This is a genomic window from Chryseobacterium sp. HNCC26DJ238 (assembly GCF_057180465.1).
In genome coordinates this window covers 115,343-164,575 of record NZ_JBXUGI010000012.1, presented here as the reverse complement: position 1 = coordinate 164,575, position 49,233 = coordinate 115,343, and the positions used below count along the sequence as shown (strand labels likewise).

Sequence of the window (49,233 nt, the reverse complement as noted above, 5' to 3'; positions counted from 1 at the left end):
AGGGCAGTGTAACAATCTAACAATGTCTTCAATGTAACAATGTAGCAATTTTATCAATGTAACAATGAAACAGTCCTATCAATGTAGCAATCAATCAGTTTTGTCAATGTAGCAATGGAGCAATGGTTTTAATGTAACAATGGAGCAAGTTTTTGAATGTAATAATGGAGCAATGGCTTCAGTGTAGCAATAATCGATATAGTGATGTGACAGATCAGATTAGCATTCCAATGAAATGATTCACTCTCCCATTGATCGTTACATTAATACGATTGATCCATTGTTACACTATTGTATTCTGATGAGTTGTCCACCTACCCATTGATCGTTACATTAATATAATTGATCCATTGTTACACTATTATTACACTGCATCAGGATCTTATCTATAGCTGACTGCATTATTCTGATAGTTTTTAGGAGTTATGCCAACCAGCTGCTTGAACACTCTTGTAAAATAGTTCGTATCAGAAAAGCCTGTCTGAAAAGCTGTTTCCTTAATGCTGCTGTTTAGAGCCAGAAGTTCTTTGGCCCTACTGATCCGTTCCTGTAAGATAAAATCATTGGGTGAAGTCCCCAGTTCATCTTTAAACATTTTAAAGAAATTCGACTTGCTTACGTAGGCGAGTTTGGCAATGCTTTCTACAGAAAGCTTCTGATGAATATTTTTCCTGATATAGTCTACAACAAAACCGATGCGGGACTTGTTTTTAGCAATGTTTTTTTCCACCATACTTCTGGCCTGAGTCTGCATAAGTCTGATCAGAAGTTCTTTTACAGCAAAATCCGCCATGATATCCTTTTGAGTATTATCATCCATAGCTATTCTCATGATATTATTGGTGGCAGAGGCCAATGACTGATTATTGAAAAGAAAATATTCTTCAGGCTGCAGATCCCAAGAAGAGGTTTCATCTGCTTTCGCAAAATTATAATTGAGATGATTGAGAGATTCTTCGATAAATTCAGGATTTAAACTTAGAGAAATACATTGGGTAGGGGTCTCATCTGCATCAGGAAAGTCGATGACCATGGTTTCTCCCGGAGCTACCAGTACACTCTGTCCCGGAAAATAATCAAAATAGCTCGTCTTGTTCTCCAGTTTCATATATTTTCTTCCCTGAAGCATTGCTGTAAAAGCAATATTGTCAAAACGGAGCTTAATGTCAAATGCTGCCTGATGAGTCTCATAGATACTGAATTCACAATTGTTCAGACTGAATTTGGTTTGATTTTCTACTAAGTTAAGAAGCTGGCTTTCCTTCTTTAACTGGGGAGTATTCAGTAAAAACTTGTGCTGGTTCATGGGTAACTATTTTTGATTTAGGCTTTTATAAATATAAAAATTATATCGTTATCATGGTGTTAAGGAAATGATAAAGTATTTGCCCGATACTATTTTGAAGTTTATTTGTAGGATTTTGCTATTGCTTTAGTAAGATTAGATATAACTTAGTCTGAATTAACAATCAAATAATACTAATATGAGCACAGTAACAGAACAAAAATCAGACACGGTACTGCAGTGGCCGGAATTTAAAAAGCAATATGACAACTTCATAAACGGTGAATTTACGGCACCGGTTAATGGGAAATATTTTGATGTGATCTCTCCGGTAGACGGCAAAATTTTCACCCAGGCTGCACATTCTTCAAAAGAAGATTTAGAATTGGCAGTGAATGCGGCAGACAAAGCATTTCAGACCTGGAAAGATACTTCATCTACAGAAAGGAGTGTTATTTTAAATAAAATTGCTGACAGGATCGAGCAGAATCTTGAATATCTTGCTATTGTTGAAACCATCGATAACGGGAAAGCGGTAAGAGAAACTCTGGCCGCAGATATACCGTTAGCGGTTGACCATTTCAGATATTTCGCTTCGGTGATCAGAGCCGATGAAGGATCGCATAATGAACTGGATAAAGATACGGTTTCACTGATCGTTCATGAACCGCTCGGAGTAATCGCACAGATCATTCCGTGGAATTTTCCGATTCTGATGGCCGTATGGAAATTAGCTCCGGCACTGGCAGCAGGAAACTGTGTCGTCCTGAAGCCTGCAGAGAGCACACCGGTTTCTATTTTAGTGTTGGTCGACCTGATTAAAGATCTTCTTCCACCGGGTGTCATCAATATCGTTAACGGTTTCGGTGCTGAACTAGGCAGAGCTTTGGTAACGAATCCTAAAGTAGCAAAAGCTGCATTTACAGGATCTACAGCTACAGGTAGAATGGTAATGCAGTACGCAACAGAAAATATTATTCCTGTAACTTTGGAACTGGGAGGTAAATCACCTAATGTTTTCTTCAGTTCAGTGATGGATGCAGATGATGCATTTTTAGACAAAGCTATTGAAGGCGCTGTTCTTTTTGCCTTAAACCAGGGTGAAATTTGTACCTGCCCGTCAAGACTTTTAGTACAGGAAGATATCGCAGACGAATTTATAGCCAAAGTGATCGAAAGGGTAAAAGCGATCAAAGTTGGAAATCCTTTAGATAAAACCGTTATGATGGGAGCTCAGGCTTCTAAGATTCAGAAGGATAAAATTCTTTCTTATATTCAGTTAGGAAAAGAAGAAGGTGCTGAAGTTCTCGTAGGCGGTGATGTTAATCATGTAGGTGAAAATCTTGATGAAGGATACTATATCCAACCGACTATTTTCAAAGGGAACAACAGAATGAGAATTTTCCAGGAAGAAATTTTCGGACCTGTATTGGCATTTACTACTTTCAAAGATGAAGAAGAGGGAATCAAAATAGCCAATGACACAATTTATGGACTTGGAGCTGGGGTCTGGACAAGAGATGCACATCAGTTGTACAATGTGCCGCGTCAGATCCAGGCTGGTAGAGTATGGGTTAACCAATACCATTCATATCCTGCAGGAGCACCGTTTGGAGGTTACAAACAGTCAGGTATCGGTAGAGAGAACCATAAAATGATGCTTGATCATTACCGTCAGACGAAAAATATGCTGATTTCCTACAGTAAAGATAAATTAGGTTTCTTTTAATCTTTATGCAGGACTTGTAATACTATAATTAAATCTGCATGTCCTCATTCTAAAAAAGATGTGTAATGATAAGACACATAAGAGGTAATTGTCGGTCATTAGTTATAACTGAAAGAACTTCGTGAGCTTATGTAAGTAAAAAGGCTTTATGAAAATTAAAAACAGTTACTTATTACTAAAACTTTGTTAAAGTGATGTAGCATGATCGATAATGAACATTAAATTATATATTTGGTTTAAGTAAACCTGACAATGTTTGCGTTGTCAGGTTTTTTTAACTTCGTGCTTTATCTTTTGTATATTACAGAAGAATATTCAATTAAAATCAAAAATATGGAAACCAGGATATCAAGACTCTCAGTGACGGAAAAAGCGCTCGAACTTATTTGGGAGCTCGAAAAAAAATATGGTGACCTGATGTTTTATCAGGCGGGCGGATGTTGTGAAGGAACACAGCCTCAGTGTTTTGAAAAAGGAGGTTACTTTCCGAGAATGAATGATGCCATGATAGGAACGATCAACGGGCACGAATTCTGGATAGACCGTGATCTTTTTGAATACTGGCAGTACTCTCATTTTACATTAGATGTTTTAGACGGTTTCGGGCCGGGAGGATTTTCTCTGGAAACCCCTTTGGGTAAAACTTTTAAAGTACATTATAAATTATTTACTCCAGAAGAACTGCAGAATCTGGAAGAGGTGAAAAGAAGTGAATAATATCAGATAATAATCTGAACAATCACTTTTGCACTAAATTTGTAAATGATAATTATCAAAAATAATTGAGTCTAGTATGGAGATCAAAAGAGATGGAATATTTACAGGTTTTTCTGCATTTTTACAGGATAAAAAGAGTACACTTTTTTTGTGTTTTTCCATTTTTTTCATCATTCTTTTCCTCTTCCTCAGTTTTTATGTGGTTAATTTTGCTCCGCAGTCTCTGGACCTGTTAGTTTCTCAGGAGCTGCAGGAACATCCGAATGAGATTCTGGATATAGCTATGAAAGGGTTCAGCTGGTTAGGGACAGTTTATGTGGCCGGGATCATGGGGGGTGCCTTTACGATTGTATTTTTTATATTTAAATATTTCAGGGAAGGACTTTTTGTTTTATCATCCCTTTTGTCAGGTGGAGTAAGTTATGTACTGAAAATGTTTATAGACCGTCCGAGACCGACCACAGATTTTGTCAGAGTGATTGAAGAAACCCATTATCAGAGTTTTCCAAGCGGTCATGTTTTATTCTATACTGCATTTTTCGGAACCTTGATGGTGATCGCCCTTTACTCAAAAATTTTAAAGCTATCTTTGAAATTAATAATTTCTACAGGATGTTTGTCTATGATTGTCCTTGTAGCCATATCGCGTATCTACCTTGGAGCGCACTGGTTTACTGATGTAATCGGAGGCTTTATCATGGGGGTTCTTCTGGTGATGTGTACTGGTAGTATGTATCTCAGAAGTAAAAAAAACAGCAGCACAATAAAAGCATAAAAAAATTCATTACCGTAAAGTTGTCAAGCTTTCAGGTAATGAATTTTGTATCTATCTATCTATCTATCTATCTATCTATCTATCTATCTGAGTTAAACTCTGTACGTAAAAGCATTGATATTCATTCCTGCTCCGACGGATGCAAAAAGAATGATATCACCTTCAGTAAAAGAATGTTCGTCCATTTTGCCTTTCATGATCAGATCATATAAGGTTGGGATCGTTGCCACGCTGCTGTTTCCGAATTTATGAATAGACATCGGCATGATATCGGCCGGAGCAGTCATCCCGTAAAGACTGTAGAATCGCTCAATGATGGCTTCATCCATTTTTTCATTGGCCTGGTGGATCAGTATTTTTTTTAAGTCTTTAATATCAATTCCTGCTTTTTCAAGACACGACTTCATTGCGATAGGAACTTTGGTTAAGGCAAATTCGTAAATCTTTCTGCCTTTCATTTTTATATACCGGGTATCAGACAGATCTTCTTCCTTATTGTAGGAAGTTCCGAAGAACAGAAAATTAGCTTCATCATAAGAATAAGTAGCACTTTCATGAGAAAGAATACCGTTGTCCTCTTCAGTGGCCTCCACGATGACAGCACCCGCGCCATCAGCATAGATCATAGAATCACGGTCATAAGGATCCGTAACCCTTGACAGCGTTTCTGCACCGATGACAAGACAGCGTTTCGCAATTCCTGCTTTGACAAACGAACTTGCATGAATCATCGCTTCATTCCATCCCGGGCATCCGAATAAAAGATCATAGCCTACACATGAAGGATTTTTTATCCGTAATTTATTCTTCACCCGTGTCGCAATGCTGGGTACAGTATCAGACTGGATTTTTCCCTGTGCAACATCACCATAGTTATGGGCCACAATAATGTAGTCAATGGTTTCTCTGTCAACCGCTGCATCTTCAATCGCCTTTTCGGCTGCAAAGTAAGCCAGATCTGAAGTGACATGCTGGGAATCTGCATAGCGGCGTTCCTCAATTCCGGTAATGTCCTTAAATTTTCCAATAATAGACTCAGGAAATTTGATGGCAAGACCATCTTCATTTAAAAATACATAATCGGCAAAATCGGCATTTCTCATTACATTTTCAGGGGTGTAGCTGCCGGAACCTTTAATTCTTATATTCATCATAAATATCTTTGTAATAATATACCGCTGAATCTGCTGTTTTTACGGATTAATGATCAAAATTAGGATAAATCCCTGTCTTATTACTAATTTCAGAAGATAATTATAAAAATATTTTAGATTCTACACATAGTAATTCTAAAACGTATTGATTTTCAATTGTTTATTTGTTGGAATTTGAAGAAATATTTCAGGCACTTTATCCTGTTTCAAAATCATTATCCTGATTTATATTCATGGTGTGAGATTTGTATTTTGTCCGTAGAATAAAAATTATGGAAATTTTTAAGGTCGAATGTTAAATTTAGAATGATACGATGAGTGAAATTAATGTTTTCTGGTTTCGGAGAGATTTAAGACTTGAAGATAATACGGCGTTATTCCATGCTTTAAAATCAGATAAAAAAGTACTGCCTGTCTTCATTTTCGACAAACAGATTCTCAGCCAACTGAATGATCCGTCAGATAAAAGGGTGGATTATATCCATCAGGTGCTTACGGAAATCAATGACGAACTTAAAAAACATAAGAGTACCCTGATCACGTATTATGGTAAACCTTTAGATGTTTTTCGTCAGCTGATTAAAGATTTTGAAATTGGTACTGTATTCTGTAACAGGGATTATGAGCCTCAGGCAATAGAAAGGGATGATGAAATAAAAGAATTATTAGAGAAGAATGATATTGAATTCTCCGATTATAAGGATCAGGTTATTTTTGAGAAAGATGACATTCTGAAAAGTGATCATACACCTTACACGGTCTATACACCCTATTCAAAAAAATGGAAGGAAAAGTTAAATTCGGTTACTATTAGGAAGCTGAATCCTGATTTCACCAATTTTTTTCCTCAAAAGCATAAAAAGATTACCGGTTTAAAAGAGATGGGCTTCGAAAAAACAGATTTTGAATTTCAAAAGCCTGTTTTAGAGAAAAAGGTCATTGATACGTATGATCAGTATCGTGATTTTCCTGCTTTAGATCACACCACACGCCTGGGGATCGCACTTCGTTTCGGTACAATCTCGGTCAGAGAGTGTGTAGGATTTGCGGTAAAACATAACGGAACATGGCTTAACGAATTGATCTGGAGGGAATTTTTTATGCAGATCCTGTTTCATTTTCCTTATGTCGTGAAAGGTTGTTTCAAGAAAAAATATGAGAATATTAAATGGAGAAATAACGAAAAAGAATTTAAGCTCTGGTGTGAAGGGAAAACAGGTTATCCGATCGTTGATGCCGGAATGCGACAGCTGAACGAGACGGGATTTATGCACAACAGGATCAGAATGGTAACGGCAAGTTTTCTAACCAAGCATCTGCTTGTAGACTGGCGTTGGGGAGAAGCCTATTTTGCAGAAAAATTACTGGATTATGAGTTGTCATCCAACAATGGTAACTGGCAGTGGGCAGCGGGATGTGGCTGTGATGCGGCCCCTTATTTCAGAATCTTTAATCCTGAAGCACAGACCAAAAAATTTGATAAAGAATCAAAATATATCAATGAATGGTTGCCGGAAGATTATGATGAGAAGCCGGTTGTCGAGCACAGATCTGCGAGAGAAAGGGCTCTGGAAACTTATAAGAAAGGTTTATCATAAAAAATCATTACGATTTATTTTCATAGGAAGCTTAATGAGATTATAATAAGATTATAATCTCATTAAAATTCAGCTGTTCTCAGTCAGAGAAATACAGAATTTGATTTGAAACCACTATATTTGTTTATATTTCATTTTAATGAACGCTCCAGATCACATTCAGCCAGAGCAGCTGCTTTCCGTATTTTTTCATTCACCCAATGCAACAGCAGTTTACAGAGGTGAAGATATTACTATTATCAGTGCCAATGATGCCATGTTAAAATTTTGGGGGAAAGATAAAAGTATACTTGGACAGAGTTTTACTGAAGCACTTCCGGAATTTGAAGGACAGCCCTTCCTTGATATACTGAAGCAGGTATGGAAGTCAGGTAAGACCTATTTGGCAAAAGATTATCCTGCAGTTATCGAAAAGGACGGCGTGATCAGGAATTATTATTTTGATTTCGAGTATAAAGCTATTCTTGATGACCATGGAGATACGGCTTTTATTCTGCATACTGCTTTTGAAGTTTCCGACAGAATTGCCTCTAAAAATCTGATCAGGGAGAAATCAAATTCTGAGAAAAGGCTTTCAAAAGATTTGGCAGCACTGAACGAAGAATATCTTGCCACCAATGATCAGCTGGTATCCATTAACGAAAAATTACAGAATGCAAATACAGAGCTGGTGCAGTTTAAAAACAAATTACAGGCACTCAATAAGACGCTTTCCGAGAGCGAGAACCGCTTCAGGTCATTGGTAGAGCACTCTCCGGTTGCAATGGCTTCTCTTAAAGGAGAAAAATTTCTGGTAGACGTTGTGAATGATGCAGTACTTGAGATCTGGGGAAAAGACCGTTCTGTTGTGGGTCTCCCCCTCCATATTGCACTCCCCGAGCTGAAAGGGCAGCCATTTTTAGGCATCCTTAAAGAAGTGTACGAATCCGGAAAACCTTTCCAGGCCATAGAGATGAAAGCGAAACTGTTTGTCAAAGGCGTATTGGCAGAGCGTTACCTTAACTTTGTATATCAGCCGATACAGGGAGAGGATGGAAAGAGCAGTGCTATTCTGATTGTGGCAACAGATGTTACTGATCAGGTAGAGGCGAAAGAAGCAATCAGTGATATGAATACGCGTTTGCAGATCGCACTGGATGCGGGAAGCCTGGGATCCACAGAAGTACATCTTGAAACTGGGGTGATGCAGAGCACAGATCAGTTCAAACGCAATTACGGGTTTGCTCCCGAAGAAAATTTTCATTATTCTGATTTATTTGAAGCTATTTTCCCTGAGCACCGTGAAAGGGTGAGAGGGCTCGTACAGGAGGCGATAAGAACCAATGGCATCTATACAACCGAATACCCGGTTAAATGGCGTGACGGTACCATGCACTGGATCCAGGCTCACGGCCGTCCGAGATATGATGAAAACGGAAATGCCGACCGGATGGTCGGGATGAATGCAGATATTACCGATAAAAAACTTTTTGAACAGCGAAAAGATGATTTCCTCAGCATTGCCAGTCATGAGCTGAAAACACCGATCACTTCTCTCAAAGCTTCATTACAGCTGTTGGACAGAATGAAAAACAAACCGTTTTCTGAGAGTCACGTAAGACTGATCGAGCAGTCAGGCAAAAGTGTCGAAAAAATGACCGTGCTGGTAGATGAATTACTCAACATGAGCAGGCTGAGTGAAGATCAGCTTAAACTTGAGAAGAAAAAATTCAATCTTTACGAAATGCTTGCTATGAGCTGTAACCATATCAGAATGGAAGGACAGTACGAGCTGATCCTTCACGGAGACCAACATCTGGAGGTCATTGCTGATGAGCACCGAATTGATCAGGTAATCATCAATTTTGTAAACAATGCCGTAAAATATGCTCCGGATTCGAAAGAGATACATATAACGACAGAATCTTTACAAAACCATGTAAAAGTTTCTGTAAAAGATTTTGGTGAGGGTATTGATGAAAAGATTCTGCCAAATCTCTTTGACCGTTATTTCCGGGTAGATCATTCCGGGAAGGCCTATACAGGTCTGGGTCTGGGACTTTACATCTGTGCTGAAATCGTCAGAAGACATCAGGGTGAAATCGGTGCCGAAAGTGAAATGGGCAAAGGAAGTACGTTCTGGTTTACGCTGCCCCTTTAATCTTTATTCCATATTATTCTTCTTCTTCAGAATCACCGATACTGTACGGATCGATTATTCTGGTCACGACACCGTGACCGATCAGGTCGGATCCTTCAAAAAAATCAAAATCAAGTCCTTCATAGATTTTGCCGGTTACATAATCAGTTTTCAATAAAGCAATTTCTGCTGTTACGGTATCACCGGGAAATACAAGATCGGTTCCCGCGAAATTCTGTACTCCTGTATACATTTCGAGATCAAACGGAAATTTAAACAGAGGTCTGTAACCAGATGATACAGGAGTAGTATTCACACCGTCTTTTGCAGGTAAATAAGTGAGCAGTGCTGTAAATTGGGGTTTGATCTTCATCTCGTCTTTAAAAGTTTTAAACGTAAACGAATTTATAAAAAATTAAATACAATCTCATTTTTTTAAATCAGATAATTCTTAATCGGGTTTAAGATGTTTTTTTTAAAACTAATCTTTCCTTTCCAGGCACGTTCCTGCAATTCCTTTTTAGCCAATGGCTTGATTTTAGTTAACAGATAATATGATATATTCATCATTTAGTTTAAGATCAGAATTATTGCAGTATGGAAAAATTTAAAAAAATAATTTTGAAAATCATAAAATGGATCGGGATTTCTTTCGCATCCATTCTGTTTTTAATGTTTATTATCCCGATATTATTTCCGGGGACTATTTCAAAGCAGGTGAAAATTTTCGCCAATAAACATCTCGCAGGAGAACTTGATTATAAAAAAACAAGTCTGACCTTTTTCAGGCATTTTCCTTCACTGACTGTTTCGGTTGATGATCTGCTGCTGAAAGGTTCCAGACCTTTTCAGCAGGATACCCTGCTTTCAGCAAAAGAAGTTGCGGTGGGAATCAATCTCAAAAATCTCATTTTTGACGGTGATGTAAAAATTGACGAGATCTATGTGACCGATGCTGTTGCCAATGTTTTTGTGAATACGAAAGGGGAGGCCAATTACAATGTGTATGTTTCGAAGCCTTCCGATAAACCCAAAGACACCACGCAATCCGGGGCTTCCATTAAACTTGATCTTATCAAATTCAGAAATATTGATGTAAGATATAATGATCACGCTGCCCGCGTCCTGGTGGATGCGAAAGGTCTGAATTATACCGGAAAAGGCGGATTAAGCCAGGATGTTTTTGACCTCAAGACAGATTTAGATATCAATAAATTAGATTTCAGTTTAGACAGGATTTGGTATGCAAAAGAGAAAACGCTGCATGCCGACCTCATTACGAGAATCAATACCAATGCACTGACTTTTGTGTTGCGAAAAAATGAATTGAGAATAAATGAGCTTCCGCTGAAGTTTACCGGGTTCCTCAGTATCCTGAAAGACGGTTACGACCTTGATATCAAAGCTGCTTCTGAAAAAACAACGATCCGGGATATGTTGTCCATCCTTCCGCCACAATATCTAAAATCAGTCAGTGATACCAAAATAGAAGGGAACAGCGACCTGTTTTTTAATCTCAAAGGGAGGTTCAGCGAGGCTCAGAATCTGAAACCGCGACTTAAGGCGAGGCTTCTTGTACAGAATGGCTTTATCTCGAGCGGAAATGCTCCCGTCCCAATGAACAATCTGAATATGGATCTTAATGTTGATCTTCCTGATCTCAATACCGATCAGTTGGGAATTGATTTGAAGAAATTGAGCTTTGACCTGGGACGGAACAATAATTTCCGTGCCGTAGTACAGACCAAGGGACTGAAAGAAATGCAGGTTAAAGCAGATATTAAAGGAGCGTTGAACCTTCAGACATTGGATCAGGCATTAGGATTAAAGGATATTGAGATCAGAGGTCTTCTGAATACTGATATGAAAGCCAATGGACTGTTCAGCCTGGATAAAAAACTGTTCCCCAAAACCAACGGATACCTGAATCTTAAAAATGGATGGCTGAAAACAACATATTATCCCAATGCAGTTCAGAATATCAATATTGCTGCACATATTACCAATACAGACGGGACTTTCAAAAGCCTGGGTGTAAAACTGGATCCGTTTAAATTTGATTTTGAAGGAAATCCTGTTTTTGTGAATGCCGATCTGCAGAATTTTGAAGATCTGCTGTATAAGGTGCGTGCAAAAGGGGTTCTTAATGTAGGAAGGATCTATAAAGTTTTTGCCAAAAAAGGACTGGATGTCAGCGGGCTGATCATGGCAGACCTTTCACTGAACGGACGTCAAAGCTATGCTACAACCGGACAGTACAGCAGGCTGGACAACAGAGGGAATTTAATTTTAAAAAATATAAAAGCCACTACTGAATATCTTCCGAAATCGTTTTACATCAGAGAAGGAAATTTCGAATTTGAAAATGAGAAAATGTGGTTCAGGAAATTTTTTGCCACTTATGGAAAATCAGATTTTGCCCTGAACGGACATCTGCTTAATACCATCAATTATTTTATTGAAAGAAAAGGTACCCTTCACGGTCAGTTTGTACTCAACTCAAGATATATTCTCATTGATGAATTTATGGCACTTAAAAGTGGTGACAATACCGATAAATCCATTGAAGTGGAATATGCAAAAGTTGAAAACCCTAAAAGCAGCGGTGTGGTAATCGTCCCTAAAAATTTGGATGTCTCTCTGCAGGCGAATGCTAAAAAGGTAGAATTCAAAGGTCTTGCACTTAATAATCTGAAGGGCCTTGCATCAGTGAAAAAAGGGGAAGTATACCTTAAAAATACTTCATTCGATATTGTGGGAAGCCGTATGAAGATTGATGCCCGTTATCAGGACGAATCACCGCTCACAGCCAATTATGATGTGGCATTGAATGTTTTGGATTTCAATGTACAGAGGGCATACAGGGAAATCGATATGGTAAGGGAAATGGCAACTGCGGCCAAAGATGTTAAAGGAATCGTATCGGTTGATTATAAACTCAAAGGAGATTTTGATAAAAACATGATGCCGATTTATCCTTCACTGGAAGGCGGAGGGGTAGTTAACCTGCGTGATGTGGAAGTGAAAAATCTGAAAATGCTTTCGGCCGTAGGGAATGATATTGGGGCCAAAGCTTTTAACAATCCTGATATGAAAGGTGTAAATATAGAGACCCATATCAAAAACAACCTGATCCACGTTGATAAATTTACTTTTAAAGTATCTATCCTGAGACCGACGATCAGCGGTACGACAAGTTTTAACGGACTGCTTGATTTAAGGATCAGAGTTGGAATTCTTCCGGGAGGGCTGATAGGATTTCCGGTGGTCGTAACAGGAACCCATGAGAAACCTAAAGTTAAAATTTTCAGTAAAACAGGGCAGGGGATTATTGATGCGCTGTACAATAAGAAATCAAACAAGGTGATCCGTCAGGAAAGACGGGCTGAGAAGAAAACGCGCCGTCAGCAGCGCAAAGATAAAGCAGCTCAGGAAGCGAAAGCCAAAAGCGCTGAAAATCAAATCACCAAAGACGTTAAAAAGAAATAAATAAAAGACTGCTTTCTTCAGAATGCAGTCTTTTATTTATGGTATAAATTCAAAAAATTATTTAGGTTCCCAAAGTTCAATTTTATTGCCGTCGGCATCCATGATATGAACAAATTTGCCATAGTCGTATACGGCAATTTCATCCAAAACGGTAACATTATTGGCTTTCAGTTGGTCAACAAGTCTTTCGATATGCTGAACTCTGTAATTGATCATAAATTCCTTTTTGGAAGGCTCAAAATACTCACTCCCATTTTTGAACGGGCTCCACTGAAGGCTGTCGATCTCTTCAGGATTTTGTATGTTTCTCGATTCAAACGTTGATCCCCAGTCATTCACCTCAAGTCCTAAATTTTCAGCATACCAGTTTCGGGTATTTTCAGGGTTTTCTGTAAAAAAGAAGATTCCCCCGATACCGGTAACTTTTGGTTGATCTTTGTCGAAAGCCTGATCAGGCTTCTCATTTATGTTATCTTCCATAATTTTTGAATTTTAGGTTTGTATACTATGTATCAGATGATATTTTTATTTTTTAAAATCACTGCCAGATGAAATAAAGTCTTGGCTTTATACTCTTTTTTGATACTGTTCAGCCGTTTTTCGATAGAGCTTGTACTCATTGCAGTATCCGGTTTTAATTTCATCAGCTCCGCCATATCAGCGATTTTTATCCCCTTAGATAAATATTTAAGGATCAGTAAATCTCGTTTTTCCATCATGTAAAAATAGAGATTTTACAGGGAATGTGATGAGGATAAATCTGTTTTTTTCTAAAATCTAAGCCCTGTTGATCCTGAAATTGCTGTAATGTCAGACGATCTTTCTTTGTGTTACTGATAATACTGTTTGAAGAAAGATAGAAATAGTAAATGGAATTGGAATTATAGCTAAAACAAGTAGATATGGCGGAACATTTGCGCAAACTTATATAGCTTTTAATTTTAGAATGTGGATTAGCTTGTATTTTAATTATATAGTTAAAGAATATCAACGTCTTAAAGAAATCGAAGCCAATAAACCTACATTGAATAATTTAGATATTATAAAATCTCTAAAAAAAATTCTGACACAACATCTATTGATTATAAAAAAGAAATAAATTATATGAATGTCCGTTTTTAATTATAACACTAAGATCATCAGTTATTTTGTCATTCCGGAGGAATCTAAACTGCTTTATTTTCACTGTATTGAGATTCCTCCGGAATGACAAACGAACCGCCAAAAACTAAGTTATTACGTATTATGGACATTCATTTATTATAATGTATGGTCATAATTAAATTATATGAATGCCCGTTTTTGATTATAACACTAACATCATCAGCTATTTTGTCATTTCGGAGGAATCTAAATTGCTTCTTTTCAATGTGTTGAGATTCCTCCGGAATGATAAACGAACCGCCAAAAACTACGTTATCACTTATTATGGACATTCATTTATTACAATGTACGATAATAATTAAATGATAAAGAGGACTGAAAATTAATCAGATCTCTTTTCTTTAATAATCATTTTACTTTCTCCAACCTTTGTTGAAGTTATGCGTCTTGCGTCAGAATTGTTTCGTGAATTATAAACGTATAGGCTAAGTGATAAGTCATCAAAATCCCTTGTCTCTCTCATCAGACTTTCTTCAGTTAGTTTATTGGTATTATTACTAAAATTTAAAGCATTATTGTTCTGGAATTTCTGTTTACAATTGTTTTATAATCCTAATGGTCTGTTAAATCTCTGCTTGCTCTTTTTGCCAGCGTCGGATAGTGACGAAAATCATACTCAACGATATAATGATCAGCACCTCCACTAATAAACAAAGCCTGAGAATTTCTCAGGCTTGTCTTATTTTTCTTGCAGCAATTTCTCGTACTTATCGGTTATTTCCTTCTGTTGGACGAGCATACGTTCATACAGCTCAACTATCTTATCAATCGGGTTAAATGTACAATGTAGATTCTCAGCAATATTCTTATCTCCCATAATTGAATCATCTGATCTTGAATCGTTTCCTATTGTAGAATCGTCTCCAACTGTCGTATCATCGTTAAAAGTATTGGTGATAATATTAATAGCTTGTTCGTCATTAAAATTCTGAATAGCTTCTACAGGAATTTTCAGAACTTCAGAAATTTTCTCGAGCAGGGAATCAGCAATTATTTCTTTCTGCTCAAGCAGGGAGACTTTCTTCTGGTTCCAGTCATCACCCAGGTCAAATGCCAATGCTTCCTGCTTGATCCCCAGCATTTCCCTGAATCTTTTGACGTTGCGTCCCTGATGTACCATGTGTTTTATTTTTCTGAGTGGTAAAGATACAGCCATTCTGATAACCGTACGAAAAGTAAAGTTAAAAAATAAAGGGTAAAAATCCTAATACAAGTTCGGGATAAGCACAGGAAGGTACTGAATGATGAGACCGTACGTATTTTTTATGACCGTTATCTCTTATTTGAATTTAAGGAAGCACGGGTGCCGGCGCACTTGCAATGCCTGTTATATTGGCATTCATATTAAAAACGATAGGTGCATTGACTGTAGTCAGCAGATCTCTTCTGTAAGCGCTTATACTCAATCTGATTTCAAGCTTGAGATTGAATACCCGATTATTGTTAGGGGTAAATTTAATGTGCCACAACCCGTTCTGAACGTAAGATCTTGCCGAATATTGAGGAACATACTGATTTAAATTTCCGGGTTGTAAAAGACTGACTACGGGATTGTCATTTTCTCCTCTTACAATAAATCCACCAATGGCTACGTAGTACCGCGCAGCAGATATGCCTGTATTAAAATCACTGACGCCGCTGGGATTAATGTTCCGGAGAAAATAAACCGTGCTGTTAATGGCCGTGTATTCAGAAGTGGCAGGGACGTATCTTTTGATGATTTTATCACTGTTATCTCTTACCAGAAGATAAGAATCTGCAGAACTTCCGAGGTGATCTCCCGGATTTTCAAAATAGATGTCACCACTGATCTTATGGTTTCCGGCAACCTCGAGGGAATGGGTCGGAGTGTTCGTTCCGATCCCTACACCATTAATCTGTGAACTGTACAGTGTGAAATTAAAGATGAATACGACTGTTATTAAAATATTTTTCATGATAATTTTTTTAAATTCCCGATGGTGCTGTGGCAGCACTTCCTGTATTGGAGCCCTGAAGGTCAAAAGTCAGTATACCCAGATCTTTATAGAATCTTTTTGAATAGATAATAATGTCAAAATTGTAAGTGTACCGGTCGGTCGTATTCTGGGTGTTCAAATTTGGATAGGCGATATTGACATGCCAGTTCTGTCCGGATTCATAGAATCTTATCGTAAAGTGACCCCGGTTGGTACTTGAGACAGGATTGGCAACAGGTGAAAAAATACCGTTATTTCCACTGCTGGGGATGGCTTCAAAATTGGCGATCGTGATAAAATATTTGTCTGTAGGAATATTCAGATTCAGATCATTCAGATCATCCCTGTAAATGTTGGTTATTGAGTAGGGCTGTACAATGAGTGGAGTGTAGAGGTTTTCTATGGATAAAACTTTACCACCGACAATCGCTGACTGCGGATCTGTTCCAAGAACCGTAAAACCCGAAGAATTATTTACATAATTTGTTGGATTGAGCGTTACGGACTGGCTGATAGCAGTACTTCCTACAACTTCGAGCTTTTCTGTCGGTGTCATTGTGCCTATTCCAATCTGTGCACTGAAAAATGTAGCCAGAGAGAGGGTTGAGAGTATTAAGAACTTATTCATTATAATTTTTTTAGGGAAGAATTGATGAGCTATCGGATCCTGTGGAAGTATTTCCTAGATCAAAAGGCCCCCGTTCAGGAAAGTTTTTTACATAAGTTTTCGGGTATATGGCACAAATAATATCCCATGAACCATTCGTGGTTGTATTAAGATCAGAATAATCCGCATAAATGATCCATTCATTATTTACACTTTTTACACCATAGGTGGGAACTGCGATAGCTGAGCCGATCAGATCACGGTCGAAATGAGCAGATAAAACCATCAGTGAATAATCTGTAGAGTTTATTTTAGTATTGAAACCTTCTACCCAGTCACGGTTAACATTCATAAGCCGATAGGTAACGATCGTTGCAATACCGGGAGAATTGGCATTTGACGGGTTGATTCTTTTTACATTATTGCCTGCAATATCCTGGGTCAGCAGCATATAACGGTCTTTTTCCGCAGCACCGACAGCAGGAATGTTTTCAGTAATGATTTTTTCAGCTTTGTAGTTACCTACTACATCAAGCTTAACCCGCGGAGTAATTGTATTGATTCCGGCATTTCCTGATGACTGTCCGTTAACAGTAGTTATGACGAAAAGGATCATTAAAAGCGACAGCTTTTTTTTCATGGTTATTGATATAATTGTTATTTTTAAAATCATAATAGTCGAAATAATGCAGGATTTTGTGCATTATTTAAAGCTTATTGTGATTTGGTGAAATATACAATCAGATGTAAAACCTTATTACCAGGTGAAAATAAACACGAATGGTATTAATAAAAAAGACTGAATAATTATGGTGCAAATATAGATTCAATATTCCTCCGGAGGATTGTTAAAAACTCTTTTCCTTTTGTTATTTTGAGCAAAAGCAGGCCGTATTTTAAGTTGGTAAGACTGTAACGAAAAAAGGCTGCCTGATAAACAGGCAGCCTTAAAAGATGACATAATTCTTTTATTTTTTTATTGCTTTCATGGTTTGTCTGGTGCCGTCTGTCATTTCTAAAATAACGAAGTATGTTCCTGAAGTTAAAGTGCTCAGGTGAATGGACGAAGAAGGATTTTGTATTGTTTTTACTATTCTTCCGGCCATGTCAGAAATAGATACCGACTTGACTTTATTGACCTGTGAAATATTCAGTACTTCAGAAAACGGATTAGGGAAGATTTTTATAACATCATTTTGATGATCAGAATCATTCACAGCCAATACATTCTGTTCTACAACAAAATTGTCTATGAAAAAATCAACATCATTGGTGTCTTCCACAGAACCGTTTGTTGCGTAAAATGCAAATTTTGTGGATGCTCCTGTATACGATGTAAGATTGAATGTATATTGGTTTAATGTATTTGACGGTGAATTTGCTGCATTCCACGTTGCTAAAACGGTCCATGTTGCACCGCCATCCTGGGAAACAACAAACTTTACGACGTCATCAGAACCCAGGGAACCTGCTGCAGTACCAGCAAATGCTGTCAAACCATAATCAAATTTTACTCTGTAATTACCGGCGGATAAATTGAATACAGGAGTGATAAGCCAGGAATTGAATCCTGTATTAAAAGAATTTGAATAGATGTTTACCTTCATAGCCCCGTCAAATCCATTATTCAGAAAGCCACCCTGATTCCAGTTAGAACTGGTTCCGGTTGGTGCTGTTGATGGGTTTCCTCCATTTGCATTTCCCCAGCATGCGTCAATTCCGGAACCGAAATCAAAAGTGTAATTAGGAGTTACAGTTGCGCATGGGGTTGTAAATGTAATCGGAAGAGACCAGCTGCTGCTATTGGATGATGTACAGACAGCCCGCACCCATACATGATAGGTGGTAATGCTTGATAAGTTTGGCAACACAGCAGTCAGTACAGAACCGGATACGGAGCCCGTCGCCGTTACAGAATTTGCAGGAGTAGTACCGGATGTTGAAATATAGTACTCATAACCGATAGCAGGTGCGCTTGGTGATGCGGTCCATGAGAGGGTAGCTGAACTCGCTCCTATATTGTTTACTGTTAGGTTTGAGGGAGAGACACAACTCGGTGCAGCACCAATACTTGCGGTGTAGTCATGAACTTCACCGTAGCCACTATTTGTGCAGGGGATCGGTGCTGAACTGTAGCTGTCAGCAACCCGTAACCGGTAACTTCCGGGAGCAATATTTGCAGGGATAGAAATTGTTGCATTTGTCATATTAATATCATTCACGAAAATACTGGTTCCCTCTGCGACCAATTCAGGTGCTGAATCATTAAAGGTACCATCATTATTAAAATCAATCCATATTTTTACATATTGATTGGTATATCCATGAGTAATAGTGAAAGGGTAGTTAACGCCTGCATTCAGAGAGATCACCTGAGAAACATAATCACCATAAGAATTACTTGAACAGCCTGTATCTAAATCGCTGAAATTTGCAGTCGGAATTGTGAAACTGTCAATATTATCACCAAAAGTACAGCCGGTGGTGAAGTTAGGAGCACAATACGTTTGAGCAGAAATTCCGAATCCATAAAGGAAACTGCACATAAGTAGAAATTTTTTCATATATTAAAGTTTAAAGTTTATTATTCTCCCGGATCTTCAGATTCTGGATGGGATAAGGTTAAAGTCTCCGGATCCCAAATCGTCATTCTTATTTCTTAAGATGAATATGGACAAAAAATGATACTTAAAATACTAAAAAGTACTTCAAGTATCATTTCTCATCCATAACAGTGATATACTGTTATTTGAAAAGTCATCTGAGATTTCATGTTTTGCAACAGAGATTGCTTTCAATTAATCGGAGAATAGATAGAAATTAGGGTTTATTTTCTGATAATTTTATGCTTGAACTGAGTCCCTCCTTCCATTGTAATATCAAGTAAATATGTTCCTGGCGGATAAGAGGAAAGATCAACACGTGCATCTTTCACCTCACTCAGTTTTCTTCCGTCGAGAGCATAGACCGCAATATTTTTTACTTTTTTATCAGATTTTATATTCACATAATCCGATGTAGGATTAGGGAAAATAGATACATCGATTGATGATACCTCGTTCACTGCCAGCAGCTGATTATTGCTCTGCATATACATTGAAAGGACAACACGTCCGTCCTGACCATAGAAAACAGCAGTAGGAACCTCATATTTCAATACGTGATTTCCAGCGGTGAGTGATGCCGAAGTAAAGCTTCTGATCGGAACAGAATTACCAGGACACCAATTATTCCAGGCAGTCCACCATGCAGTGGTTTTAACACTGGTACCATAAATACCGTTGCCCTGCGTATTGTACATTCTGTAAGGTTCGCAGGATATTCCACCCGGTGTGAATGTTAATACCGGAGCATTGTCCAAAGAAACCAGGTTCTGTCTTCTTACATATTCTTCACCATTTGTTCCTGCACCGTGCGGTGTAGTAACAATAAAAAACTTGGCATCGGTCGTATTCTGATTTAAGTTAAAGTTTACAAGTCTCACAGTCTGTCCCGGCTGATCAGTATTATTGTAATTATTCAGCTCATTAGAATCCAGCAAAGGAAGCAGGTTATTATAGGCAGTTGTAACTGCAGGATCATTTGAAGTTACAAAATCTAAAGTTCCTGCAAAGACATCGTTTCTGTTAGCACATCCTACGACTTGTGTATTGGCGGCATAGGGAACACCGAAGACATCAAGTTCGATCCAGATATCATACGTGTTTCTGAGCGTTGTATTACTGAAAACCGAATAAAGATTATTAACCTCAAAGGTATAAGGAACCTGAGTGGGAGAAATGTTTTTATTCATGAAAGGAGTGATATACCTTCCGATTTCGATCCGCTTTACGGCAGCATCGCTCAAGGTATATGAAGCCTGATTTTTCGGCACCAGTGCAAGATGCACACCTCCGATTCTGTCATAATTGTCACAAAGTGCTCCAATGGTGACATTCATCTGAATTTTATTCTGGAAAGAATTAAGTTCCGCATCCGTCATTTTTTTTGCATAACGGTAATTGGCAAGACGGATGGTGTTTGCAGGGACAGGGTCAGAAACGTTGCCTGCGTAACCGTCAAAAAAAACAATCTGTGAAAATACATTGATCGTCGTCTGGGCGTGTACTTTTAAAAATGATGACAGGACCAAAAAAGAAAGTATAAATTTTTTCATAAAATATAAATATTGGTTTGTTTTCAATTTGCTGTTGTGGCTGAAGCACCTGTACTGTATGACTGATGCGGTTATATCATCTTAATGACCTTTTAAAAATACTTTTCAGGGTAGTTCATTCATTAAACTTTTGATCTGACCCCGGTCATTTCTAAGTAGATATTAGTTTAAAATCAAGTTTAAGTAAAACACGCTTGATTTTACTTAAACTTGTTGCTAACTTAAAATACAGTTAATCTAAATTATGTTAAATTGACTCGTGAGCAAATATAAACTCAGAGATTGAATTGGAATTTGTGAAAATGGAACTATTAATTGTTATTTTGAGCATAGTAATGTTATTAAATGTGTGAATGTATGAAGTATTGTGTAATATTACAAAATTTTTTTAACCTATATAGGTGAAACATTGCGATTATGCAAAATGTTTACTGAGGAGTGTGTTTTGATACTTTTTAAAAACCTATTTGATATCAGTTTCTTTAAATATCTGTATTTCAGAGGGTTTTTTACCTGTGTGTTTCCTAATAAAATGAGTGAAGTTACTTTCGCAGCTAAAGCCAAATTCAAAAGATACTTCCGAAATAGTGAGATTTGAATTTGTGAGCGCTATGATGCACTCATTGCATAATTTCTGTATGATCATGTTTTTGGGTGTTTCTCCGTACAGATGGTTGCAGATTCTTGTAAGCTTTTTCGTAGTAATACATAGTTTTGAGGCATAGTGAGATACACTGCGATGTTCTCTGTGGTCTTTTTGCAGTAATGTTTTAAAAGTATTGCCTATAGATATAAAATTTATGTCATCAGATTTTTTTTCATCATCAGCTTTGGTGTGCATCAAAGCGTCTAAAATCAGACTTTCAATAATGCCGTGTGCAGCAGATAGATATAAAATTTTATCCGCATCTTTGAAATAGATCAATCTCTCTGTTATCAGTGATATAATATACTCTCTACTTCCGAAAAATGGTGAGATCACAGGCTGTTCACTGTTATTGAAAAATACTTCAGAATTTAAAAAGATGCTGTCTTTTTTTGACTTTTCGTAAAACAACGATGTAAATATGATTACGTGAGCATCATCACATTCAATATCAGGAAATTCTACAGTTTTATAAGGACCTACAAAAACAGTATGCCCGCTTTTGATAAAAAATTTCTTTCCGTCTATCCATATTTCAAAATCTCTTAATACCAGATAAATGCAGAAGTATTGCAGGGTGTTGAATTTCCGCAGAAAATTATTTCTTTCAATTACATTTTTTAAAAGATCAATATTAAATCCAATTTCTTTTAACTGGTTTGAAAGATTGTACATTTCCTAAAATTTTTTTTAATAAACCGCCTGCAGCAATAGAATCCTTTTTACTTATTTAAAACCCGAATATCAGATATGGATAGATGTTCAGAAATTGAAAGGAATGTTGGATTACTCCCATAACCAATGTTTTTGTATGATTTTTTAGTCACTCTTCAGGATCTTATAATTGAAAAACAGAGTGAAAAGTATAATAATATAAGATCAGGTAAGCCGTCATGATTATTTGGTCTCATCAGTATCTGTTTTTGATTTGATAAATATATAATAAAATTTAATTACGAAAAAAATAATAATAAGGTCGTTTTGTTTGATTTAAATATGCATAATATGTAATATTTATTATAATGTATATTTAAAATTAATTTTTTAATATAATATTGTAATTTTAATGATTAAAATGCACCGGAAATAACTGAATACCTATATAAAAATTCAGGATGTGTTTTCTTACTTATTTTTCAGAGCCTTTAATGAATAAAGTATAAACAGTCTGGATCGGAGCCCGCTGCCCGCTCCATGAAGATGATCACTGTATCATTTATTAACACTGCCTGTTATAAAAATAACTGGAACTGGATTACTGCATCAAAAGTGGAAGATAATCGAAAGAACAGTCTACTGTTGCGACATAAAATCAATCAGGACCATAATAGAAATGAATTTTTTTGAAGACTGGTATTCCGGATTCAGCTGTTCACGGATCTCGCCGATGGCTTTGCTCAGTTTATTACTGACCGTTTTGTTGCTTATTCCCAAAGCTTCTGCGGTTTCATCGACTGACATGTTTTTGCGGATCCTCATATCATAGATTTTCTGTTCCGTAAGAGGAAGCCCGGATACCACTTCATTGATCATTGCAAACAAATCTGAAATATCATGCTCTTCAAGAATTTCAAAATATTCAGTATCTGTGATGTCAGCAGGACTGTCAGTTTCTTCAATACTGACTGTCAGTGATCCTTTTTTATGACGGTTAAAATAATCGATAATCCTGTAATGCAGATGTCTGAGAAGATAGCCTTTGGCACTCTCATTCTCATCCGTCTGTACGTTGATCTTATTTTCAAGTATATTGATCCACAGATTCTGTAAAAGCTCTTCTGCAGCTTCTTTATCCTTTGTCCTTATAAAAACAAAACGGTACAGGTCGTTCCAGTACTTTTCGTAAAGCAGCATAAAAGCATGCCGGTCGCATGTCTTTATTTTTTCTAATAAGGTGTGATCTGTTGGATTCATTGCTGATGCAAAATTACCTAAATGAAAGTTAACTTTTTGTGAACTTTAGGGAATCTAAGATTAATTAATTCTGAAAATAAGAGGTGAAATATGAATGGAATGTTGTGAAATGATAAAAAACCTTCTTCAGTTATTGATTACATGACGGAATGTGAACACGATGTTAAATTCAGGCTGGGGAAGTTTCTAATTTTCACTGTTTTATTGATGTACCAATCAATTTAAGGGCAGGACATTTATGAAAAACCTACAATATAAAGATATTGAAGCTTTTGTTTTCAGACTTTGGCAGAGAGAAGTTTCCGGGGAGAAAATTTCAGGGAAAGAAACCCAACTTTTAGATCAGTGGAAAACTGATGCAGAGAACGACCTTGATCAAAATCATATCAGGGAATCCAAAGAACGGGTTTCACTTGTTTTAGGATCCTATTTTCCGCAGACTTCTGTGACCAATCACCATTACGGCTTTAGAAAGTATGTCTACCAGATCGCAGCCACTATAATACTCTTCTTTTCATTAGGAGGGATTTTTACTTACCATACTTTCTTTAAGCCGGATGTTTATTATACGGATTCTGTTAACAGGAAGGTTTACCTGGCTGATGGTTCCGCCGTAACTTTATTTCCCGGATCAGTGCTTACGGTTAATAAATCATTTCCTGCAGATACACGGGAGGTAAGTTTAAAGGGTGATGCCATATTTTCTGTCGCAAAATCAAAAAAACATCCATTCATTGTTCATGCTGACGGTTTCAGTACCAGAGTTTTGGGAACTGTATTTAAAATTACCCAGACCGGCAATGACAAGGCGGTAGATCTTTATGAAGGCAAAGTGGCGGTGTCTTATGCAGGAACTCCGGTAACTTTTCTCAAACCTCATCAGAAATGGACAAATTTCGGACTTGCAAGGACTTCAGCGGTTATTTCAATTAAAAAACAAAACAGGTATCATTATGATCCGATGCCTTCATTATTATCTCTGAGTTTTAATGATGTAGCCTTAAAAGAGGTTGCCGGAGTTTTACAGAAAAACTACAATATTCATATCATTTATCCAAAAGAATTGGCAGAAAAGAAAATAACTGCTGATTTCACAGGTGGAAATACGGATGAAAATATCGAAGCACTGGCATTTATACTGGGGGCTGAGGTTGTCAAACAAAATCAGACCTACATCCTGAGAAAATAGCCTGTAATCATCATTGAAAAACTGGTAATAAGATAATTTAAATTAAAAAGAGAGCGAAAAAAATGAAAAGTTTGAAATGTGGACTTACGATCGCAGCAATATTTTTTATTGTAAAAGCTGAAGCACAGGAATTATCACAGAAAGTGTCGTTTTCTGTTCCTGCCGGAAAGCCTTTGGTCGAAGTACTGGAAGAATTTGCCGGTAGAACGGGAATGCGGTTGGCGTACTCTAAAACAGATATTAAAGAAATAAAAATAAAAGCTGTAAAATGTGAAAATATCCCTGTCAGTGAATGTCTGAAAAATATTACTTACGGACTTCCTGTGGTTTACCGTCTTCGTGGAGATCTTATTTCAGTCAAATATGAAGGATCGGATATTTCTGTCACAGGAAACGGGAAAATCTCAGGAAAGATCGTTGACGAAGTGGGCAGTCCTGTAGCAGGTGCCGAAATCAGCATAGGCGGAAAGAATACAGTCACCGACAATAACGGGGATTTTACCATTGAGCTTCCTTCGGGGGTCTATATGCTTACTGTAAAGTCTCCGAAATATAATACGCTACGTGTAGAAAAACTGACAGTCGTTACCAATGAGACCAACAGGGTTTCATTTTCAATAAAATCAATTTCTGATAAAATATCAGAGATAAAAGAAGTTGTCATCACAGGTACCCGTAAGGCAGATACCCAGGCAGGATTACTCGCTTTACAGAAAAAAGCAGCCCAGATGAGCGACGGGATCTCCGCAGAACAGATTTCCAAAACTCCCGATAATGATGTCGGAGGGGTGTTGAAAAGAGTGACGGGAATTACAACAATTAATAATAAATATGTTGTGGTACGGTCAATGGGAGAACGCTGGAATACAGCAGCCATGGACGGGATCAGCCTTCCCAGCACCGAAGCATATAACCAGAACTTTTCCTTTGATATTATTCCTACATCCATGGTAGAAAGCGTGATTGTAAGTAAAACAGCCACTCCCGATATGAATGCCAATTTCGCAGGTGGATATGTTGAGGTGAGAACCAAAGATATTCCTAATGAAAACTTTACAACGGTAACTGTAGGGACTTCCTATAATGATCAGGCTACTTTTAAAGATTTTCTTACCCGCCAGAGGGGAAAATATGATTATTTCGGATATGATGACGGAACAAGGGATTTTCCGATGGGATTACAGGCAATGAACTGGACGAATCCTCAGTTTTTTGAACAGTCAAAACAGTTTGTCAATGACAATTTTACCAACTACAGGACCAGGGCGGATCTGGGATCGAATATGCAGCTGGCATTAGGAAGGACTTTCGGATTAAAAGATAATAACAAATGGGGATTTGCCGGTGCTCTGATTGTAAGGAATGAGCAGAACAAACTGCAGATTGATCATACCGGAAGAGGAAACTGGCTTGATACCACTCAGCTGATCAATGACTGGCAGACCACCGGAGAGGCACCTGTAAAATTTTATGATTTTAAAAATCAGGGAGCTTCCTACAACTATAATTCTACAGTGGCAGGAATGATGAACTTTGGTCTGCAGTTGGGTAAAAGCAGGTTTTCATTCCGGAACTCCTACACTCACATTTATGACAATACAGTAACGAGAATTACAGGCTGGAATGAATATACCGGAGGAAGCGGACTGCCGGCCAATGCAGAATCAGCTTACCATTATTTTTACAACGGAATTATTCCGGATAACGATCCTGAACAGATAAAATCGCTCGACAGGCCTTATACAGATAATGCGAACTATCCCATTTATCAGACTCTGTTACAGAATAAACTGGAAGGAAATCATAAAATAGGAAATACTATTATTGACTGGTTTGCAGCAAGAACAAATGTAGCCTCTGATACCAAAGATTATACCCTGCATCACACCCTATATAATTTTATCGGAAACGAGATCATCGCATTTCATCAGGCAAATAACTCATCCAGTGACTTTGCGAGAGGGTATATCCAAAACAGGGAGACTGATTACAATTACGGCGCTTCTTTCAAATGGAATCTGAACACCGGAAATTTTAAAAATGATATCAAAGCAGGGTATGCCGGAGCATCGAAAAACAATACCAATATTCAGCAGAAGTTTTTGCTAAGAACGGATGAATCAAACGGAGCCCCCAATACAGTACCGCTGCAGGGACTGCTTTCTGACTGGTTTGATGGTTCTCACTACGTTCCGGGTGGAATAGGGTGGCAGACCAGGCCGCTGTATAATGATGAAAAATATGAGGGTGAAGTAGATCAGCATACCGGTTATGTCATGTTTGACAACCGCTGGAAAAATAAATTCAGACTGGTTTGGGGATTGAGAGCAGAATATTTCAGGTATCATCTGATTTCCCAGCAGCTTGACCCCAGTGATCCGCAGAATGTAAATAAAGTTCCTGTTGAAGACAAGCCCTGGCAGTTTATGCCTTCTGCCAATTTTACCTACAGCCCGACGAATAAAATCAACGTAAGATTAGCCTACAGTAAAACCGTGATACGTCCCCAGTTTAACGAACGTACAGGACTGCCCTATTTTGATCCCATTGCCAACGGTTTGATCTACAATACAGAGATGGTTTCTTCCGTCGTCAATAACGGTGATTTTAAATTTGAATGGTTTCCGGGGTTAGGTGAAATATTTTCGGTCGGCCTGTATTATAAAAATATTGAAAGACCCATTGAGAGAGAAGGATATATTTCCAACGAGGGAAATTTATACCTCTACAATGGTAACTCTAAAAATGCAAAATTAAAGGGATTTGAAGCTGAAATCCGGAAAAATTTAGGATTCGCAGGAATAAATTCTTTTTTCGAAAAACTGTTCATAAGCGGGAATTTTACGTACAACGATACGAAGGTTATTGCTTTTAAAAACAGGGAAAAGACACAGGATACCGATGATACGTATGAAGTAGACAGACCCCTCTACGGGCAGACCCCTTACGCTTACAATATAGGTCTGATGTATGACGGGGAAAGATTGGGAGTGAGCTTTTTATATAATGCCAAGGGAGATCAGTACATCACCGTGGGATACGGTTATAACGGTGAAGAAATACAGCGGCCTTATGCAGTTGCAGATGCACAGGTTTCCTATAAATTTTTTAAGAACAGGAATTTAGAAGTGAAGTTTAATGCTAGAAACCTGTTTAACAGAGTAAAAGAGTTTTACAATAATTATAATTCTTATTCTGTCTCAAAAGGAGGAAACTTACAGACAGAACGGGAAATGCTTGACCTTCTGCCTGGAGCAACCGATAAATATGATAAAAACATTGATAAGATCTTATTCCGGGCATACAGCGGCAGAATCTTTGGGCTGACGGTGAATTATACTTTTTAGAAATATTATAAAAAACAGGAAAAGAGCTCATAAATGCAACGTACAGGTTTCGGCAACCTGGCACCGGATCAAAGTACTGCTGATGATGCGCGCCATCAGTAGGGATTCAGGGAAAAACCGACGCTGATCTCTTCCCGAATATCAGTGACAGGCACAGGGAACTTTTCATTGCGGCTCCTCCCGTAATGAAGAGTGGAAAACCAACCAAATCGCAGAAATACAGAGGCGGGTATTTCTAAATATTAAAATACATCAGGCTTAAAAAATCACCCTGATCATTTAAAACTTTAACAATGAAAAAATTAACTTTAATCGCAGCAGCAGTATTATCACTTACAGCATGTCAGAACGATTCTCTGACAGATTCTTCAAACGCTTTTGAAATGAAGCCTACTTCAGCGGAATATATTACTGCATCTTCACTGCCAGTAACTACGGTAAGCGGAAACATTACGACCAATACAACCTGGAGCGGAGTTGTAGAGATCGATGGAATTGTTGCTGTGAAAGATGGCGCTACATTAACCATCCAGCCGGGAACATTTATCAAAGCTAAGCCGAATGCCATCGGTGAAGGTTCAGGGATCCTTGTCATTACCAAAACAGGTCACATCAATGCTACAGGTACGGAGTCTCAGCCAATTATCTTTACAAGTTACAGATTACTTGACGGAAACGAAGACACGACAGCAGTGCCAGGAGATTTCGGGGGAATCGTTTTATTGGGTGATGCTCCTACAAACGTTCCTACAACCACTACCGTGGAAGGATTAAGCGGTGCTGATTACCAGTTTGGGGGAAGCAATTCCACTCATAATGCTGGTACGGTAAAATATGTGCGTATTGAGTTCGCAGGTTATGATTTCGTAGGTGCCAATTCAGGGAATGAAGTGAATGCTCTGACACTGGCAGGGGTTGGAAGCGGTACTGTTTTAGATCACATCCAGGTTTCTTACGGTCAGGATGATTCTTTTGAATTCTTCGGAGGAACAGTGAATGCGACTAATTTGGTCTCTTTTGCAGCAGAGGATGATAACTTTGATTTCGATAACGGATATACAGGAACGATTACCTGTGCCCTTTCTCTGGCAGACCTTAATTCTTCGCATACAACAAGCGGTGGGGTTTCTGATACCAACGGAATAGAGCTTGACAATAATGCAGGTGGTACCACTACGCCATTGACGACTCATCCTGTGATCAACAATCTTACCATCGTTGGGACAAGAACCAATTCACTTCTTTCTTCTCCGTTTTCAGGACCGGTTTATGAAAATGGGATCCATATCAGAAGAAACGGTAAATTAACTCTGAATGATGCAGTTATTACCGGATATCCTACAGGGATCAGGGTAGAAGGTTCAGGTTCGGAATTATCTTCTGCATCTGCGTACAGCTCGATCAAAGTACACGGATTTACAACCGCTGTTACAGGGTTGGGTACTTCGGGAATTCCTGCTTCTAACTTACTGGTAAGCCCTACGGCTGATGCTTTTGGAATGTCAAGTCCATTCTTCAGTTTCGGCTGGAACGTTTCTCCGAGAAACTGTGGGAACTTCCAGGGTACCTGGACAAAATATGATTTCTCTATTGTAGAATAACAGGCTTTAAAATGCAGGGATGGTGATAATGGCCATTCCCTGCTTTTTTATCTGAGACAACAAAAATTAATAATTGGTATTATGAAAAAATTAGTTTTATTTTCTGTTTTATTTTTATCGCAGTCTATTGCTGCGCAGTATCCCGTATGGATCAACTCTTTTAATACCCCTGCGGATTTACAGGGCTGGACTTTCCAGGATATCAACGGCAACGGCAACGGATGGATCCAGGGTCAGAATATTTATCATAACGGGACAAATTTAGTGTATGGAAACTCCGGAGTTCTCCGTCATTCCATCAATCTTGTTCCTACAGGGAATGCAACCGGTTTTGCTACAGAAAATGACTGGGTCATTTCTCCGATGATCGATCTTTCCAATGCCGGCGGAACACTTACATTGGCAGGTTATGTTGGAAGACAGAGATCTACAAACGCCAATGTAGGAAGGGATATTTATATTTATGTAAGTACGGCCCAGAAACCGGTACCGGAATTATCTGATTTTGTAGAACTGGCAACAGCTGCGCAGAATGCAGGAGGGGCAACCTATAAGTTCAGTGCCACCAGTGCCAATTTGCCGACCGATCTGACGCAGTTTGCGGAGTGCCTGGTAAATATTTCAGCTTTTGCAGGCAAAAAGATCTACATCGGCTTATGGTCAAACAGAATTTCATCCGGTGCAGCGGTTAATTCTCAGAATATTAACATTGATGAGATGGCGATTTTTGCTTCAGTCTTAAAGACGCAGGAAGCAAAAGATGTGAAAAACATAACTAAAATAAAAGAAAATCCTGTGGCAAACTCCCTGGAATTACAGCTGAATCCAAAACTGAAGGAAAATACAACGACCGTTTCTGTCTACAACATGACCGGACAAAAAGTTTTAATGACCAGGTATTCAAAAAATATAAATGTAAACGTACTGACGGAAGGGATTTATTTTGCTGAGATATCCGATGGTACAACCACCGAAAGACTGAAATTTATTAAAAAATAACCACAATCCTTCAAAACAGGGATTCCCATGAAAGCTTCAATAAAGCATTCTTCAATGTAGATTTTTATAATTAAGCAATTGCCCTGTGCTGTTTTGGGCCTGGGCAATTTTATGCGTTCAGTTACTTTACAATTAAATTAAAAAAAAGATGAAACCTATTTTATCCCTTTTCCTGTTCACCGTATTTTTTTCGTGTACATCCGAAAGTGCTTTAGAACCTTACGACAAAGCACAGATGGCAGCTGAGGTCAATATAAAAGGATATTCAAAACCGGATGTAATTCAGTTGAGGCTTAACGGAAATCCTGTACCGATAGCCGGTCAATCTTCCTATACTGATAAAGTGGAAACGCAGATCCAGTTTGTGATCGATGAAGGAGAGACTGACGAGCTGGGAATCTATAATCATCAGACAGGAGCCCAGATAGCCCGATATACGATCACATATGATAATTTTAAAGAATATAAAAATCTGTCTTTTTTTAATTTACCCGGAATTTTCTTAAAAACGTATGCTGTAAAACCCCAGGTGAATTTAGGAAAAGTAGGTTTTGAATTTATTTTCCCCAATCTCGGAGAGTTTTCAGGATCATCTTTGGAAGGAGTAAAAGGGATTCTGAAAAGAGACAATGGAACAGTGCTTGCGGAATTTGACAACATCGGGAAAAAAGATTTTACCGCGGTCAAAATATACAGTTTCTTCAGTGCCACAGCACCGGTTTATTTAGAACTGTATAAACCGGGAACGACTGATCCTTTCACCGGTTCAAACAGTATTAAGGTAACTTTAAAGCAGGATATAGGAGCCAATATGATCGTACTGCAGGAGAAAATGGAGAATGGGGTATGGGTGGTAAAAGGCGATATTGATGTTGCGGACTATTTATAAAATCATGACCGGTTTATGAAAAATTCTTTAAAAATTCAGTTGCTGATCTTATTTGTTTTTTCAATGGCAGCCCTGTCATGTAACCGTAGTGAAGATGATGCTCCGGATTTTCCTGAAGGAAGTACAGAATCTGTCAACCTTTGGGTGCAGGACAGTATGAGACGGTATTATCACTGGGCAGATCAGATGCCTGTAAAACCTGATTATCATCTTCCGGTTAAAGATTTTTTTAAAAGTTTACTGGTTCCCCAGGATCGCTTTTCTTTTATCGTCAATACGGCAGATTCATCCACATATCCGCTCTCTGTCCGGAATATGTATGGTTTTGACTACACTGTCCTGCAGCTGGAGAGCGGTGAAGTGGTGACCGTGATTAAGCTTGTTCTGAAAAACTCGCCTGCCTCTAATGCAGGACTCGATAGAGGAATGGTTATCAGAAAAATTAACGGGCAGACCCTCACGGCTTCCAATGCCGAACAGCTGACTTCGTCCCTTGCAGGTCAGACCGTTCTTGGATTGACGGTAGGGCATTGGAATAACGGATCGGTCACTGACGAAAAAAATATCACTGTATATTACGGTTATTCATTTGAGCAGCCACTGATCTCAAAGATTTTCGAAAAAAACGGTAAAAAAACAGGCTATTTATATATTTATGATTTTCCTGACGGAATGACTTCTGCACTGAATCAGAAATTCAGCGAATTTAAATCTTTCGGGGTACAGGAATTAATTCTGGATCTCCGTTATAATTTTGGGGGTTCGGTTTCGTCTGCAGCGGCACTCTGCGCTCTGATACCTGCCGGAATTTCTGCTGACTCCCAGTTTATCACCTACAGAGGCAATAAAAACGGAGGAGAGGTCAAAAGAACATTTTCCCAGCAGATCGCCTATCAGTCCAATGCTCTTGATTTTAATACGCTTTATGTGAATTCCCTGGGATTAAACAAAGTATATATCCTTACTTCACGGAGTACGGCTTCTGCTTCTGAAATCGTCATCAACAATCTTAAACCTTATCTGCAGGTCATTCAGGCAGGGGATGTTACTTTAGGAAAAGACATGGCCGGATTTGTGATAGAAGATAAACGGAAACCTAAAAAAATCACATGGCAGATTCACCCTGTGATCTATAAAGTTTTCAATGCCAGTGGGGGCGGAGATTACGTGAATGGGATTGCACCGCAGATGTCTGTAAATGAATTCAGCAGTTTACCATTGCGTCCACTGGGTGATGCAGATGAGGTTTTGCTGTCTTCGGTTTTAAATAAAATTTATTCAAAATCGGTGAATACGGAAATAAAAGAGGAAAAAGTGAAGATCCTGTTTCAGAGTGAAGCTTCTGCTGCCGGTTTTTCAAAACCGAATTTTAAATAGACGGAACAGATTCATGCAGGATTACATTTAAAAAATAGATGTTAAACTTATATCCTTAAGGTCAGTTCTGTTTTTTTATCAAAGCATTAAGTAAAATAATAGGTTCGTATCTATTTTATAACTATTTTTATAGTTATAAATTACAATACTATACTCAATGAAAATTTTTACTTTATTCATGATGACTCTGCTCTTCAGCCATTCTGTTTACGGCCAAAATTCAGGTTTTACCTATAAGGATTTTGAATCGCAGGTATTAGCATTCAGACCACAGAAAAAGCAGCATATTACCCAGCAGAGATTCGATTACGCATGTATGGTGCTTGCAGAAACAAAGAAAGCAACCAAAAACAATCCTTCAGAATTTAATCTCGCTGATTATTTCAACATTACGTGTGCCTTCCTCAATCTGGAAGCGGATGATGATGCTCTGAATATCGCATATAAGAAATTTGTATCGCTGGAAGGGAGCTGTGAATATCTGCAGTCTTTTAAAGCAAGAGTTGATCAGAACAGTATTTATGACAGGATAAGATCACGCTATACAGCCGATCTGAAGAATTGTGACAACCCTAAAAAAACAGCCGGTCAGCCGGAACAGAATCATGCAGAAACAAAAGTATCCCAAATCACAGGGATGATGAAGGAGATACTGCAGCGCGACCAGAAGTTCAGAACAACAGCACAGCCCGGGCAGGATTGGGCAGTACAGCAAAAACCACTCGACATCAGAAATCAGATGCTGATTGATTCACTTTTCAGTAAACATAATGCATATATCGGAAAGTCGGTCGTAGGAGAGAAGTACCGGAGTGTGATGTGGATTGTTATTCAGCATTCTGACATTAATATGATGGAACGGTATTTACCTTACATCAAAGAAGCCGTCCGATCCGATGAGCTTCCTGAGGCCAATCTGAAAATGTTAATTGACCGGATATATGCAGTCAGATCCAAAGTACAGATTTTCGGAACTCAAAGCCACATCCCGATGGCGGACAAAAAAATAATCAATGCTGTCATGAAAGAATATGGAATAAAGTAACCGGAAATTTACAGAAAGCAGAATTTGAGTGCGTAAATAATTTTTAAAAAAAATATTTTGTTTAGTTTCCGATAAAATAGTATTTTTAAACTTCAAAACTAAAACCATGCTCAGAAAAAAACGATCCTCAATTATTGAGGGCTATAGGTGCTTTCGTAGATCTTCATGCCTGAAAGCTCAATCTTCCATCATTTCCTGTCTTTTTCCATCGTCCCGTTGAAGGGTTTTTATGCTGGAAAAAACTTTAAAAGAAAACCGATCTGCGATATACATTGACCGTATATCGTGTATAGGCATGTCTGTCATCAACTACAAAAACTAATAACCATAAAACCACTGTTTCATGAAAGTAACACTGCTTAACATGATCGAGATATTACAGAAATATCTCCCTCAGGACAATATGCCTGAAATATTGTTTGATTCGCCTTTAACAAATCAGGAATACAATGATAAAAGGCAGATCTTTAATACCTATTACCAGTTTAGGCCTACGGCCATTATATTCTGTACCAACACGGTACAGGTCTCGGAGGTCATTAAATGTATCAGGGAATATAAGTACACTGGCCCCCTTAGAGTCCGTTCCGGAGGCCATGACCATGTAGGGGAATGTTCGGCAACAGATGCCCTTGTCATTGACCTGTCAGAAATGAAAGGGGTTGATATCGAGGCAGAGCTTAATTATGCAACTATTCAGCCCGGTATTATGTTCATCGACCTCATCAAACAGATGAACGCCAAAAACGTGGGACTGCCGCATGGCACCTGCTATTCTGTACGTATTGCAGGATTTACCTTCGGCGGCGGATGGGGACCGTGGACCAGACAGAAAGGAATGGGATGCGAGAGCCTTGCCGGTGTTACCATTGTATTGGGTGACGGCTCGTACCGGACCATCCTCGATAATAAGCTTATCCCTGAATATGCAGGACATCCGGTGGCAGATCTTAATGAAGAAGACCGCAGACTTTTGTGGGCTTTACGCGGAGGTGGTGGAATGAGTTACGGGATTATCACTGAACTCATATATAAAACGTTTACCCTGCCGGATTACACGACTAAATTCACCGTTGCCTGGGATAAGAAACATTGTCATGATATGCCTCCTGCTGTTAAAATTCTTAAACGTTGGGAAGAACTAATAGAGTATAACGAAAACCCTGACCTGCTCGGTACCAATCTGAAAGTGGTTGCAAAATTCAGAGATGCAAAGGATACAGCCCCTGTAGAGGAATCTCTGCATGACTGCTATTTCTACGGATACTACATGGGCAGCAAAGAGCAGTTCCTGAATCAGCATGATTTTGAAAAAAATCTGAGAAAAATCATTCATGAACATTGGTTTCCAAGGGACTTGTTTGGTCACTACATCGTTAATTGTGAAGACAGTATTAAAGCGGTTTTATCCAACAATGTTACCAGCGGTGCCGATAAACTCACCGCTTTATCTGATGAAAACAGGCAGGATTGGAGCATATTTTCAGCCTGGGACAGAATAGTGAAATGGGATACCGTTCATAATCAGCATCCTCTGCTGGAGAGCATATATAATACTGATGCTCTGCCTCATCATTTCCAGGCTATCCCACCTGAAATAGATAATCCTGCTCCCCATAAAATCACTTCAAGGTTTGCCAGGGTTACAGATGATCAGGAACTTGCCTCGCAAAGGAGAATAAAGCTGATAGAAAGTCTTGAGTCACACCTTTTGGTTACTGAAGGTGAAAAGCAGGGGATGAATACCTATTTTACCTTGGGAGCTATGACGGGAAGCTATTACCGTGATTATGATTTTGAGGCAAACCAATTTCCGGAGGGAAGCTCTTTTGCGTATAAAAAATGTTTCTACACGATCCAATATCAGGCTTGGTGGGACAATGACGGTAAGGAAAATCCTAAAGTACAGCCCTACGTCAACCGTGCTATAGACTGGCTGGAGGTCTGCAGGAATTATGAGATACCGGCAACCTACGGCGCATTCATCAGCTTTAAAGACGACAGTATCCCGACACCTGTCTATTTTCAGGAAAGTTATGAGAGGCTTAAAGAAATAAAAAGGAAATACAGTAAAGATCCGCACAATATGCTCAGCAGCAGAAAAACGATCATCTGATAGAATAGATACCTTCTGAAAGGTGGATGTAAGCTCTTTATAAAATTGAATAAGATCATTAAATTTAGGTTTTTATACAGCAGATTTGCTTCTGTCATTAATCAGGAAATGGATCCGGTAGGTGGAGAATATTCAAGATGTACAGCTTCTGAGATGCTTATATAAGAGACTCTTTCGGTAAAATAAAACTCAAAAAATTACACTAATAACCAAAAACATACTTATTATGTCTGAAATCAAACAAGTAATCATCCACCCGGCGATAGGAGTTGCCAGGATAGGTAACAGCCCGGAGGAATATTTCCTTCTGCCGGATCTCATCAACGAACCAATCACCGATCCCGGTAACTTCAGGGACAGCGAGGGGCGCATTAAACGTCAGGCAGCCCGTTTCCGACTGTATGGGGCAGACGCGGAGGGTAATATTATCAGGGAACTGACGGCAGAAGATGGTGACATCACCTGGACCGTGCACGTGGCAAATAAGAAGGCTGCCTGGTACAATTTCGACCTTGCCCTGGATATCCCTCAGGCCAGAGGTGCTTTCTCCGGATATGCACCGGTTGAAAGTAAACTGCGCAATCTGGCCGTCAGCGATGCTGACCGTTCAAGGCTCGTTATTGATGGAGGGGTGGTAACGATCTCGGGAATTAATACCAATCCCGATGGCAATGACAGGGACTTTGCTTTTGACAAGAGTACTTTTTATTCGCCGGATGGGAAAGATACCCCTGTTTACCTTGGTGAGCTGCGTACGGACAGCAACGGCAGCCTGCTTTTCCTGGGTGGTTACGGTCTGTCTGCATCCTATGACAATGAGCGTGCAGTTACCTTTGCCAATAATGACACCTGGCATGACGATGTTTCGGACGGGCCGGTTGATGCAAAAATCAAGCTCAAAACAGGAGAAGTACTGGAAGCTGCCGGATCATGGGTACTTACCGCACCACCTGATTACTCTCCGGGCATACAGGCATTTGTAACGGGGTATGACCTCCTGGCACAGACCGCTGCGGATATGGGGCAGTCTGTAATGCCGGAAGTTCCGGAATTCTGGGAGCATATCTATCCGATGCTGGAACGTATGCCGCTCAACGGCTGGGTCAATGGCGGTATTTTTAAGCAGAATGGCTGGGGAAGTCCGGGTAATCTTTCGACGCCTGAAATGGTGGCCAAACTTTCCAATGCTTCCGATCAGTATTTTGAGCTGCGCCAGGCAATTTTTCGCCAGTTCCGGAATCCTGATTATGTAACCATGCAGGCAGAACTTTTTCCACCCGTGTATGGTGACGGGCTGCAGGCTTTCAAAAGTACGGATACCGATCCGCGTAATTTCATGGCCGTTGTGCCGTTCCAGTATGAATACCTGCAGCAATGGGCGAATGGTAATTTCACGGTAGGAACCAAACCGGGAACCAGGAAATGGAACGATATCACTCCGGCAGAACAGGCTGCATATCTGGACCGTACATCGCTTGATGAGACCATTGGAGGGCCCTTTCATCCCGGGTGCGAATTTACCTGGCCGATGCGGCAGCCCATCATGTATTCGTCACCATTCCGGATCAAGCGCCGTTCCGATGATCCACTGACTTACGGTCCTGTACTCAATTCACAGATCGCACTGAAGGCCGGCGGACCTTTGGATGGCTCGGCTGCCGGAGATATCACCAAATGGATGGCGGTACCCTGGCAAACAGATACTTCAAGCTGCCTGAGTGGTTATGTAGGTATTATGGGGCAGTATGTACCAACTTTCTGGCCGGTCCGGGTACCTAATGATGTGCTTACTGAAGCTGATTATGAAATCATGATGAATGAAAGTGCCAGCCTGGAAGAGAAGAATGCTGCCTTCAGCAATCGGGTAAAGTGGCTGCGTGGGATCGTGTATCAGTACGGTTATCCTCCGAAAAGGGTAAGCCCTTCCACCAACGGAATCAATGATTTTATCACGAAATGGCCTGATGTGGGTATTCTTATCCAGAAAGAAGGGAACGGTGATGCCAACTTCCCCGATAAGATGTGGGTAGAAAACGGAAGAACCATAGGAGAAGGACATGTTGCCGCAAAAGCAGTGCTGACGGATACTCCGGAGCAGGAACAACCAGCTGAAGATACAGGATACTTATGGATGGTAGAGCGTGCTGAAAAAAGAAAGAAAGGATGATATCGGACGTGCTGATTATAGGTAACGGCCCTGCCGGGTTGGCATCGGCAATCACTTTGCGGCAGCATGGTGCATCGGTAACCGTAGTGCATCGGTCCGCCGGTGCACCGGCTTTCCGGGCCGGGGAAAGCCTTGCTGCTTCTGCCCGGTACTCCCTGATGGAACTTGGCTTATGGAATGACTTTTCAGCTGCAGGGCATCCACCCTGTTATGGGAACTCTTCCTGCTGGGGTGATGACCGGCTGTCATTTTATGATTTTATTCAATCTCCGTCCGGAGAGGGTTGGTATGTCAATCGGGAGTCTTTTCAGTCTATGCTGTTTCAAAAGGCAGTAGCGAGCGGAGTCAGGTTCGTTGAAACCGACCGTGCTTTCGCAATTGCAAGGGAAGGGATGTGCTGGAAATACACGGAGGGAGATTCACACTTCACGGCCGCTAAAATAATTGATGCCAGCGGCAGGAACAGCTGGCTGAGCAGGCAGCTTGGCATAAAACGCATCCGCAGGGATCATCAGGCAGCGGTGGTCAGCCTGCTGACTTCTTCTCAGCCGCTGAAGAATCAGCAAAGCCTTACCGAAGCAGTTTCCCACGGCTGGTGGTATGTTGCAGATGCCGGCGAGGGAAAGGTAATTCGTGTTTTTTTTACCGATCCTGACCTGCATGACCGTGCAGACTGGATAGATCCCTTATACTGGAGCAGGAAAAGCATGGAGACCCGCTTTGTAAAGCATCGGGCACCAATAAACCGTTACAGCGATGTATTGCCTCCCCAATATACTTCAGCAGGAAGCCATCACCTGGAATTGTATGCTGGTGAAGGTTGGCTGGCGGCGGGAGATGCTGCCTGTGCGTTTGATCCACTGTCATCCCATGGTATTGCTTTTGCGCTGCGCAGTGGCATTGATGCAGGACTTGCTGCAAAGGATGAACTGTCGGGTATTACGGCAGCCGGGACCGATTATCATCAGAAGATCCAACTCGCTTTCAGCATGTACGAAAAGCAACGTACAGAACTCTACCGCAGAGAGACCCGCTGGAATGATTATCCTTACTGGATAAGAAGACAGCAGGAACAAAAACCAGTAATTGCTAAGGCAGTATGATCATAGAATAAAAAAATCCTGAAAGCTATTGATTTTCATGTTAGGATATTTATTCAGTATCAAAGTTATCAGGACATAAAGATTAAAAACAACAATTTAACAAGAATTAAAACATGAATTATTCAAGCGTACTAAAACCAGCGAAAATTTTAAACCTACGCTCATTAAAGGAATTGGAAAACAGCCTTTATCTTATCAGAAACAGTGATACTGACTATTTCAGTAGGAAAAGGCCAGAAAATAACTACGACCGTGTTATTGTCTCCCTGGCTACATCAGATGTTAATATCCAACCCTGTATAAGACAGGTGATCTGTATCAATAGAGGAAAAAGATACAATGATTACCAGTCATTTGTGATTGAACCTAAAACAAAATCAATGGGGATTGTGGTTATTATGATTAAACTTGAGGAACAGCAGAGTCTATTCTGCAATGTAAGAATTCTTCCATTTAGCAGCCTCAGTGATATAGCAGAACCAGAGAACGACTCTCAATTTCTTACCGTAAATCTTGAAAAATCAAAATGTATCTTGAAAACAGATATTACAATCGTAACATCCAATACGGGAGAAGCCTTATATGCAGTTCATAATGTAGATGTGAATGCAGTATCCAATCTTATAACCCGGGATGAAATTGTCGAACTGAAAAGAGAACTTGAATTTCAGGGGTCGAAATTAATGGCTCATTATTTCCAGGAAGTGTTAGACATCATTATTAATGAAAATTCTACAAGTCAGGGAAAATTACCTCTTATTCATGATGAATATTCATTGAATATTCCTGATTATCAGTCGAAGGAAATGATTTCAGCCAATGCTATTTCAGGATGTTTAATGTTGGAAATCACCGGAAACTATGTCATTAACGATCTCAACAGGGACTGGAAAGCTGCAGGAGCGTTTATTGGCTATCTGCTTTAGGGTATGAAATTTTATTACTCTTAACAGTTTATCGGCTTTGATCAGAAAAACCGGTAAGTCCTCGGGCAATTAAGATGATAATACAGGTGAATTTGGAAAATGTTTTGTAACAACAAATGCACTTAAAAGGATAGTTGCTGTTTCAGGAGTCCTGGAAGCTATAATTGGACTCAAAGATTTTAAAATTTCAGTAAATTGACCAGTTGACAGCTTCAGCGGATTATAAATTGCATTAATCAGGTCTGGGAAACTTAAAAATTCTTTTGACCTGATTAGTCTTATGTCCTGCAGAGCCGATTACAAATTATTTTTTTGAAATGCTGTATGATTAATTCAAATTTCTGTACTCATTCGGAGTATAACCAACCCTTTGCTTAAACAATCTCGTAAGATGCTGCGGATATTTAAACCCCAAATCATACGCAATCTGACTGATAGACTTATCAGCATCAAAAACTCTTTCCTTCGCAACATCAATAATTTTATTCTGGATGTATTCCTGCGCTGTTTTCCCGGTTTCTTTTTTAATTAAATCACCAAAATAATTAGGAGACAGATTAAGCTCATCCGCACAGTAAGCGACAGATGGCAATCCGAAACTGTTTGGTTTTTCTGAAGTAAAATAGCTGTTCAGCAATTCTTCAAATTTCTCAAGGATCCCTTTGTTGACATTTTCTCTCGTGATAAACTGTCGGTCATAAAATCGCTCACAATAATTCAGGAAAAGTTCGATGTTGGAAGCAATCAGTTTCTTGCTGTGTTTGTCCACAGACTGCTCAAGTTCTGACTGAATTTTAGCAAAACATTCCAAAACCAGCTGTTGTTCTTTTGAAGATAAATGCAACGCTTCATTATTCTGATAACTGAAAAAACCATACTCAGAAATACTTTTGGCAAGCGGAGTTCCTTTAATTAAATCCGGATGAAAAACCAATCCGTGTCCCATCGGCTGATAAATGTCAACTTTATTTTCAACATCCACAACCTGTCCGGGAGACACGAAAACCAAAGTTCCTTCCTGATAATCATAAGTTGCCCGACCATATTTTAAATCGCCACATTTAACGTCTTTCAGAAAAATGCAGTAGAGATTGAAATTCATTTTAGAACCTGTTCTCCTGTGAGCCTTTGAGAAATCAATCACGCTTACCAGAGGATGCAGAGTCTCGTGATTATTAAATTGATTATAATCATTAACGGTTTCAAAATTGACAGAATTACTCATAGCATTTTCATTTTCTTATACAAATCTAAATATAAAATGAATGCCTTTTCACTACCACTTAGCATATCTGTAATATTGGTAGGTAATTCCGTAATTCATCTACACGATGGTTCGTCACAAGGACGGAAATTTGCATAGTAAGTTGATTATCCGGGTAATCGCTTTTTAATAACAAATTCTAAATTATGCAAAAAGTAATATTAAACAACGGTGTGGAGATGCCGGTTTTAGGTTTCGGCGTCTTTCAGGTTCCTGACTTGGCAGAATGTGAAAAAGCAGTGATTGATGCTATAGAAACAGGATACAGATTAATTGATACCGCCGCATCTTATGGAAACGAAGAAGCGGTAGGCAGTGCAGTCAGAAAAAGTGGAGTTGCGAGAGAAGAATTATTCATCACTACAAAACTTTGGATTCAGGATGCAGGCTATGAAAACACCTTGAAAGCGTTTGAAAAATCACTTAATAAATTACAGGTAGAATACCTCGATTTATATTTAATTCATCAGCCGTATGGTGACGTTTTCGGTTCCTGGAGAGCGATGCAGGAATTGTATTTTCAGGGAAAAATAAGAGCGGTTGGAGTTTCCAATTTTCATCCCGACAGAATTGCAGATTTAATTTCGAACGGTGGATTTACTCCGGCTGTCAATCAAATCGAAACGCATCCATTTCACCAGCAGATGGAAACACAGAAATTTCTTGAGGAAAATAAGATTCAGATTGAATCCTGGGGACCATTCGCTGAAGGTAAAAATGATATTTTCAAAAATGAAACTTTAACATCGATAGCTGCTAAAAACAATAAATCCGTGGCTCAGGTTATTCTGCGTTGGCTGACGCAAAGAGGTGTTGTGGCGATTCCAAAATCAGTTCGAAAAGAAAGAATGGCAGAAAACTTTGACATTTTTGATTTCGAATTATCAGCAGATGAAATGCAGCAAATTTCCAGTTTAGATACCAATGCAAGTTTATTTTTCGACCACAGGGACCCGGATATGGTCAAATGGCTGAGCGAGAGAAAACTGGATTTGTAAAATTGAGCCATCATTTAAAAAAAGTAAAATGGATAGGAGAGAAATTTTAAAAACCATCGGACTGGCCGCTGCCGGAACTGCACTGTTACCTTTTGAAAATGTAGCAAAAGCAGCAACATCAGATAGTAATAATCCAGGGGAAGACAAATATTTGCTTTCCGGTCGAAGGAAATTAGGAAAATCTTTAGAAGTTTCCAGTATCGGATTGGGAGTTCAGAATATGAGCCGTACCTACCAGACTACGATTCCGAACCGAAAAGAAATGCACCGGATTATTCAGAAAGCATTTGATAACGGTGTGACACTTTTTGATACAGCAGAAGCTTACGGACCTTTTGAATGCGAGAAAATCTTGGGAGAAGCCACTTCTTCTTTTCGCAATAAAATTGTCATCGAAACCAAATATGGCTGGAACATCGACCAGGAAACAGGAAAACGTTTGCCGGGATTGAACAGCAAACCGGAACATATTAAATTGGTGGTCGAAGGAATGTTGAAACGCCTTAAAACCGACAGAATTGATTTGTTGTATCAACACCGGGTAGACCCCAAAGTTCCGATTGAAGATGTGGTCGGAGCCATCAAAGATTTAATAAAAGAAGGAAAAATTCTGCATTACGGACTTTCAGAACCGGGCGTAGAAACCGTGAGAAGAGCGCATAAAATCCATCCTGTAACAGCGATTCAAAATGAGTATTCATTGTTGTGGCGCGGACCTGAACAGAAAATTATTCCGCTTTGTGAGGAACTGGGTATTGGTTTTGTTCCCTGGAGTCCGTTGGGCGTTGGCTTTTTGACCGGAGCTGTTGATGAAAATACCCGTTTTGCTCAAGGCGATATCCGTGGAAATGAAACCCGTTTTTCTCCCGAAAATATTCAGCAAAATTTAAAATTAGTCAAAGTTCTGAAAGAATGGAGCGAGAACAAAGAGGCGACGCCTGCTCAAATATCTTTGGCCTGGCTTCTTCATCAGAAATCCTGGATTGTACCGATTCCGGGAACGACCCAAATGTCGAATATGCTCGATAATTTAGGTGCGGATAAAATAAAATTCACCAATACAGAATTTAAAGAATTCAATACGGCAATTGATGCTGTAAAAATTGCAGGCGAAAGACTACCGCATTCCGTGCAGCAGTTTTCGGATGTAGAAGCACCGTTGAAAAAGTAATCACATTATTAAATTAATCAAAATAAAGAAGTAAAATGGAAACAGACATTCCAAAAATAAGCGCCTTTCCGACAGGCGAAAACAACACGGCATTCGAACAGTATTTTTCAGGGAAATCCTATCTGGCTGCGCTTACAAGTAACAGTGATTTGAATGTACCGATGGCCAATGTGACTTTCGAGCCGGGTTGCCGCAACAACTGGCACGCACATACAGGCGGACAGATTCTCATCTGCGTGGGTGGTTCGGGATATTATCAGGAAAGAAATCAGCCGGCCCAAAGATTGGAAGCGGGCGACATCGTGGAAATACCGGCGGATGTAGAACATTGGCATGGAGCAGCTCCTGACAGCTGGTTTTCTCACATCGGTGTCACCTGTAATCCTCAAACCAATAAAAATATTTGGCTTGAACCTGTAACTGATGAAGAATATAATAAAGCTGTGAAATAATATTGGAAAGTACCAGGTGAAATTTAATTTAAAGTCAAAAAATGAAAGTATTACTCTTCATAATAATCCTGTCAACAAGTTCTGCCTGTTCATTCGCACAGGAGAAAAAAGTGGAAACAATGGTCAAAAAAGAAGCAAAATCCGAAGAGGAAATCATCCGGCTTTCTAAAGATAAATGGGGCTGGATGTCTTCCAGAGATGTCAAAAAACTGGAGAAACTGTTTGATGAAAATTCGGTTTTCGTGCATATGGGCGGTTCATGGGGAAAGCAGCAGGAGCTGGATGTGATTAAAAGCGGCAGAATCTGGTACAAAAAAGCAGACATCCACGAAACATCTGTCAATATTATTGAGAACACCGCTATTATTCTGACCAATATGGATTTAACTGCTGTTGTTGGCGGAAATGAAGTAATCAATCCGTTTATCGTGACGGAAGTGTTTGTGAAAAAGAACGGAAGCTGGAAATTAGGTTCACTTTCATTCACCAAAACAATGACACCGGAAAAGAAATAAATATGAGAAATAAGACGTTACCATTTTTAAGTTTAATTTGTTTAATAATATTTTCGGGTACAGCTGTCCAGGCTCAGAAAAACACAGAGCGGAAACCTTTGATGATTGCAGAGCAGGGAAGTTTTGCCGTTGGTGGAACGGTTATCAAAAGCCCGGGAATATTCAATCCGCAAAAACCAACTGCCGAAGGACAGACTTTCCGTGGCGACCACGCTTACGTTTTTTATCAGATCCCTGTGAAAGCAAGGAAATATCCATTGGTGATGTGGCACGGAATCGGACAGTTCTCAAAAACCTGGGAGACAACTCCGGACGGACGTGAGGGTTTTCAGAATATCTTTTTGCGCAGGAATTTCCCTGTTTACATAATGGACCAGCCAAGAAGGGGAAATGCGGGAAGAAGTACCGTAGCATCTGCCATTGAACCTACTCCGGATGAGCAAAATTGGTTCAATGTTTTCCGTGTGGGATTGTGGCCGAAATATTACGATGGTGTACAGTTTGCCAAAGATTCTGCCACGCTGAATCAATATTTCCGTTCAATGACGCCCAATATTGGGACGATTGACAGTAAGGTGACCACCGATGCAGCATCAGCGTTATTCAATAAAATAGGAGCGGGAGTTTTGGTGACGCATTCTCACTCAGGGGGAATGGGCTGGTTGACCGCCATTAAAAATCAAAATATTAAAGGCATCGTTTCTTACGAGCCGGGAAGTGGTTTTCTGTTTCCTGAAGGCGAATTGCCCAAACCTATTGCAAGTTCTGCGGGTGCACTTGAAGCTTCTCCGGTTTCAAAAGAAGATTTTCTGAAACTGACCAAAATCCCGATTATCATTTATTACGGTGACAATATTCCTGAAAAATATTCAGAAAATTCAGGAGCTGACGGTTGGAGAGCACGATTGCAAATGGCGCGATTATGGCGCGACGCGGTTAATAAATATGGAGGTGATGTAACCGTTGTTCACCTTCCCGATGTTGGTTTGAAAGGCAATACGCATTTCCCTTTTTCAGATTTAAATAATCTTCAGGTGGCCGATTTGATGAGCCGATGGCTGAAGGATAAAAAATTAGATTAGTAACCTGTTGTGCATTTAGAAAAAATGATACAATAAATTAAAATTTAAAACTTTGTATTTCCTGATTAAACGAAGTGCCTTTGTTTTACCTTAATCTAAGGCAGTTTGCGGAACTTTTTGTTTAAATTAAATACAACGCTGAACAAAGATATTTGACATCAACACTCAAAATTTTATTCTGAACAAAGTCGTCTACACTTACTGAAGTAAAACAAAAATATAGATGCACATTATGCAATTAATCATTTAAATCACCTGTAATGCAGAAATTCGTCTTATTCATATTATCAATTCTATGTTTTTTTTCTTGCTCAAAAGCTCAGGAAACCGAACAGAAAGGATTATTAAAAGATAAAAAAGTGCTGATTGTTTATTTATCCCGAACCAAGAACACCAAAACCATTGGAGAGATCATTCAGAAAAATGCAGGTGGCGATTTGGTTGAACTTGAACTTCAGAATCCTTATCCGGAAAACTATAAGTCTATTGTAGACCAGGTTTCAAAAGAAAACGGATCCGGATTTCTGCCACCGCTGAAAACAAAGATCGAAAACATTGAAAAGTATGATGTCATCTTTATCGGTTTTCCCACCTGGGGAATGAAACTGCCGCCGCCGATGAAAAGTTTCTTGAAACAGTATGATTTAAAAGGGAAAACAGTCATTCCGTTCAATACCAATGCGGGGTACGGAATCGGAAGCAGCTTTGATACAGTAAAAGAACTCAGTCCGGGAAGTAAAATATTGGATGGTTTTACCATGAAGGGCGGGATTGAACGTGACGGGATTTTATTTGTAATGGAAGGTAAAAAGAGAATCGAGGCAGAAAAGAAAGTCAGAGAATGGCTGACCAAAATTGGTTTGCATAAAACAAAATAGTTGAAATGATATTTAAAGTAAAAGAAAAAATCAAGAGAATAAAATGTACAGTTGGCATCGTCTTACTGACGGGAATTTCACTGTTTTTCAATCATCTGAAAGCACAGCATATGTCAAGATCAAATTCATCATTAAATTTAAAAGATAAAAGCATTATCAGAATTTCTTCCTTCACCGCGCAGGGAAAACTGACTGCACTGAAAACATCTTTCAATGCAGGTCTTGATTCAGGCTTAACCATCAATGAAATCAAAGAAATACTTGTTCATTCTTATGCTTACTGCGGTTTTCCAAGAAGTATCAGAGGTTTGCAGACCTTTATGGGAGTTGTGGAAGAGCGAAAGACTAAAGGTATTAAAGATATTTCAGGAGCTGAAGCTTCGCCGATTGCCGATGACGAAACCAAGTATGAAAGAGGGAAAAAGATATTAGGTGAACTTTCGGGCACACCGCAACCCGATAAACTTTCAGAATATTCTGCATTTGCGCCTGCCATTGAAACTTTCTTAAAAGAACATTTATTCGCAGATATTTTTGAAAGAGATGTTTTGACATTTCAACAAAGAGAATTGGTGACCATTTCCATTATTGCTGCCATTGGCGATGCCGACCCGATGCTTCAGTCGCATTTGGGAATTTCTTTAAATGTCGGTTGGTCGCCTGAACAGTTGAACGAATTTATCAGTATTATTACTCCGACAATCAGTCAGGAAAAGTCAGCAGCAGCTGTATCTGTTTTGAAAGAGGTTTTGAAGAATGCTAAATCAAAATAAATAAAAAATAATGTTACAATATGAAAAACATACAATTTCTTGCGATTTTAAGTGCTGGTCTGCTTACTCTTACATTCAATCAGCTCAAATCGCAGTCTCAAATCCCGGATGGATCAGAATCTAAACCTCTTTTTGAAAAAGGCGAAAAAGTAAAGAACGAAAATTTTACCGGAACAGCTTACCTAAAAATGTTGGTAACGAATGACTCTGAAAATCCAATAACTGTCGGCAATGTCACTTTCGAACCGGGCTCAAGAAACCGATGGCATAAACATCCGGCAGGGCAGATTTTACTGGTTACCGATGGGGTGGGTTATTATCAGGAAAGAGGGCAGGCAAAGAAAATCCTACGAAAGGGTGATGTCATCAAATGTCCACCCAATGTAGAGCACTGGCACGGCGCAAGTGCTGACAGTCATCTTTCTCATCTGGCCATCGGAAACAGTGATAAGAAACCTGTAATCTGGCTATTGCCTGTGACGGATGAAGAATATTTGAAACCGTAAATTCCCTTTTCAACCATTCTGATTTTTGAAAAAGACACTATCCCACGAAGTGTGTAAGTTAAAAAGCTAAGGCTTGGATTTTATAATCTGAGCCTTTGGTGAAAATAAGCATAAATTGATTGATAGCAATAACCAATTTTTGGATAGGCATCGAACTTTTTTGTAGCTTCTTTAAAGTAAGATAAACAGATTTTAAAACTGCATCATCAGTCTGAAAAGACATTTTGTTTTCTTGTAATTTTGGATTTTACTGTTTAGATTTCAATTAAATTGCAGTAATCGAATTATCAGGAGTTTCTTTAAAAGGATTGAAATAGTGGATTAATTGTGATTTTCCACGTTTAATAGTTTTTTTAAAAAAAATTAAAATTTTCTTATGATATACAAATATGATTAGATCTCAAAAAACGATTGAGCTGAATCAGATATTTTTACTACAGAGTAAGTTCTACTTGATTCATTAAAACTTTCAGAACATTTTTCTTCACTCTGTAATCCTGAATTGTTTAGAATATATGAGCACTCATATGTTTTTTTACTCTCGTAATGCGTAAATTTGTATGTTATTTCTAAATACATAAAACCACATAAACATTGAAGAAAAATTTAAAATATACATTCTTGATAATTTTAGCTATTTCAATTTTTGGAATTGTCTATTTTTTTTCAAAATGGAATAAGATAAATATTGATGAAAATATTGGAAAATCAAGGGGAATAAATAATCTAAATTCCAAAGTTTTTAACAATGCTTTTATAATATTTGACCCTGCAAAAGTAAGAACAGATTTTGAAATTTTTGAAAAAAAAGATGATACGGTATCTTTCAACTTAAGCATCAATAAAAGTCCGAGATCTGAAAATATTTATTCTCTGATTTTTAATAGCGGAGATGGATTTTCGGGAGTTAATATAAGTATATTTATATATATAGAAATTTCTTTTTCACATCAGCTGAATCTTACACTGATGATATAAGTTTATTTGATTTTGTCAAATCTGAAAGGTACACTGTAAAAAAGCAAAAATTAACGTTAGATAAATCTAAATACAAAAAAGGAGATAGTATTTTTGGGAAAATAGAATTGCAAATAAAATTCAACCCATCTGATTCAATAGTAAACTCCAAGGGATATTTTAGAAGTATTATTGAATGATTATGGTTCTAATATAACGCTTTATAGCGAAATACGAATATAATAAGATGTTCAATTAATCCTATTCATACACATTTTAAACATAATAAATTATAATTTACAAAAAAAACAAATATTTAAATAACCACTATGAAAACAACAATCACTTTTTTTTCTATTCTTTTATCAGTAATCACTATTAAAGCTCAAGAAAGTATTGATTTATTGACTTATGAAAATACTCAAGATATCAACTTTTTCACCAATGTTAAAAATGGTGCATTGATCAAGGAATATATCACAACTACTAAAAATAGTGTGAAGGTTGGCGATACTTTAATATTAGGATCTCCAACTTCTGAAGAAATGAATACAAGAACGTATTCAG

41 protein-coding genes and 1 pseudogene (1 of these 42 running past the window's edge) are annotated in these 49,233 nt (G+C 38.7%); 27 read left to right on the top strand and 15 right to left on the bottom strand.

Annotated elements, in window-relative coordinates; translation table 11 throughout:
* Positions 1 to 382: 382 nt before the first annotated feature.
* Entirely contained in the window at positions 383 to 1,306 is a 924-nt protein-coding gene (locus AC2A07_RS12950) for an AraC family transcriptional regulator (RefSeq protein WP_484050764.1), read from the bottom strand.
* Between the two features lie 178 nt (positions 1,307 to 1,484).
* Here AC2A07_RS12950 and AC2A07_RS12945 point away from each other — a divergent pair, with 178 nt between their 5' ends.
* From AC2A07_RS12945 to AC2A07_RS12935, 3 genes are all read left to right on the top strand, one after another.
* The gene (locus tag AC2A07_RS12945) at positions 1,485 to 3,014 is read left to right on the top strand and encodes an aldehyde dehydrogenase family protein (protein WP_314499055.1); all 1,530 of its coding nucleotides are present in this window, start codon (positions 1,485 to 1,487) and stop codon (positions 3,012 to 3,014) included.
* A gap of 333 nt (positions 3,015 to 3,347) precedes the next feature.
* Positions 3,348 to 3,731, top strand: coding sequence for a DUF779 domain-containing protein (locus AC2A07_RS12940; protein ID WP_314499057.1), 384 nt, complete (start codon positions 3,348 to 3,350; stop codon positions 3,729 to 3,731).
* Between the two features lie 76 nt (positions 3,732 to 3,807).
* Positions 3,808 to 4,506, top strand: coding sequence for a phosphatase PAP2 family protein (locus AC2A07_RS12935; RefSeq protein ID WP_484050763.1), 699 nt, complete (start codon positions 3,808 to 3,810; stop codon positions 4,504 to 4,506).
* Positions 4,507 to 4,598: 92 nt separating this feature from the next.
* Here AC2A07_RS12935 and AC2A07_RS12930 read toward each other — a convergent pair whose 3' ends face one another.
* Positions 4,599 to 5,657 (bottom strand): 3-oxoacyl-ACP synthase III family protein, encoded by a 1,059-nt coding sequence (locus AC2A07_RS12930; RefSeq protein ID WP_484050766.1) that lies wholly within the window; start codon positions 5,655 to 5,657, stop codon positions 4,599 to 4,601.
* A 317-nt stretch (positions 5,658 to 5,974) separates the two neighbouring features.
* Between AC2A07_RS12930 and AC2A07_RS12925 the strand changes: the two genes are divergently transcribed.
* Complete coding sequence (locus tag AC2A07_RS12925; protein ID WP_484050762.1) at positions 5,975 to 7,258, top strand: cryptochrome/photolyase family protein; 1,284 nt, start codon at positions 5,975 to 5,977, stop codon at positions 7,256 to 7,258.
* A 139-nt stretch (positions 7,259 to 7,397) separates the two neighbouring features.
* Positions 7,398 to 9,398: an ATP-binding protein gene (locus tag AC2A07_RS12920; RefSeq protein ID WP_484050761.1), complete on the top strand. Its 2,001-nt coding sequence runs from the start codon at positions 7,398 to 7,400 to the stop codon at positions 9,396 to 9,398.
* Positions 9,399 to 9,411: 13 nt separating this feature from the next.
* On the opposite strand, the gene AC2A07_RS12915 is transcribed toward AC2A07_RS12920, so the two are convergent.
* The gene (locus AC2A07_RS12915) at positions 9,412 to 9,750 is read right to left on the bottom strand and encodes a hypothetical protein (RefSeq protein WP_314499064.1); all 339 of its coding nucleotides are present in this window, start codon (positions 9,748 to 9,750) and stop codon (positions 9,412 to 9,414) included.
* Positions 9,751 to 9,998: 248 nt separating this feature from the next.
* Between AC2A07_RS12915 and AC2A07_RS12910 the strand changes: the two genes are divergently transcribed.
* Complete coding sequence (locus AC2A07_RS12910; protein WP_484050760.1) at positions 9,999 to 12,866, top strand: AsmA family protein; 2,868 nt, start codon at positions 9,999 to 10,001, stop codon at positions 12,864 to 12,866.
* Positions 12,867 to 12,923: 57 nt separating this feature from the next.
* Here the strand turns inward: AC2A07_RS12910 and AC2A07_RS12905 are convergent, their stop codons facing one another.
* The 10 genes from AC2A07_RS12905 to AC2A07_RS12860 form a co-directional block, all read right to left on the bottom strand.
* Positions 12,924 to 13,346, bottom strand: coding sequence for a VOC family protein (locus AC2A07_RS12905; protein ID WP_484050759.1), 423 nt, complete (start codon positions 13,344 to 13,346; stop codon positions 12,924 to 12,926).
* Between the two features lie 32 nt (positions 13,347 to 13,378).
* Entirely contained in the window at positions 13,379 to 13,585 is a 207-nt protein-coding gene (locus AC2A07_RS12900; protein WP_314499069.1) for a hypothetical protein, read from the bottom strand.
* Between the two features lie 1,124 nt (positions 13,586 to 14,709).
* Entirely contained in the window at positions 14,710 to 15,186 is a 477-nt protein-coding gene (locus AC2A07_RS12895; RefSeq protein ID WP_484050758.1) for a helix-turn-helix domain-containing protein, read from the bottom strand.
* Between the two features lie 133 nt (positions 15,187 to 15,319).
* Positions 15,320 to 15,967, bottom strand: coding sequence for a hypothetical protein (locus AC2A07_RS12890; protein ID WP_314499074.1), 648 nt, complete (start codon positions 15,965 to 15,967; stop codon positions 15,320 to 15,322).
* Between the two features lie 10 nt (positions 15,968 to 15,977).
* The gene (locus AC2A07_RS12885; protein WP_484050757.1) at positions 15,978 to 16,616 is read right to left on the bottom strand and encodes a hypothetical protein; all 639 of its coding nucleotides are present in this window, start codon (positions 16,614 to 16,616) and stop codon (positions 15,978 to 15,980) included.
* Between the two features lie 10 nt (positions 16,617 to 16,626).
* Positions 16,627 to 17,235, bottom strand: coding sequence for a hypothetical protein (locus AC2A07_RS12880; RefSeq protein WP_484050756.1), 609 nt, complete (start codon positions 17,233 to 17,235; stop codon positions 16,627 to 16,629).
* A 328-nt stretch (positions 17,236 to 17,563) separates the two neighbouring features.
* On the bottom strand, positions 17,564 to 19,159 hold the full coding sequence (locus tag AC2A07_RS12875; protein WP_484050755.1) for a GEVED domain-containing protein: 1,596 nt from the start codon (positions 19,157 to 19,159) through the stop codon (positions 17,564 to 17,566).
* Between the two features lie 263 nt (positions 19,160 to 19,422).
* Complete coding sequence (locus AC2A07_RS12870) at positions 19,423 to 20,751, bottom strand: peptide-N-glycosidase F-related protein (protein WP_484050754.1); 1,329 nt, start codon at positions 20,749 to 20,751, stop codon at positions 19,423 to 19,425.
* A gap of 463 nt (positions 20,752 to 21,214) precedes the next feature.
* On the bottom strand, positions 21,215 to 22,072 hold the full coding sequence (locus tag AC2A07_RS12865; RefSeq protein WP_484050753.1) for a helix-turn-helix domain-containing protein: 858 nt from the start codon (positions 22,070 to 22,072) through the stop codon (positions 21,215 to 21,217).
* Positions 22,073 to 22,690: 618 nt separating this feature from the next.
* Positions 22,691 to 23,311, bottom strand: a complete 621-nt coding sequence (locus tag AC2A07_RS12860; RefSeq protein ID WP_484050752.1) for an RNA polymerase sigma factor — start codon at positions 23,309 to 23,311, stop codon at positions 22,691 to 22,693.
* A 238-nt stretch (positions 23,312 to 23,549) separates the two neighbouring features.
* Between AC2A07_RS12860 and AC2A07_RS12855 the strand changes: the two genes are divergently transcribed.
* From AC2A07_RS12855 to AC2A07_RS12805, 11 genes are all read left to right on the top strand, one after another.
* A complete protein-coding gene (locus AC2A07_RS12855; RefSeq protein WP_484050751.1) occupies positions 23,550 to 24,500 on the top strand; it encodes a FecR family protein in 951 nt (316 codons plus the stop codon).
* A 62-nt stretch (positions 24,501 to 24,562) separates the two neighbouring features.
* Positions 24,563 to 27,847, top strand: coding sequence for a TonB-dependent receptor (locus AC2A07_RS12850; RefSeq protein WP_484050750.1), 3,285 nt, complete (start codon positions 24,563 to 24,565; stop codon positions 27,845 to 27,847).
* A 293-nt stretch (positions 27,848 to 28,140) separates the two neighbouring features.
* On the top strand, positions 28,141 to 29,448 hold the full coding sequence (locus AC2A07_RS12845; RefSeq protein ID WP_314499091.1) for a hypothetical protein: 1,308 nt from the start codon (positions 28,141 to 28,143) through the stop codon (positions 29,446 to 29,448).
* Between the two features lie 81 nt (positions 29,449 to 29,529).
* On the top strand, positions 29,530 to 30,447 hold the full coding sequence (locus AC2A07_RS12840; protein WP_484050749.1) for a T9SS type A sorting domain-containing protein: 918 nt from the start codon (positions 29,530 to 29,532) through the stop codon (positions 30,445 to 30,447).
* 148 nt (positions 30,448 to 30,595) lie between these two features.
* On the top strand, positions 30,596 to 31,336 hold the full coding sequence (locus tag AC2A07_RS12835) for a hypothetical protein (protein ID WP_484050748.1): 741 nt from the start codon (positions 30,596 to 30,598) through the stop codon (positions 31,334 to 31,336).
* A gap of 15 nt (positions 31,337 to 31,351) precedes the next feature.
* Positions 31,352 to 32,713, top strand: a complete 1,362-nt coding sequence (locus tag AC2A07_RS12830) for a S41 family peptidase (RefSeq protein WP_484050747.1) — start codon at positions 31,352 to 31,354, stop codon at positions 32,711 to 32,713.
* A 157-nt stretch (positions 32,714 to 32,870) separates the two neighbouring features.
* Positions 32,871 to 33,758 (top strand): DUF6624 domain-containing protein, encoded by an 888-nt coding sequence (locus AC2A07_RS12825; protein WP_484050746.1) that lies wholly within the window; start codon positions 32,871 to 32,873, stop codon positions 33,756 to 33,758.
* Between the two features lie 343 nt (positions 33,759 to 34,101).
* Complete coding sequence (locus tag AC2A07_RS12820) at positions 34,102 to 35,874, top strand: FAD-dependent oxidoreductase (RefSeq protein ID WP_484050745.1); 1,773 nt, start codon at positions 34,102 to 34,104, stop codon at positions 35,872 to 35,874.
* Between the two features lie 226 nt (positions 35,875 to 36,100).
* Complete coding sequence (locus AC2A07_RS12815) at positions 36,101 to 38,041, top strand: LodA/GoxA family CTQ-dependent oxidase (RefSeq protein WP_484050744.1); 1,941 nt, start codon at positions 36,101 to 36,103, stop codon at positions 38,039 to 38,041.
* Entirely contained in the window at positions 38,038 to 39,144 is a 1,107-nt protein-coding gene (locus tag AC2A07_RS12810; protein ID WP_484050743.1) for an NAD(P)/FAD-dependent oxidoreductase, read from the top strand. The genes AC2A07_RS12815 and AC2A07_RS12810 overlap by 4 nt, the downstream gene beginning before the upstream one ends.
* A 113-nt stretch (positions 39,145 to 39,257) precedes the next feature.
* Positions 39,258 to 40,070, top strand: coding sequence for a hypothetical protein (locus AC2A07_RS12805; RefSeq protein ID WP_484050742.1), 813 nt, complete (start codon positions 39,258 to 39,260; stop codon positions 40,068 to 40,070).
* 328 nt (positions 40,071 to 40,398) lie between these two features.
* Here the strand turns inward: AC2A07_RS12805 and AC2A07_RS12800 are convergent, their stop codons facing one another.
* Positions 40,399 to 41,295, bottom strand: a complete 897-nt coding sequence (locus AC2A07_RS12800; RefSeq protein ID WP_484050741.1) for a helix-turn-helix domain-containing protein — start codon at positions 41,293 to 41,295, stop codon at positions 40,399 to 40,401.
* 185 nt (positions 41,296 to 41,480) lie between these two features.
* On the opposite strand from AC2A07_RS12800, the gene AC2A07_RS12795 reads away from it, so the two are divergent.
* From AC2A07_RS12795 to AC2A07_RS12760, 8 genes are all read left to right on the top strand, one after another.
* Entirely contained in the window at positions 41,481 to 42,332 is an 852-nt protein-coding gene (locus tag AC2A07_RS12795) for an aldo/keto reductase (RefSeq protein WP_484050740.1), read from the top strand.
* Between the two features lie 28 nt (positions 42,333 to 42,360).
* Positions 42,361 to 43,503, top strand: a complete 1,143-nt coding sequence (locus AC2A07_RS12790) for an aldo/keto reductase (RefSeq protein ID WP_484050739.1) — start codon at positions 42,361 to 42,363, stop codon at positions 43,501 to 43,503.
* A 35-nt stretch (positions 43,504 to 43,538) separates the two neighbouring features.
* Positions 43,539 to 43,955, top strand: coding sequence for a cupin domain-containing protein (locus AC2A07_RS12785; RefSeq protein WP_314499116.1), 417 nt, complete (start codon positions 43,539 to 43,541; stop codon positions 43,953 to 43,955).
* Between the two features lie 41 nt (positions 43,956 to 43,996).
* Positions 43,997 to 44,470: a nuclear transport factor 2 family protein gene (locus AC2A07_RS12780; protein WP_484050738.1), complete on the top strand. Its 474-nt coding sequence runs from the start codon at positions 43,997 to 43,999 to the stop codon at positions 44,468 to 44,470.
* 2 nt (positions 44,471 to 44,472) lie between these two features.
* Complete coding sequence (locus AC2A07_RS12775; RefSeq protein WP_484050737.1) at positions 44,473 to 45,552, top strand: alpha/beta hydrolase; 1,080 nt, start codon at positions 44,473 to 44,475, stop codon at positions 45,550 to 45,552.
* Between the two features lie 260 nt (positions 45,553 to 45,812).
* Entirely contained in the window at positions 45,813 to 46,430 is a 618-nt protein-coding gene (locus AC2A07_RS12770; protein WP_484050736.1) for a flavodoxin, read from the top strand.
* 5 nt (positions 46,431 to 46,435) lie between these two features.
* Positions 46,436 to 47,203, top strand: coding sequence for a carboxymuconolactone decarboxylase family protein (locus tag AC2A07_RS12765; RefSeq protein WP_484050735.1), 768 nt, complete (start codon positions 46,436 to 46,438; stop codon positions 47,201 to 47,203).
* Positions 47,204 to 47,223: 20 nt separating this feature from the next.
* Positions 47,224 to 47,709 carry a (R)-mandelonitrile lyase gene (locus AC2A07_RS12760; protein ID WP_484050734.1) on the top strand — a complete coding sequence of 162 codons (486 nt, stop codon included), beginning with the start codon at positions 47,224 to 47,226 and terminating at the stop codon, positions 47,707 to 47,709.
* Positions 47,710 to 47,767: 58 nt separating this feature from the next.
* Here AC2A07_RS12760 and AC2A07_RS12755 read toward each other — a convergent pair.
* Positions 47,768 to 47,970 (bottom strand): annotated as a pseudogene (locus AC2A07_RS12755) (hypothetical protein); the annotation flags it as partial.
* Between the two features lie 333 nt (positions 47,971 to 48,303).
* Here AC2A07_RS12755 and AC2A07_RS12750 point away from each other — a divergent pair.
* On the top strand, positions 48,304 to 48,687 hold the full coding sequence (locus AC2A07_RS12750; RefSeq protein WP_484050733.1) for a hypothetical protein: 384 nt from the start codon (positions 48,304 to 48,306) through the stop codon (positions 48,685 to 48,687).
* Between the two features lie 308 nt (positions 48,688 to 48,995).
* On the top strand, positions 48,996 to 49,233 hold the 5' end (the start) of the coding sequence (locus tag AC2A07_RS12745) for a hypothetical protein (protein WP_484050732.1). The gene runs 467 nt beyond the window's last position; 238 of the gene's 705 nt are visible here — the first part of the coding sequence; it begins with the start codon at positions 48,996 to 48,998; the stop codon falls past the right edge of the window.

Coding starts and splice junctions, on each gene's coding strand:
- AC2A07_RS12950 (WP_484050764.1), bottom strand. CDS start 1,306: ATGAACCAGCACAAGTTTTTACTGAATACTCCCCAGTTAAAGAAGGAA.
- AC2A07_RS12945 (WP_314499055.1), top strand. CDS start 1,485: ATGAGCACAGTAACAGAACAAAAATCAGACACGGTACTGCAGTGGCCG.
- AC2A07_RS12940 (WP_314499057.1), top strand. CDS start 3,348: ATGGAAACCAGGATATCAAGACTCTCAGTGACGGAAAAAGCGCTCGAA.
- AC2A07_RS12935 (WP_484050763.1), top strand. CDS start 3,808: ATGGAGATCAAAAGAGATGGAATATTTACAGGTTTTTCTGCATTTTTA.
- AC2A07_RS12930 (WP_484050766.1), bottom strand. CDS start 5,657: ATGAATATAAGAATTAAAGGTTCCGGCAGCTACACCCCTGAAAATGTA.
- AC2A07_RS12925 (WP_484050762.1), top strand. CDS start 5,975: ATGAGTGAAATTAATGTTTTCTGGTTTCGGAGAGATTTAAGACTTGAA.
- AC2A07_RS12920 (WP_484050761.1), top strand. CDS start 7,398: ATGAACGCTCCAGATCACATTCAGCCAGAGCAGCTGCTTTCCGTATTT.
- AC2A07_RS12915 (WP_314499064.1), bottom strand. CDS start 9,750: ATGAAGATCAAACCCCAATTTACAGCACTGCTCACTTATTTACCTGCA.
- AC2A07_RS12905 (WP_484050759.1), bottom strand. CDS start 13,346: ATGGAAGATAACATAAATGAGAAGCCTGATCAGGCTTTCGACAAAGAT.
- AC2A07_RS12900 (WP_314499069.1), bottom strand. CDS start 13,585: ATGATGGAAAAACGAGATTTACTGATCCTTAAATATTTATCTAAGGGG.
- AC2A07_RS12895 (WP_484050758.1), bottom strand. CDS start 15,186: ATGGCTGTATCTTTACCACTCAGAAAAATAAAACACATGGTACATCAG.
- AC2A07_RS12890 (WP_314499074.1), bottom strand. CDS start 15,967: ATGAAAAATATTTTAATAACAGTCGTATTCATCTTTAATTTCACACTG.
- AC2A07_RS12885 (WP_484050757.1), bottom strand. CDS start 16,616: ATGAATAAGTTCTTAATACTCTCAACCCTCTCTCTGGCTACATTTTTC.
- AC2A07_RS12880 (WP_484050756.1), bottom strand. CDS start 17,235: ATGAAAAAAAAGCTGTCGCTTTTAATGATCCTTTTCGTCATAACTACT.
- AC2A07_RS12875 (WP_484050755.1), bottom strand. CDS start 19,159: ATGAAAAAATTTCTACTTATGTGCAGTTTCCTTTATGGATTCGGAATT.
- AC2A07_RS12870 (WP_484050754.1), bottom strand. CDS start 20,751: ATGAAAAAATTTATACTTTCTTTTTTGGTCCTGTCATCATTTTTAAAA.
- AC2A07_RS12865 (WP_484050753.1), bottom strand. CDS start 22,072: ATGTACAATCTTTCAAACCAGTTAAAAGAAATTGGATTTAATATTGAT.
- AC2A07_RS12860 (WP_484050752.1), bottom strand. CDS start 23,311: ATGAATCCAACAGATCACACCTTATTAGAAAAAATAAAGACATGCGAC.
- AC2A07_RS12855 (WP_484050751.1), top strand. CDS start 23,550: ATGAAAAACCTACAATATAAAGATATTGAAGCTTTTGTTTTCAGACTT.
- AC2A07_RS12850 (WP_484050750.1), top strand. CDS start 24,563: ATGAAAAGTTTGAAATGTGGACTTACGATCGCAGCAATATTTTTTATT.
- AC2A07_RS12845 (WP_314499091.1), top strand. CDS start 28,141: ATGAAAAAATTAACTTTAATCGCAGCAGCAGTATTATCACTTACAGCA.
- AC2A07_RS12840 (WP_484050749.1), top strand. CDS start 29,530: ATGAAAAAATTAGTTTTATTTTCTGTTTTATTTTTATCGCAGTCTATT.
- AC2A07_RS12835 (WP_484050748.1), top strand. CDS start 30,596: ATGAAACCTATTTTATCCCTTTTCCTGTTCACCGTATTTTTTTCGTGT.
- AC2A07_RS12830 (WP_484050747.1), top strand. CDS start 31,352: ATGAAAAATTCTTTAAAAATTCAGTTGCTGATCTTATTTGTTTTTTCA.
- AC2A07_RS12825 (WP_484050746.1), top strand. CDS start 32,871: ATGAAAATTTTTACTTTATTCATGATGACTCTGCTCTTCAGCCATTCT.
- AC2A07_RS12820 (WP_484050745.1), top strand. CDS start 34,102: ATGAAAGTAACACTGCTTAACATGATCGAGATATTACAGAAATATCTC.
- AC2A07_RS12815 (WP_484050744.1), top strand. CDS start 36,101: ATGTCTGAAATCAAACAAGTAATCATCCACCCGGCGATAGGAGTTGCC.
- AC2A07_RS12810 (WP_484050743.1), top strand. CDS start 38,038: ATGATATCGGACGTGCTGATTATAGGTAACGGCCCTGCCGGGTTGGCA.
- AC2A07_RS12805 (WP_484050742.1), top strand. CDS start 39,258: ATGAATTATTCAAGCGTACTAAAACCAGCGAAAATTTTAAACCTACGC.
- AC2A07_RS12800 (WP_484050741.1), bottom strand. CDS start 41,295: ATGAGTAATTCTGTCAATTTTGAAACCGTTAATGATTATAATCAATTT.
- AC2A07_RS12795 (WP_484050740.1), top strand. CDS start 41,481: ATGCAAAAAGTAATATTAAACAACGGTGTGGAGATGCCGGTTTTAGGT.
- AC2A07_RS12790 (WP_484050739.1), top strand. CDS start 42,361: ATGGATAGGAGAGAAATTTTAAAAACCATCGGACTGGCCGCTGCCGGA.
- AC2A07_RS12785 (WP_314499116.1), top strand. CDS start 43,539: ATGGAAACAGACATTCCAAAAATAAGCGCCTTTCCGACAGGCGAAAAC.
- AC2A07_RS12780 (WP_484050738.1), top strand. CDS start 43,997: ATGAAAGTATTACTCTTCATAATAATCCTGTCAACAAGTTCTGCCTGT.
- AC2A07_RS12775 (WP_484050737.1), top strand. CDS start 44,473: ATGAGAAATAAGACGTTACCATTTTTAAGTTTAATTTGTTTAATAATA.
- AC2A07_RS12770 (WP_484050736.1), top strand. CDS start 45,813: ATGCAGAAATTCGTCTTATTCATATTATCAATTCTATGTTTTTTTTCT.
- AC2A07_RS12765 (WP_484050735.1), top strand. CDS start 46,436: ATGATATTTAAAGTAAAAGAAAAAATCAAGAGAATAAAATGTACAGTT.
- AC2A07_RS12760 (WP_484050734.1), top strand. CDS start 47,224: ATGAAAAACATACAATTTCTTGCGATTTTAAGTGCTGGTCTGCTTACT.